The 55,783-nt window shown below is 69.5% G+C and carries 56 protein-coding genes and 1 tRNA gene (2 of these 57 running past the window's edge); 36 read left to right on the top strand and 21 right to left on the bottom strand.

The features are described 5' to 3' along the window. Positions 1 to 169, top strand: partial view of a histidine phosphatase family protein gene (locus ACRSBM_RS36960; RefSeq protein WP_434451004.1) — the end only. It extends 479 nt beyond the left edge of the window; 169 of the gene's 648 nt are visible here — the last part of the coding sequence; the start codon falls outside the window, past its left edge; the stop codon is at positions 167 to 169. Here the strand turns inward: ACRSBM_RS36960 and rpmF are convergent. The 3 genes from rpmF to ACRSBM_RS36975 are packed head-to-tail and all read right to left on the bottom strand — an operon-like array spanning position 166 to position 1,459. Next, positions 166 to 327 (bottom strand): 50S ribosomal protein L32, encoded by a 162-nt coding sequence (rpmF, locus tag ACRSBM_RS36965; RefSeq protein WP_434451006.1) that lies wholly within the window; start codon positions 325 to 327, stop codon positions 166 to 168. The genes ACRSBM_RS36960 and rpmF overlap by 4 nt on opposite strands. After that, positions 327 to 578 carry a type B 50S ribosomal protein L31 gene (locus ACRSBM_RS36970; protein ID WP_086666239.1) on the bottom strand — a complete coding sequence of 84 codons (252 nt, stop codon included), beginning with the start codon at positions 576 to 578 and terminating at the stop codon, positions 327 to 329. Before ACRSBM_RS36970 ends, rpmF begins: the two co-directional genes overlap by 1 nt. After that, entirely contained in the window at positions 575 to 1,459 is an 885-nt protein-coding gene (locus ACRSBM_RS36975) for a GTP-binding protein (RefSeq protein WP_434451010.1), read from the bottom strand. Before ACRSBM_RS36975 ends, ACRSBM_RS36970 begins: the two co-directional genes overlap by 4 nt. Positions 1,460 to 1,473: 14 nt before the next feature. Between ACRSBM_RS36975 and rpmB the strand changes: the two genes are divergently transcribed. The 4 genes from rpmB to rpsR are packed head-to-tail and all read left to right on the top strand — an operon-like array spanning position 1,474 to position 2,447. Then, entirely contained in the window at positions 1,474 to 1,752 is a 279-nt protein-coding gene (gene rpmB / locus ACRSBM_RS36980) for a 50S ribosomal protein L28 (protein WP_434451013.1), read from the top strand. Beyond that, the gene (rpmG, locus tag ACRSBM_RS36985; protein ID WP_030481361.1) at positions 1,752 to 1,919 is read left to right on the top strand and encodes a 50S ribosomal protein L33; all 168 of its coding nucleotides are present in this window, start codon (positions 1,752 to 1,754) and stop codon (positions 1,917 to 1,919) included. The genes rpmB and rpmG overlap by 1 nt, the downstream gene beginning before the upstream one ends. Before the next feature lie 4 nt (positions 1,920 to 1,923). Then, positions 1,924 to 2,217: a 30S ribosomal protein S14 gene (rpsN, locus tag ACRSBM_RS36990; RefSeq protein ID WP_434451017.1), complete on the top strand. Its 294-nt coding sequence runs from the start codon at positions 1,924 to 1,926 to the stop codon at positions 2,215 to 2,217. After that, entirely contained in the window at positions 2,217 to 2,447 is a 231-nt protein-coding gene (gene rpsR, locus ACRSBM_RS36995) for a 30S ribosomal protein S18 (RefSeq protein ID WP_319969725.1), read from the top strand. The genes rpsN and rpsR overlap by 1 nt, the downstream gene beginning before the upstream one ends. Here rpsR and ACRSBM_RS37000 read toward each other — a convergent pair. Continuing rightward, positions 2,395 to 2,751, bottom strand: a complete 357-nt coding sequence (locus ACRSBM_RS37000; RefSeq protein ID WP_434451020.1) for a hypothetical protein — start codon at positions 2,749 to 2,751, stop codon at positions 2,395 to 2,397. The genes rpsR and ACRSBM_RS37000 overlap by 53 nt on opposite strands. An 84-nt stretch (positions 2,752 to 2,835) precedes the next feature. On the opposite strand from ACRSBM_RS37000, the gene bluB reads away from it, so the two are divergent. Beyond that, positions 2,836 to 3,468 carry a 5,6-dimethylbenzimidazole synthase gene (gene bluB, locus ACRSBM_RS37005; protein ID WP_434451023.1) on the top strand — a complete coding sequence of 211 codons (633 nt, stop codon included), beginning with the start codon at positions 2,836 to 2,838 and terminating at the stop codon, positions 3,466 to 3,468. Positions 3,469 to 3,554: 86 nt separating this feature from the next. Further along, positions 3,555 to 5,012 (top strand): diguanylate cyclase, encoded by a 1,458-nt coding sequence (locus tag ACRSBM_RS37010; protein WP_434451026.1) that lies wholly within the window; start codon positions 3,555 to 3,557, stop codon positions 5,010 to 5,012. Between the two features lie 21 nt (positions 5,013 to 5,033). Here ACRSBM_RS37010 and ACRSBM_RS37015 read toward each other — a convergent pair whose 3' ends face one another. Continuing rightward, positions 5,034 to 5,681: a response regulator gene (locus ACRSBM_RS37015; RefSeq protein ID WP_434451029.1), complete on the bottom strand. Its 648-nt coding sequence runs from the start codon at positions 5,679 to 5,681 to the stop codon at positions 5,034 to 5,036. 450 nt (positions 5,682 to 6,131) lie between these two features. On the opposite strand from ACRSBM_RS37015, the gene ACRSBM_RS37020 reads away from it, so the two are divergent. Then, a complete protein-coding gene (locus tag ACRSBM_RS37020; protein WP_434451032.1) occupies positions 6,132 to 9,332 on the top strand; it encodes a penicillin acylase family protein in 3,201 nt (1,066 codons plus the stop codon). Positions 9,333 to 9,396: 64 nt separating this feature from the next. Here ACRSBM_RS37020 and ACRSBM_RS37025 read toward each other — a convergent pair whose 3' ends face one another. The 6 genes from ACRSBM_RS37025 to ACRSBM_RS37050 form a co-directional block, all read right to left on the bottom strand. Next, entirely contained in the window at positions 9,397 to 9,966 is a 570-nt protein-coding gene (locus tag ACRSBM_RS37025) for a hypothetical protein (RefSeq protein ID WP_434451035.1), read from the bottom strand. 137 nt (positions 9,967 to 10,103) lie between these two features. Next, positions 10,104 to 11,972: a hypothetical protein gene (locus ACRSBM_RS37030; RefSeq protein WP_434451038.1), complete on the bottom strand. Its 1,869-nt coding sequence runs from the start codon at positions 11,970 to 11,972 to the stop codon at positions 10,104 to 10,106. Beyond that, positions 11,969 to 12,829 carry a hypothetical protein gene (locus ACRSBM_RS37035; RefSeq protein WP_434451041.1) on the bottom strand — a complete coding sequence of 287 codons (861 nt, stop codon included), beginning with the start codon at positions 12,827 to 12,829 and terminating at the stop codon, positions 11,969 to 11,971. Before ACRSBM_RS37035 ends, ACRSBM_RS37030 begins: the two co-directional genes overlap by 4 nt. Before the next feature lie 68 nt (positions 12,830 to 12,897). Beyond that, complete coding sequence (locus ACRSBM_RS37040) at positions 12,898 to 13,491, bottom strand: Crp/Fnr family transcriptional regulator (protein WP_434451044.1); 594 nt, start codon at positions 13,489 to 13,491, stop codon at positions 12,898 to 12,900. Between the two features lie 39 nt (positions 13,492 to 13,530). Next, entirely contained in the window at positions 13,531 to 14,268 is a 738-nt protein-coding gene (locus ACRSBM_RS37045) for an FkbM family methyltransferase (protein ID WP_434451047.1), read from the bottom strand. Between the two features lie 10 nt (positions 14,269 to 14,278). After that, positions 14,279 to 15,115 carry a hypothetical protein gene (locus ACRSBM_RS37050; protein ID WP_434451050.1) on the bottom strand — a complete coding sequence of 279 codons (837 nt, stop codon included), beginning with the start codon at positions 15,113 to 15,115 and terminating at the stop codon, positions 14,279 to 14,281. A 173-nt stretch (positions 15,116 to 15,288) separates the two neighbouring features. Between ACRSBM_RS37050 and ACRSBM_RS37055 the strand changes: the two genes are divergently transcribed. From ACRSBM_RS37055 to ACRSBM_RS37075, 5 genes are all read left to right on the top strand, one after another. Beyond that, positions 15,289 to 15,364, top strand: a tRNA-Arg gene (locus ACRSBM_RS37055). A gap of 381 nt (positions 15,365 to 15,745) precedes the next feature. Continuing rightward, on the top strand, positions 15,746 to 16,243 hold the full coding sequence (locus ACRSBM_RS37060) for a SigE family RNA polymerase sigma factor (RefSeq protein WP_434451053.1): 498 nt from the start codon (positions 15,746 to 15,748) through the stop codon (positions 16,241 to 16,243). Beyond that, entirely contained in the window at positions 16,240 to 16,998 is a 759-nt protein-coding gene (locus ACRSBM_RS37065) for a hypothetical protein (RefSeq protein WP_434451056.1), read from the top strand. Before ACRSBM_RS37060 ends, ACRSBM_RS37065 begins: the two co-directional genes overlap by 4 nt. Positions 16,999 to 17,060: 62 nt before the next feature. Then, positions 17,061 to 17,933, top strand: coding sequence for a helix-turn-helix domain-containing protein (locus tag ACRSBM_RS37070; RefSeq protein ID WP_434451058.1), 873 nt, complete (start codon positions 17,061 to 17,063; stop codon positions 17,931 to 17,933). Between the two features lie 95 nt (positions 17,934 to 18,028). Then, positions 18,029 to 18,469: an SRPBCC family protein gene (locus ACRSBM_RS37075; protein WP_434451060.1), complete on the top strand. Its 441-nt coding sequence runs from the start codon at positions 18,029 to 18,031 to the stop codon at positions 18,467 to 18,469. A 2-nt stretch (positions 18,470 to 18,471) separates the two neighbouring features. Here the strand turns inward: ACRSBM_RS37075 and ACRSBM_RS37080 are convergent, their stop codons facing one another. Together ACRSBM_RS37080 and ACRSBM_RS37085 are read right to left on the bottom strand one after the other, a co-directional pair. Then, entirely contained in the window at positions 18,472 to 18,942 is a 471-nt protein-coding gene (locus tag ACRSBM_RS37080; protein ID WP_434451063.1) for a hypothetical protein, read from the bottom strand. A 52-nt stretch (positions 18,943 to 18,994) separates the two neighbouring features. Beyond that, complete coding sequence (locus ACRSBM_RS37085) at positions 18,995 to 19,468, bottom strand: GNAT family N-acetyltransferase (protein WP_434451065.1); 474 nt, start codon at positions 19,466 to 19,468, stop codon at positions 18,995 to 18,997. A gap of 27 nt (positions 19,469 to 19,495) precedes the next feature. Here ACRSBM_RS37085 and ACRSBM_RS37090 point away from each other — a divergent pair, with 27 nt between their 5' ends. From ACRSBM_RS37090 to ACRSBM_RS37105, 4 genes are all read left to right on the top strand, one after another. Then, positions 19,496 to 20,437 (top strand): nucleoside hydrolase, encoded by a 942-nt coding sequence (locus ACRSBM_RS37090; protein WP_434451068.1) that lies wholly within the window; start codon positions 19,496 to 19,498, stop codon positions 20,435 to 20,437. Between the two features lie 46 nt (positions 20,438 to 20,483). After that, positions 20,484 to 21,383, top strand: a complete 900-nt coding sequence (locus tag ACRSBM_RS37095; protein ID WP_434451071.1) for an LCP family protein — start codon at positions 20,484 to 20,486, stop codon at positions 21,381 to 21,383. Positions 21,384 to 21,633: 250 nt separating this feature from the next. Further along, on the top strand, positions 21,634 to 25,452 hold the full coding sequence (locus ACRSBM_RS37100; RefSeq protein WP_434451073.1) for an nSTAND1 domain-containing NTPase: 3,819 nt from the start codon (positions 21,634 to 21,636) through the stop codon (positions 25,450 to 25,452). 171 nt (positions 25,453 to 25,623) lie between these two features. After that, positions 25,624 to 26,121 carry a DUF2165 domain-containing protein gene (locus ACRSBM_RS37105; protein ID WP_434451076.1) on the top strand — a complete coding sequence of 166 codons (498 nt, stop codon included), beginning with the start codon at positions 25,624 to 25,626 and terminating at the stop codon, positions 26,119 to 26,121. Here the strand turns inward: ACRSBM_RS37105 and ACRSBM_RS37110 are convergent. From ACRSBM_RS37110 to ACRSBM_RS37120, 3 genes are all read right to left on the bottom strand, one after another. Beyond that, positions 26,096 to 28,141, bottom strand: coding sequence for a diguanylate cyclase domain-containing protein (locus ACRSBM_RS37110; RefSeq protein WP_434451079.1), 2,046 nt, complete (start codon positions 28,139 to 28,141; stop codon positions 26,096 to 26,098). The genes ACRSBM_RS37105 and ACRSBM_RS37110 overlap by 26 nt on opposite strands. A gap of 168 nt (positions 28,142 to 28,309) precedes the next feature. Continuing rightward, entirely contained in the window at positions 28,310 to 30,628 is a 2,319-nt protein-coding gene (locus ACRSBM_RS37115) for a LuxR C-terminal-related transcriptional regulator (RefSeq protein ID WP_434451081.1), read from the bottom strand. A gap of 2 nt (positions 30,629 to 30,630) precedes the next feature. Next, positions 30,631 to 31,851: an Hsp70 family protein gene (locus ACRSBM_RS37120; RefSeq protein WP_434451083.1), complete on the bottom strand. Its 1,221-nt coding sequence runs from the start codon at positions 31,849 to 31,851 to the stop codon at positions 30,631 to 30,633. Between the two features lie 221 nt (positions 31,852 to 32,072). On the opposite strand from ACRSBM_RS37120, the gene ACRSBM_RS37125 reads away from it, so the two are divergent. The 5 genes from ACRSBM_RS37125 to ACRSBM_RS37145 all read left to right on the top strand — a co-directional run bounded on the left by ACRSBM_RS37125 (position 32,073) and on the right by ACRSBM_RS37145 (position 38,836). Continuing rightward, the gene (locus tag ACRSBM_RS37125) at positions 32,073 to 32,978 is read left to right on the top strand and encodes an IniB N-terminal domain-containing protein (protein ID WP_434451084.1); all 906 of its coding nucleotides are present in this window, start codon (positions 32,073 to 32,075) and stop codon (positions 32,976 to 32,978) included. 190 nt (positions 32,979 to 33,168) lie between these two features. After that, positions 33,169 to 34,986, top strand: a complete 1,818-nt coding sequence (locus ACRSBM_RS37130; RefSeq protein WP_434451087.1) for a dynamin family protein — start codon at positions 33,169 to 33,171, stop codon at positions 34,984 to 34,986. Next, on the top strand, positions 34,983 to 36,377 hold the full coding sequence (locus ACRSBM_RS37135) for a hypothetical protein (protein ID WP_434451089.1): 1,395 nt from the start codon (positions 34,983 to 34,985) through the stop codon (positions 36,375 to 36,377). Before ACRSBM_RS37130 ends, ACRSBM_RS37135 begins: the two co-directional genes overlap by 4 nt. Positions 36,378 to 36,392: 15 nt before the next feature. Continuing rightward, the gene (locus ACRSBM_RS37140) at positions 36,393 to 37,670 is read left to right on the top strand and encodes a PhzF family phenazine biosynthesis isomerase (protein ID WP_434451092.1); all 1,278 of its coding nucleotides are present in this window, start codon (positions 36,393 to 36,395) and stop codon (positions 37,668 to 37,670) included. Positions 37,671 to 37,885: 215 nt separating this feature from the next. Beyond that, entirely contained in the window at positions 37,886 to 38,836 is a 951-nt protein-coding gene (locus ACRSBM_RS37145; protein ID WP_434451095.1) for a LysR substrate-binding domain-containing protein, read from the top strand. Between the two features lie 6 nt (positions 38,837 to 38,842). Here the strand turns inward: ACRSBM_RS37145 and ACRSBM_RS37150 are convergent, their stop codons facing one another. Beyond that, on the bottom strand, positions 38,843 to 39,610 hold the full coding sequence (locus tag ACRSBM_RS37150; RefSeq protein WP_434451098.1) for an NmrA family NAD(P)-binding protein: 768 nt from the start codon (positions 39,608 to 39,610) through the stop codon (positions 38,843 to 38,845). 75 nt (positions 39,611 to 39,685) lie between these two features. Between ACRSBM_RS37150 and ACRSBM_RS37155 the strand changes: the two genes are divergently transcribed. The 11 genes from ACRSBM_RS37155 to ACRSBM_RS37205 all read left to right on the top strand — a co-directional run bounded on the left by ACRSBM_RS37155 (position 39,686) and on the right by ACRSBM_RS37205 (position 48,788). Continuing rightward, positions 39,686 to 40,033 (top strand): winged helix-turn-helix transcriptional regulator, encoded by a 348-nt coding sequence (locus ACRSBM_RS37155; protein WP_434451101.1) that lies wholly within the window; start codon positions 39,686 to 39,688, stop codon positions 40,031 to 40,033. Between the two features lie 343 nt (positions 40,034 to 40,376). Continuing rightward, positions 40,377 to 41,246: a gamma-glutamylcyclotransferase gene (locus ACRSBM_RS37160; RefSeq protein ID WP_434451104.1), complete on the top strand. Its 870-nt coding sequence runs from the start codon at positions 40,377 to 40,379 to the stop codon at positions 41,244 to 41,246. A gap of 64 nt (positions 41,247 to 41,310) precedes the next feature. Next, positions 41,311 to 41,898 carry a DUF4232 domain-containing protein gene (locus ACRSBM_RS37165; RefSeq protein WP_434451107.1) on the top strand — a complete coding sequence of 196 codons (588 nt, stop codon included), beginning with the start codon at positions 41,311 to 41,313 and terminating at the stop codon, positions 41,896 to 41,898. A 141-nt stretch (positions 41,899 to 42,039) separates the two neighbouring features. Then, the gene (locus tag ACRSBM_RS37170; RefSeq protein ID WP_434451109.1) at positions 42,040 to 42,516 is read left to right on the top strand and encodes a hypothetical protein; all 477 of its coding nucleotides are present in this window, start codon (positions 42,040 to 42,042) and stop codon (positions 42,514 to 42,516) included. A gap of 16 nt (positions 42,517 to 42,532) precedes the next feature. Next, complete coding sequence (locus ACRSBM_RS37175) at positions 42,533 to 42,964, top strand: hypothetical protein (RefSeq protein ID WP_434451112.1); 432 nt, start codon at positions 42,533 to 42,535, stop codon at positions 42,962 to 42,964. A 240-nt stretch (positions 42,965 to 43,204) separates the two neighbouring features. After that, positions 43,205 to 43,465: a hypothetical protein gene (locus ACRSBM_RS37180; protein WP_030481403.1), complete on the top strand. Its 261-nt coding sequence runs from the start codon at positions 43,205 to 43,207 to the stop codon at positions 43,463 to 43,465. Beyond that, entirely contained in the window at positions 43,465 to 43,716 is a 252-nt protein-coding gene (locus tag ACRSBM_RS37185) for a hypothetical protein (protein ID WP_030467714.1), read from the top strand. The genes ACRSBM_RS37180 and ACRSBM_RS37185 overlap by 1 nt, the downstream gene beginning before the upstream one ends. Then, complete coding sequence (locus ACRSBM_RS37190) at positions 43,716 to 46,532, top strand: FtsK/SpoIIIE domain-containing protein (RefSeq protein WP_434451117.1); 2,817 nt, start codon at positions 43,716 to 43,718, stop codon at positions 46,530 to 46,532. Before ACRSBM_RS37185 ends, ACRSBM_RS37190 begins: the two co-directional genes overlap by 1 nt. After that, the gene (locus tag ACRSBM_RS37195; protein ID WP_434451120.1) at positions 46,532 to 46,975 is read left to right on the top strand and encodes a hypothetical protein; all 444 of its coding nucleotides are present in this window, start codon (positions 46,532 to 46,534) and stop codon (positions 46,973 to 46,975) included. The genes ACRSBM_RS37190 and ACRSBM_RS37195 overlap by 1 nt, the downstream gene beginning before the upstream one ends. Further along, positions 46,976 to 47,689, top strand: a complete 714-nt coding sequence (locus tag ACRSBM_RS37200) for a GNAT family N-acetyltransferase (RefSeq protein ID WP_434451123.1) — start codon at positions 46,976 to 46,978, stop codon at positions 47,687 to 47,689. A gap of 85 nt (positions 47,690 to 47,774) precedes the next feature. After that, a complete protein-coding gene (locus tag ACRSBM_RS37205) occupies positions 47,775 to 48,788 on the top strand; it encodes an NADP-dependent oxidoreductase (RefSeq protein ID WP_434451125.1) in 1,014 nt (337 codons plus the stop codon). A 40-nt stretch (positions 48,789 to 48,828) separates the two neighbouring features. On the opposite strand, the gene ACRSBM_RS37210 is transcribed toward ACRSBM_RS37205, so the two are convergent. Further along, complete coding sequence (locus ACRSBM_RS37210; protein WP_434451128.1) at positions 48,829 to 50,391, bottom strand: FAD-binding oxidoreductase; 1,563 nt, start codon at positions 50,389 to 50,391, stop codon at positions 48,829 to 48,831. Here ACRSBM_RS37210 and ACRSBM_RS37215 point away from each other — a divergent pair. Together ACRSBM_RS37215 and ACRSBM_RS37220 are read left to right on the top strand one after the other, a co-directional pair. Beyond that, on the top strand, positions 50,390 to 50,965 hold the full coding sequence (locus ACRSBM_RS37215; RefSeq protein WP_434451131.1) for a TetR/AcrR family transcriptional regulator: 576 nt from the start codon (positions 50,390 to 50,392) through the stop codon (positions 50,963 to 50,965). The genes ACRSBM_RS37210 and ACRSBM_RS37215 overlap by 2 nt on opposite strands. After that, positions 50,962 to 52,347: a glycerol-3-phosphate dehydrogenase/oxidase gene (locus ACRSBM_RS37220; protein ID WP_434451134.1), complete on the top strand. Its 1,386-nt coding sequence runs from the start codon at positions 50,962 to 50,964 to the stop codon at positions 52,345 to 52,347. The genes ACRSBM_RS37215 and ACRSBM_RS37220 overlap by 4 nt, the downstream gene beginning before the upstream one ends. Positions 52,348 to 52,407: 60 nt before the next feature. On the opposite strand, the gene ACRSBM_RS37225 is transcribed toward ACRSBM_RS37220, so the two are convergent. The 3 genes from ACRSBM_RS37225 to ACRSBM_RS37235 are packed head-to-tail and all read right to left on the bottom strand — an operon-like array spanning position 52,408 to position 54,831. Continuing rightward, positions 52,408 to 54,054: a WXG100 family type VII secretion target gene (locus ACRSBM_RS37225; RefSeq protein WP_434451137.1), complete on the bottom strand. Its 1,647-nt coding sequence runs from the start codon at positions 54,052 to 54,054 to the stop codon at positions 52,408 to 52,410. Continuing rightward, complete coding sequence (locus ACRSBM_RS37230; RefSeq protein ID WP_434451140.1) at positions 54,051 to 54,359, bottom strand: type VII secretion target; 309 nt, start codon at positions 54,357 to 54,359, stop codon at positions 54,051 to 54,053. Before ACRSBM_RS37230 ends, ACRSBM_RS37225 begins: the two co-directional genes overlap by 4 nt. A gap of 19 nt (positions 54,360 to 54,378) precedes the next feature. After that, positions 54,379 to 54,831 carry a YbaB/EbfC family nucleoid-associated protein gene (locus ACRSBM_RS37235; protein ID WP_434451143.1) on the bottom strand — a complete coding sequence of 151 codons (453 nt, stop codon included), beginning with the start codon at positions 54,829 to 54,831 and terminating at the stop codon, positions 54,379 to 54,381. A gap of 129 nt (positions 54,832 to 54,960) precedes the next feature. Here ACRSBM_RS37235 and ACRSBM_RS37240 point away from each other — a divergent pair, with 129 nt between their 5' ends. Then, positions 54,961 to 55,783, top strand: the 5' portion of a protein-coding gene (locus ACRSBM_RS37240; protein WP_434451146.1) for an ABC transporter ATP-binding protein. The gene runs 86 nt beyond the window's last position; the window shows 823 of its 909 coding nt (coding positions 1-823); the start codon lies at positions 54,961 to 54,963; its stop codon lies beyond the right edge, outside the window.

Below are 55,783 nucleotides of genomic sequence, written 5' to 3' on the forward strand. Positions count from 1 at the left end.
GCTGTGCCGCAGGTTGTTCGGGTGGAGCGTCGAGCTGTTCGAGTCACTGTCCAACGTGGACACGTGCGAGAACCGCGTGCTCGACCACGACGGCACGGGGTGGAGGCTGGACCGCCCCTTCGACCAGTGGCGCGACTCACCGGACGGGACGGTCCAGCACCCGGTCTAGAGCAGGCCCCGCTTGTAGGCCGCGACGAGACGGCGGGGAACGAGAAGCTCCTTGCCGTCCAACGTCCTGACGTGCACCAGGTCCGGCGCGGTGGCCTTCCACTGCGACCGGCGGTGCCGCGTGTTCGAACGTGAAGTCTTGCGCTTGGGAACGGCCATCAGCGCTCTCGCTTTCCGTAGCGGCGGTTGAACTTCTCGACCCGGCCCGCGGTGTCCACGAGCCGCTGCGTGCCCGTCCAGAACGGGTGCGAGTCGGCGGTGATGTCGACGACGAGCAGCGGGTAGCTGTTGCCGTCCTCCCACTCGATGGTCCGGCTCGACGTGGCCGTGGAGCGCGTCAGGAACGTCTTGCCCGTGGACGCGTCCTGGAAGACGACCGGGTGGTAGTCGGGATGGATTCCGGGCTTCATATCGCCAGCTTTCGGATCGAGTCCACGAAGGACAGTTCGTCGTCGGTGAGCAGTGCTTGGGCGAACGCCGCCGTGATGTCGTCCGGCTCGCCGAGGGTGATCGCCACGATCTGGGTGGTCCTGCCCTCGCGCGGCCCGCCCTCGCCGACGTGCATGCCGCCGCCCGCGGATTCGAGGTGCAGCGCGATCTCCGGCTCGTCCGCGACCCACAACCGGCCGCGCGACCGCACCACCGTGCCGTCGAGCAACGAGTCGAGCGCGTCGTTGAGGCGGGCCGGGTGGAACGGCCGGTCCGCCGTGAAAACCGCTGTCGAGACACCGCATTCGGGCGCGAGCGGAAGCAGTCGCGGCCTGGCGCTCCTGCGCACCACGACCGTGTCCGGCGTGCAGCGGTGCGCGCCGGGAGCCAGCCGGTCGAGCACGGCGAGCGTCCGTTCGTCCGCGTCCCCTTGCAGCACCAGCACATCGGCGGCCTCGGCCTGCGCGACGACGACCTGCGCCACCGTCCGCTGGTCGCTGACCATCGACGCCTCGCCGAGAGCGTCGCCGAGCCAGGTCGCCGCATCCAGCACGGTGATCACGCACTCCACCTCGACGCCGAGGTCGCGGCGCACCGCGTCCGGTTCCAGCAGCGGGTCCAGGTGCAGGACGACCGTGTGGCCCGCGAAGCCGCCGAGCAGTTCGCGCAGGTCCTCCCGGACGGTGCAGGACACGCAGCCGTGCAGCAGTTCGACGTCGGTCGCGATGCCGTCGACCCAGCGCCGCACGCACGTTTCCGCGGCCACGTGCCGTACGAGCACCGACCCGGGCCGGTCGCGCCACACCCGCACGGCGACGTCGTGGTCGACCAGCCCCGCCACCATAACGACAACGGTTTCCATGTGAGGTACCGTAGATGAAAACGAAAGTCGTTTCAATCTGCGTCCACTTCCTGGAGGTACCAGTGCGCTGCCAGCTGACGGGCCGTGAGCCCGGCTTCGGCAACCGCGTCTCCCACTCGCAACGCAAGACGCGCCGCCGGTGGAACCCGAACGTCCAGCGCAAGCGGTACTTCGTGCCGTCGCTGAACAGGTTCGTGACGCTGACGCTGTCCACCAAGGGCATCAAGACCGTCGACAAGATGGGCATCGAGGCCGCCGTGGCCCGGCTCCGCGCGCAGGGGGTGAAGGTCTGATGGCCAAGAGCACAGACGTGCGGCCGATCATCAAGATGAGGTCGACCGCCGGGACGGGCTACACCTACGTGACCCGCAAGAACCGCCGCAACGACCCGGACCGGATGGTGCTGCGCAAGTACGACCCGGTGGCGCGCAGGCACGTCGAGTTCAAAGAGGAGCGCTGAGGACGTGGCGAAGAAGTCGAAGATCGCCGCGGACAAGCGCCGGCGCGAGGTCGTGGCGCGGTACGCGGACCGGCGGGCCGAGCTCAAGGAGATGCTGCGGCACCCGGAGACGCGCGCGGAAGCGTTGCGGGGCCTGCAGAAGCTGCCGCGGGACGCGTCGCCGACCCGGTTGCGCAACCGCGACGTCGTGGACGGACGGCCGCGCGCCTACAACCGGGCGTTCGGCCTGTCCCGCATCCGGCTGCGGGAGATGGCTCACCGCGGTGAGCTGCCCGGCGTGTCGAAGGCGAGCTGGTGATGCGCGAGAAGAGGCCGCTCAAGCGCAGGGTGAACCTGCTCGCGAAGGAGGGCGTGACCGTCGTCGACTGGAAGGACGTCACGCTGCTGCGCAAGTTCATCTCGGACCGGGGCAAGATCCGGTCCCGCCGGGTGACCGGGCTGACGCCGCAACAGCAGCGTCAGGTCGCCACGGCCGTCAAGAACGCACGGGAGATGGCCTTGTTGCCGTACCCGTCACAAGGGCGATGACCCGGACCGCCGCGCTGGCCAGGAAGGCCAGCGCGGCGAGCTGCACCAGCAACGCGAGCACCCAGGTCGTGTGTTCGTCGACCGTCAGATCGCCACGAACACCCACCAAGAAGGTCGCGTAGAGGCCCCAGCACTGCAGCGCCGCGAGAGCCGCGCCGACGATCGTGGTCCGCAGCGAGACGACCACGACGACCGCCGCCAACAGGACCAACGCGAGCAGCGGCCAGGCCCCGGTGAACGTGGTCACGCCCACTCCAGCGCCGAATCCGAGCGCGGAGCCGTAACCGCCTTTCATTCTTCGCATCCGATCGGTGTATCGCCTCAGGTGAGATCAGCGCCACCTCTCCAGCGTGAAGTTGGTGCTTTCGAGTGAGGCACGATCGCACGAATGAGCCTGTACGAAGTAGTGCACCGGCGCAGGGACACCCGCGCCGAGTTCTCCGGCGCGGAAATCGCTCCTGACGTGCTGCGACGCGTGCTGACCGCCGCGCACGCGGCACCGAGCGTTGGCCTTTCCCAGCCGTGGGACTTCGTGCTCGTGCGCGATGAATCGATCCGGCGGGCGTTCCGCGACCACGTTCAGGCCGAACGCAGCGTTTTCGCGGCCCAGCTCGACGAGGAACGGGCGGAGACGTTCTCCCGCATCAAGGTCGAGGGCATCATGGAGTCGACCCTCGGCATCGTGGTCACCTACGACCCCGACAGGGGCTCACCGGCGGTGCTGGGCAGGCACGCCATCGCGGACGCGGGTTTGTACTCCGTGTGCCTGGCCATCCAGAACCTGTGGCTCGCGGCGACGGAGGAGGGACTCGGTGTTGGCTGGGTGAGCTTCTACCGAGAAGATGTGCTGCGCCGTCTCCTGGACATCCCCACGAGGGTCCGTCCGGTGGCATGGCTGTGCGTAGGACCGGTCCGATCCCTTCCTGACACGCCCGATCTTGAACGTCACGGTTGGCGCAACCGACTACCCCTCGATGACGTCCTGCACCACGATCGGTACAGAGCGCGACCGACCCGGTAGCCTGTGCGGGCCGCTCGGCGAGTCGGAACGGAGTCGATGATCGAGTGGAGCAGCGCGATCCGCTGGTAGCGGGCCAGATTCCGCGGTTGGACCAAGAGGTCCGCGCGTTGCTCAACGCTGGCCGCTTGCCGGAGGCGAACAGTCTTTTCGACGAGGTGGTCACCAAGGTGTCCCCCGGCGCCGACCGCTGGGTCCGGTCGGCCGTCCTCGTCAACCGCGCCGTGATGGCGTGGCGGCTCGGCCGCATTCCACTCGCCCTGGAACTCGCCGCCGAGGGGTGGACCGACCTCGACGCCGACCGTTCGGACAGCCCTGCCGTGGCCCACACGATGGGCTCGCTCGGGTATCTGATGGAGGGCATCGGCAACCGGCGCGCGGCGCTGGACATGCTGAGGCTGTCGGTGCAGGTGGCGCGGCGGGGCGGCAACACCGACGTGCTGGCGCACTGCCTGCAGCGGCTCGGCGGTTCGCTGAACTTCCGCGCCTGCTCGGGGTCTCCCGCGGCGGCGCCGGCGATCTTCGAGGAGGCCCTGGCGTACCTCGACGAGGGCCTGGGCATCGTCAAGGACGAGGTGCACCGGCGTGCGCTCCTCGGCGCGTGCGGGCGGTCGCTGGCCGGTGTCGGCCAGCTGGACAAGGCCGAGGAGATGGGCGGGGAGACCCTGCGGCTGTCCCTGGACGCCGGCGATCTCTGGGGCATCTCGGTCGGCAACTGGGTGCTCGCCGTGGTGAGCCGCGAGCAGGGTGATCTCGACACCGCGCGCACGCTCGCGTCCCGTGCGGTCGCGAACGCCGAACGCATCAACGACACGTCGCTGCTGCTGCGGTTCTCCACGGAGCTCGCGGACATCTGCCACGCGCTGGGCGACTCGGTGGGCGAGGCCGAGGCTTTGCGGCGGTCGGTGGCGGCGTCCCGCACGGCCACGGAGACGTTGCAGGAAGGCCTGGGGCAGGCGTTGGAACAGCGCCGGGTGGCCGTGCAGGCACAACGTCTCGCGGTGGCGGCGCAGGAAGCCGCGGCGCGCGATCCGTTGACGGGACTGGCGAACCGGCTCGGGCTGGAACGCGCCGCCGCGGCGTTGCTGGAGTCGACGGCCGCGCGCGGCCGGGTGCCGTGGCTGGTGCTGGTCGACGTCGACTGGTTCAAGAACGTCAACGACGACGCGGGGCACGCGACCGGCGATGCGGCGTTGCGCGAGATCGCGGCGTTGCTGCGGCGTGAGTGCCGGGCGGACGACCTGGTGGCGCGCTGGGCCGGTGACGAGTTCGTGGTGCTGCTCGGCGACACCGGGCCGAACATGGACGTCGGCCCGAGCGTGGCCGAGCGGATCCGCGCGGCCGTCGACGGCCACGACTGGACGATGGTGCTCGGCGCGGTCCGCCGCCCGACCGTCAGCATCGGCGTGGCGGCGGGACCGGCCAAACTGGACCAGCTGTTCGCGGCCGCGGACATGGCGCTGTACCGCGCCAAGAGGCACGGCCGCAACAGGGTCGAGGTCGAGCCCTCGGTGGACGAGGTGCCCGAGATCGTGTCCGGTAACTAGGTTTGGTCGATCAGGCCGCTTCTAGGCGATCAGGCCGCCACGGTAGGCCACCAGCGCGGCCTGCACGCGGTTGACCGCGCCGATCTTGCCGAGCACGGACGAGACGTAGCCCTTCACCGTCGCCTCCGACAGGTGCAGGGTGCCGCCGATCTCCGCGTTGGACATGCCCTGGCCGATCAGCACGAGCACCTCGCGCTCGCGTTCGGAGAGGCTCTGCAGCAACCTGCGGGCCGGCTCCGCCATCCGCTCGCCGTCGGCGACCGCCGCCAGGACTCTCGCCGCGACACCGGGGTCGAGAACCGCTCCCCCGCGCGCGAGGTCACGCACGGCCTTGACGAGCTGTTCCGGTTCGGTGTCCTTGAGAAGGAAGCCCGCCGCACCCAGCCGCAGTGCCTCCGAGACGTACTCATCGACGTCGAACGTGGTCAGGATGCAGACTCTCGGCGGATCCGGAAGGGTCCGCAGCCGCCGCAGGGCCACGAGTCCGTCCGAGGTGCGCATCCGGATGTCGAGCAGAACAACGTGCGGACGGTGCTGGCGTGCCAGGTCGGCTACCAGGTGCCCGTCATCGCATTCGGCAACGACTTCGATGTCCCCGACGCTGTTCAGGATCATGCGAAGGCCGGAACGGACGAGGTCCTCGTCGTCGGCCAGCAGAACCTTGATCACGACGCCTCCCGCATTGGCGTTCCGTGCTCCCTCATGTTCGCGATCTTCGCGTACGCACGCCGAAGGTCACGTTAATTCTCAGTTATCTCATCATGTGGTAACGGATTTTCGAGATCACCCGCAACGTTCACAGTTACCGGAATTGGCCGCCGACTTCGCTGCGTAGGCATGTCACCAGGTGCTAGAGGGAGCTTTCGGAACCCTGAGTGACCAAACCTGGAAATCCCACTGAGTGGAATGCCGTACCAGAAACACGGATACGGCCTCGGTAATCCGATTCAGAAGTCAGTTCTGCCGTCATTTCTGCCCATACGTGTCCTTGATGGGTTTCGGGATCGATACAGGACCTCCGGCGCCACTTCGGTAAACGCGAAGGTCTTTCGCAATAGCCGTACCGGAAAGTAACGTGCGTCACAACAGCCTGCCCTGCACGGAGAGGAGCTTCGCGCGATGCGGAGAGCCAATCCGGTGACGTCCCTGCTGGCGATCGCCGCCGTCACCGCCTCCCTCATGATCGTTCCGTCCGCGGCTCAGGCCACTGAGCCGCGCGCGGCCGCGTTCACCGCCGACGACTACTGCCTCGGCCAGTGCGCCGACATCCTCCCGCCCGGCAACAACGGCAACGCGACGCTGGCCGAGATCCTCACCCACAAGGCGTTCGGCACCCGGCCCGCGCACTCGGCCGACCAGCTCGGCAAGTACGACGGCCTGGTCTCCGGCTACAGCGGTCTCACCAACGCCCAGCTGACCGACTTCTTCAACGACGGGTCGTTCGGCGTGCCGGCCGACCAGGTGGAGAGCACCATCCGGCCGCGGTCGGACGTGACGATCGTGCGCGACAAGAAGATCGGCATGCCGCACATCACCGGCACCACCCGGTCCGGCACGATGTTCGGCGCGGGTTTCGCGGCCGCGCAGGACCGCCTGTGGCTGATGGACATCTTCCGGCACCTCGGCCGCGGCCAGCTGACCGGGTTCGCCGGTGGCGCGCCGGGCAACCGGGTGCTGGAGCAGAGCTTCTACAACCAGATCCCGTACACCGAGGCGGATCTGCAGAAGCAGATCGACACCGCGGCCCAGAAGGGCGGTGAGCGCGGGCGGCAGGCGTTGGCCGACGTCAACGACTACATCTCCGGCATCAACGCGTACATCACGCAGTCCGTCGCGGCGCGGAACTTCCCCGGTGAGTACGTGCTGACCGGGCACGCCGACGCGATCACGAACTGGAACGACATCCAGCCGTTCAAGTCGACCGACATGGTGGCCATCGCCTCGGTGGTCGGCGGCCTGTTCGGCGCGGGCGGTGGCGGCGAGGTCCAGTCGGCGCTGGTGAAGCTGGCCGCGCAGAACAAGTACGGCGCCGCCGCCGGTGAGGAGGTGTGGAAGGCGTTCCGGGCGCAGAACGACCCCGAGGCCGTCCTGACCCTCCACGACGGACAGTCGTTCCCGTACTCGGCGTCGCCCGCTTCCCCTGTCGGCGTGGCGCTTCCCGATGCCGGCAGCATCACGCCGGAGCGCATGGTCTACGACGAGGTGGGCGGCACGGGTGCCGCCGTCGCCGTTCCGGCTTCGGACGAACTGTCGAAGGCGCGGGGCATCTTCTCCGACGGTGTGCTGCCCGCCGACCTGTTGAACAAGAAGCACGGCATGTCGAACGCGCTGGCCGTGTCGGGGGCTTTCACGGACACCGGCAACCCGATCGCCGTGTGGGGCCCGCAGACCGGTTACTTCGCGCCGCAGTTGTTGCTGCTGCAGGAGCTCAACGGCCCCGGCATCCGTTCGCGCGGCGTCTCGTTCGCGGGCGTCTCGATGTACGTGCAGCTCGGCCGTGGCGTCGACTACTCGTGGAGCGCGACGTCGTCGGGCCAGGACATCGTCGACACCTACGCCGTCGAGCTCTGCAACCCGGACGGTTCCGCTCCCTCGAAGGCTTCCACGCACTACCTGTTCCACGGTTCGTGCCTGCCGATGGAACGCCTGGAGCGCAAGAACGCGTGGAAGCCGACAGTGGCCGACGGCACGCCCGCCGGCTCGTACACGCTGGTGATGTTCCGGACCAAGTACGGCCTGGTGACGAGCCGCGCGACCGTCGGCGGCAAGGTCGTGGCCTACACGACGTTGCGGTCGACCTACATGCACGAGGTCGACTCGATCATCGGCTTCCAGGAGCTCAACGACCCCTCGGCGATCCGTTCGGCCACCGACTTCCAGCGCGCGGCCGACAAGATCGGGTACGCGTTCAACTGGTTCTACGTCGACTCCCGTGACACCGCCTACTTCAACTCGGGCCTGAACCCGGTGCACCGGTCCACAGTGGACCCGAACCTGCCGACGTGGGGCCGCGCCGAGTACGAGTGGGTGAACTGGAACGGCGACGAGAACACGGCCGCGTACATGCCGTTCGCCGCGCATCCGAACTCGATCAACCAGGACTACTACATCTCCTGGAACAACAAGCAGGCTCGCGACTTCACCTTCGGCGCGTTCGGCCACAGCGCCGTGCACCGCGGCGACCTGCTGGACAAGCGCGTACGGGCGTTGATCTCGTCCGGGCAGAAGGTGACCCGCGCGTCGCTGACCCGCGTGATGGCCGAGGCGGCCGTCGCCGACCTGCGCGCCGAGCAGGTGCTGCCCGAACTGCTGCGCGTGGTGGAGTCCACTCCCGTCGACCCCTCCCTCGCCCCGGCCGTGCAGAAGCTGAAGGACTGGCAGCGCTCCGGCTCGTTGCGCAAGGAGACCGCCAAGGGCAGCAAGACCTACGCCCACGCCGAAGCCATCCGAATTCTGGATGCCTGGTGGCCCCTGCTGGTCGAGGCGCAGTTCAAGCCCACACTGGGCGCGGACCTGTACAACGCCCTGGTGAACGCGGCCCAGATCGACGAGGCCCCGTCCGACACGCACGGTGCCGCGCCGCACAAGGGTTCCTCGTTCCAGTACGGCTGGTGGGGCTACGTGGACAAGGACCTGCGCAAGGTCCTGGGCGACCCGGTCCAGGGCGCCTTCCCGCAGACCTACTGCGGCGGCGGCACTCTGACCGGTTGCCGCACGGCCCTCGTGACGTCCCTGCAGGCGGCCGCGGCCAAGCCGGCCAACCAGGTCTACCCCGGCGACGCCGACTGCGCCGCAGGCGACCAGTGGTGCGCGGACACGATCATCCACCGCGCCATGGGCGGCATCACCCACGACAAGATCCACTGGCAGAACCGCCCGACCTACCAGCAGGTCGTGCAGTTCCCGTCCCGCCGCGGCCAGAACATCACCAACCTGGCCGCCGGCCGCACGGCCACCGCGTCGTCCCACGAAACGGGCTGGAACACCCTCCCGCCGTCGAACGCGCTGGACGGCAACCCGTCGTCCCGCTGGGCCAGCGACTGGAACGACAACCAATGGATCCAGGTGGACCTTGGCTCAGTGCAACGAATCGGTCGCGCAGTGTTGCGATGGGAATCGGCCTTCGGCAAGGGCTACCGCATCGAGATCTCCAATGACGGCACGAGCTGGCGGAACGTTTTCTCCACAAGTGCTGGCGATGGCGGCGACGATGTCGTAGCGTTCACGCCACAGGACGCGAGATACCTCCGGATGACGGGCACCCAACGGGCCGGTCAGTACGGGTACTCCCTGTACGAGCTTGAGGTCTACAGCTTGTAGGCCTTCGAGATGAGGACGCCGATCCACCCCCAGGGGTCGGCGTCCTCTACTTTTCCGGCCCCTTTCAGCCCAGGTGCCGTGCGAGCTCGTCGGCGGCGTTGCCGTGACCGTAGCCCTTCATCAGTCGCTGGATCTGGTCGAACACGTCCCAGCTGTTCTGCTTCTCCAGGCCGGGCATGGCCTCGCCGAGCGCGGAGGACAACCGCTGGGTCCACGGTTCGGCCACCTGCTTCGCTCGCACGATTTCGATCAGTTCCTTGAGAATGTCAGCTTTCTGAACCGCGTCTTCCACGTTGTACGCGTTTCGCTGCAACCACCAGAGCACGGCATGAGGAAGATCAGGAAGTACGTTGTCGCGCAAGTGGGCGATTTCCGCGAGTTCGGCGACCCGGTCCCTTCTACGGCGGATCAACGCCGCGCTGTACTCGGTCAGCTCGACGCGCACGTTCTCCGTTCCGGCCCACATTTGGCCGTTCCCGGCGACCGGTCTCAGGTGCCCGAGTTCGGCGGCCAGCACGTGCTGAATCATGTCGCCGTTCACGCCTTCGGCACGTACAAGCGGAACGGCACGGTCCCGGATGGCGACGGCTGCGAGCGAGGCGAGGGCGGGATGCGCGTTCTGACTGCCTTCCACCCACCAGACGACCGTCCACTCGGCACGCCACTCGATCCCCGGCTCCGCACCCTCGAGAGTTCCCGACCACTGCTCGCGGTGGTAGACGCGCGGTGCGGGCAGCGGCTGCTGCCCGCGTTGCAGAAACCGCGACCAGTTCATCGCCGCGCCACCGGGTGCCGGGCGTCGATGCGGCTTCGCAGCTCGTCGTGCGCTTCTGCTCTTCCTGCGGGATGTTCACGCTTCCACCAGTCCACGCACATGCCCAGCAGATTGAGTGTGCCAACCTCTTCGCCCGCGGAGTCCAGGAGCAGGTCGAACGCCGCCGCCCTGCCGACGGCATCGAGACCAGCCGTGGCGGAGAACCAGGCCCTCAACCCGTGATCGACGCCCGAGTGGTTGGGGCTGCCCAGCATCACCCTCCACGCAACGATGCCGGAGTTGCGATCGTGTAGCCGGAAGCTGTTGCCCGGCAGGGTGATCTCCCGCGTCACGGCCGCCGCGACCGCCCACTGCTCACCGGTGCCGGCGCGAAGCCACTCCGTCATCCGCGCCAGGACGACGTCCGCCTTCCCGTGCTCCTTCGCCAGCGCGAGCAACGCGGCCTCGACCCGCCGCACCACGTCCGGCCGTCCGTGACCGGTCAGGTGTCCCAGCCTGGTCAGCGCAAGCTGTGTGTGCAGTGTGCCGAACTGCGCCGCGCAGGCCTCGATGACCGCGCGGGCCAACGGCGCGGACAAGTCGGTGTTCTTCGCCCAGGAGTACATCTGGCGGCGCACCTCGACCGTGGTGTTCTCATCGACCGCCGCCTCGGCCAGCAGACCCGCGGCCAGCGCGATGTCCTTGTGCACCCACTCGTTCACCGCTGCAAGCAGTGGCTTCGCGTCTCTTGTGTCAGTGCAGAGGGCCAGCAGCCTTGCTGCAAGTTCACGACGCGTCTGCGGTTCCAGGTGGGCCCGTTCGTCGAAGGCGACCTTGATGATCCAGTCACCGATGTGCACGCGCAGCTGCGGAAAGCCGCGCCAAACGTGATTCAGCACGGACGTGTCGTAATCGCGACGGGTGAACCAGGTGCGGTCCGGAGAGCTCGTGGCGTGGCGGATGTTCGCCAGTCTGCTGACGAACCCCACGCTCGCCAGCACCTGGCTCGGCTCGTCGTCCTCGTGCTTCGTGAGGGCGAGCAGTATCTGCTCGGCGCGGTAGATCGACTCATGCCGACCGTTGTTCACCAACGCCAGCGCGAGAAGAACGCTGCGCTGGCGGGCTTTGGCGCCATCGAACTCGATCGACAAGGTATGCGCGTACTTGTGGAACGCCTCGAGCGCATCCTTGATCGGGTTGCCTTGTGGCCCTTCGCGCCAGGCCCGCATGACCAGGTCGGCGAGGTGCGCTACATCCGCAGGGCGAGCGCCCTGGGCCAGGTCGAGCCAGTCTGAGTCCTTCCTCAGGGCGTCAAGCTGCTCGCTCGGCAGATCCTGGTGCAGGTGGGCACGGAGCACCGCATCCGGGTCGGGCTTGGGCAAGTTCCGGTGCAGGTGCCTATACCTGCTCTGGAACTCCTCGCTCTCGTTGCCGGACAACAGGATGACGACGTGGCCGTCCGGCACCTGTTCACTGATGAACCCACCGAGCTGAGACTCGACAGGGCGGGTGTCCTCCACGTTGCGGAGGTCGATGAGCACCAGCGCGTCCTCAGCCACACGATGCACCCGGAGTTCGGTGCCCTGCTCGACCTCGATGTGCTCGACGGTGCGCGCCTCGCGGTGGACGTCGTGGAGCAGACACAAAGCGGCGGTCCGCACGCCGCTGGCCGCGGTGAGCACAAGGAGCTTCTTGCTGCGCAGGAACTCCGCGACCGCCAGGTAGCCGTCCGGCTCGGCGAACCTCGTCCGTTGCCAGGCCAGCGTGGTCGGCAGGATCTGGTCGCCGAACATCTGCCGCACAAGGCCGTCGCCGGCGCTGATGGTGATGAGGTCGCGTCCGGCGACCCTGTTGTACCTGCCGTCGACCTCGATCGAGGTGGTCATGACCGGCCACCCCTGATGTCACGCCCGGCGACGGTGTTGCTGTTGCCGCGGACGCTGATCCGGTGGGATTGGTCGCGGTTGTCCTGCATGAGGTGTCCGATGCTGCCCGCCTGCACGACGGAACCCCCGTTGACGTCGCCGGACACGGCGTTTCGGACGTTCATACCGGCTTGCTCCTTCTCGTCCTGGTCCTGGGTCTCCCGCTCCTCGCTGAACCCGCGGGACAGCAGCTCGCCGGACGGCTTCGGAACGTGGAGATGCGCTTCACCGCGAAATTGCTTCACCGACAGTGATGTCCGCACGTAGTCGCTGGGCGGTTTCGTGGCGTACCCGCCCAGCACGACGTCCTCGTGCACGCGGTCCGAGATGATCGCGGCGAGGAACGTGACATCAGGGTCGGAGAGCTCGAGCATCCGTCGCACCTCAGCGGCTTCGACCAACCGGTGTGCCGCCACGCGACAGTCGCCGCAGCCATCGCCGAGGCCGGGCGAGTCCGACTCGTACAGCGGTCCCACGGTGAGCGCTGCCCGTAGCCGCAGCCGGGACTTCCGATCACCAGAGCGCAGAACCCGGTCGTAGTAAGCGAGTTCGCTCTGCAACGTGTCCAGGAAGGGCCCGATCAACAGCGGCAACGACTCAGGCCGAAATCCGACCGCGTACCCGTCACCCGTGCTTTCCGGGAAGCGCCGCTCCTCCCACACGTCGGCGCGCCCCGCACGTTCGAAGGCCCGTTGCAGTAGCTCGGGAATGATCTCCGTGAACTCGCGTTGCTGCGCGGCCGTGTGACCGCTGTAGTTCTCCATGTCCACCACGAGCACCGCGCGGTACGGCGGCAGTTCCTTCACCGGCTCAGTCATGCCGATCACGGTGTCAGCGCACGCTCCGCCGCGATGCTCACCGAATACCACCTTGAAAGTGACCCAGGTCACTCAGCCAAACGGATCGGGTTGGTCGAGGCCAGGAAGTCCTGCTCGCACAACTGTGTGAGCGCCTTGGCGACCGCGTTGCGGGACAGCCCGAGCGACTCGGCGAGCTTCGACTGTGACAGCGGGATGACCCGAGGCTCGGGGTGATCGATCTCCGCGAGCTGCGCGATCCGCTCGACCACGTCACGTACCCGCGCTTCCGTGCCACGGGAGGAAATCTCGGCCACCGTCTCCCGCAACTTGGCAACGACGTACTGACCAAGTTTGTCGCCGACCTTGTGTCGCTCAAGCACCCGCTTGAACGCCGCCCGCGAAAGACTGAACGCGACGCACGGCTCCATCGCGATCACCGTGGCCGACCGCGTGCCGCCGTCCTGCGCCGACATCTCCCCCAGCACATCTCCACAACCACGCACGGCCACGAGCAGAGTGGAACTCAGCACGCGGACACGCCCCCGTTGCATTACCAACAACGACGTGTCCGGCGCACCTTCGACAAGCAACGTCTCGTTCGCCTTGAAGTCACGCCTGATCCCGGTGCTGCGCAGTTCGTTCCACACCACGGCAGGCACCAACGCCCGAAACCCTCGCACGACTCCTCTTTACCCAAACGAGTGCCGTGCCGCAATCGGCTAAGCGCGGAACAGGTAGTTCCTGCAGCCGTCCCCGATCACGTTCGCAGGCACCCACTCCCTGCCGTTCCAAACGGTCATCCGGTATCCCCGCTCGGTGAGGAAGTCCACGACATCCATGGCGTGGTACCCGAACCGCTCGACGTGCCGTTCCTCGATCTCGAGCAGGAACGCCGGCCGGAAGCGCTCGATGGTCTCCTTCGCGCCCTCGAGCACCCGGAGCTCGGCCCCCTCGACGTCGGCTTTGACGAAGTCGAGCCGGCCGATCCCGTTCTCCTCGACGAAGTGGTCCAACGTGTCCGTCTTGACCAACACGTCCAGGTGCTGGTCGAACTCCTCGTTGGACCCCAGCCCGTTGGCCCCCGCCGTGAGGAACGACCGCCCGGTGACGGGAACCCCATGCCGCACCGGCACGCTCATGACCTCGCGCCCCTGCTTCTCCGCACCGAGCGCCACCGAGTGCCTGCGGATGTTCCGCCCCTCCCGAGGCCTGAGGACGTAGGAGAGCGCCGGATGCGCGAACACCAGCGGCTCAACGCTGTGCACAGTCCCTTGTGGACCGACAAGGTTCGACAAGGTCACCGTGTACAGCCCCAACGCAGCCCCCACGTCGACACAGACATCTCCAGGCCGGACGACCTTGCGGAGCCCGATCAGCTCCGCCTCGGCATAGGGCGTGAGCCGGGCGAGCGCCCGCAACCCGGCGACAACCGCGGCACTGCGAAGTTGGGTCAACACCCGATCCAGCCTAGACGTGTCCGTTCGTGTGCTGCTCGCCCGCAGGCAACCCGACCTGATCAGCGAACTCCGCGGCCACCCCGGACCCGCCGTAGACGCTCAACGCCTTGGCCAGGTGCTGCCTCAGGTCCCGCCGATGAGCGTCCTCAAGCTCGGGCAACGCCCGTTCGACACTGCTGACCAGCGAGTCGGCCCAGTGCTTCGAAGGTTCGAGCTGGGCGATCTTCACCAGCTCCGCGAGGTGATCGGCCAGCTTGACCGCCTCCTCGACCTGATACCCGTTGCGCTGCAACCACCAGATCGTCGCCGTACCGACATCCGTCAGCACCTCGTCACGCAGGTACCGGATCTCGGCCCGCTCGATGTCCCGCTCGGCCAACTTGAACGTGGAGTTCCGAAGCAGCTCGATGTGCTTCTTCGCCATCTCCAGATCCTGGTCGCCGACCGTCACCTTCACCGACTCGGCCCTGGCCCACACGTGCGTCCCGGGAACCTGCCGTTCAGTGGCGAGCTCATCCCCCAACTGCACCTGCAGGGCGGCATGGTGCACCAACATCGCCTTGCCGCTGATCTCCTTGGCCCGCTGCAAAACGTGGTGGATCGCCGCACTACGAGGCGAGTTGTGCCGCAACCCCGTGGCAAGATCAAGCCGCCAGACCACGGTGAACTTGACGTGGAAGTCGAGCCCGTACACCGCACTCGCCAACGGCGTCTCGAACTCCTGCTGATGACTGGTGGCCGGCGGCACGAACGTGAAGTCGTCGGCGCGCCTCGGCACCCGCCGGCGCCACCAAGCCTTGACGGCACCGAGCGGGCCGGGACGGAAGTCGGGCCAAGGTCTGCTCACGCCCTCTCCCTACCTGACGTTTCTACCCAACAGAAGGTGGCCTGCCTCACTCCCCTCCAACGGCCGCAGGCGCCTCAACCGCCTGTTCACGGTGCGTGAGCTTCGCGCCGGTTCGCGGCAGTCGGGGGCTCCGGTCAACTCGGTGGCGCCACCCCGCTAGACTGCTGTTGCCAGCCCTAGTAGCTCAGGGGATAGAGCATCGGTTTCCTAAACCGTGTGTCGCAGGTTCGAATCCTGCCTGGGGCACCACCTTTCGCCGGGTGAAACTAAGGCCTCTGACCTGCGTATATCGGTCAGAGGCCTTAGTCTTTGGTCAGGGCTGAAGTCGATCTCTTCGCCCGTTCGTGGGGCTAGACGTGGCGCGAGTTCGGCGTCGTTTCGCACCATGAAGCGCCCCGCCAAGGACCGCCGGCGAGGGATCGAAGCCCTTCCAAGCGGTTCGCTGCGCGTAAAGGCCTACGCCGGCAGCGATGGACACCATGCCCGCGAGCGGCGGTCAGTTCCACGCGGACCAAGTGCGCATCCGGTACGGGTGAGGGGCTCTCGGCAGCTGTTGAGAGACCGGATGCAACGTTAGGGGTCACTTCTCCATTAGGGGTGCGAAATCGAGGTCGAGTAGACGATCGGGAGTTGCCGATGGAGTTCACCGAGTACGTGGCAAGGCAGCGTCCCGCGCTGATGCGGTTCGCCACGGTCCTGACCTGTCAGACGTGGCTGGCCGAGGAGCTGGTGAGCGACGTGTTGGGCCGGGCGTTCGAGCGGTGGGAACGGATCTCGGGGATGGACGAGCCGAACGCCTACGTGCGGCGGATGGTCGTCAACGAGTACCTGTCCTGGCGCAGACGGCTGACCCGCATGTCCCCGCGGGCCGAGGTCGAGCCGGAGGTGATCTCCGACGGGGCGGACGAGCGGGCCGAGCGGGACGCGATGATCCGCCGCCTCGCCGGTCTGCCCAGGAAGCAGCGTGCGGCTGTGGTCCTGCGCTACTACGCGGGCCTGTCGGACAGGGAGATCGCCTTACAGCTGGGGTGCCGGGAGCCGACCGTACGCAGCCAGATTCATCGCGCGCTCAACGCTCTGCGCATCGACCTCACCGCCAGCGCCCCCAGCTTTCAGGAGACCTCATGAGTGACCTGCGCACCCTCCACGATGCCTTCGCCGAGTTGGATCGGCGTGCCGACGCCGCGGCCTTGGGTACGGCTCCAGTCGTGCGGGCGCGGCGGGCTGTGCGGCTGGTACCCGTCGCGGCCACCGTTGTCGCGGTGGCGGGTCTGGTCGCCGGTGCGGTGTGGCTGGTGCCGGGCGACTCCGGCACGCACGCCGCCAGCCCGCCGAACACCCCGTCGTCGACCGCCGCGGGCGGCTCGGTCCCCTCCTCGCCGGATGATCTGGTCGCCCGGTTCAGGGTGGTGCTCGGCGACGCCGCGACGTTCGAGGTGACCCAGAAGATGACCGTGCCGCTGGCTTCCCCGTCGAAGCAACCAGGCCCGGGCGTGACGAGGCTGGACGGTCCGGACGGCAGCCCCGTGGTCGGCGGGACTCTGACCTCCGCGGGCCTCACCGGGAGCTTCAGCCTGACGATCCGCCCGACCGATTCCGAGCCCGGCGAGTTGTGCAACCCGTCCCGCGGGGAGATCTGTGATGTCAGCACGCTGCCCGACGGCTCCCGGCTGGCGACCGGGACCCTGCAGCCGGCTCCCGGCGCGGCGGCGTACATGGCGTGCCTCAAGCGGCTCGACGGAACGATGATCCTCCTGCGCGTCAGCAACCAGGAGGACCCCATGGGTGCTGCGATCAACTCGCCGGGCGGTCGGGTCTACTCGCCGCAGCCGCCGCTCGTCCTCGACCAGGTGAAGGCGATCGTCACCTCCGACAAGTGGTGACGACGCTCCACGCCCAGCGCGCGGAGAGCCGTGGCGGCGGGGCGGCTCTCTAAGCTGGCGTGGTGTTCGACTCGCCCGACTTCGATCTCGCGCCGTACGCGGAGTGGGACACGTCGGCGCTGGTGCGGCGCACGTTCTGCAGTTGGGACGACGCGGGCTGGCGGTCGCTGCTCGTGCAGTGCTTCGACCACGCTCCCGAGGCCGAGCACATCAAGCTGCCCGGTGTGGCCGACCTGCATCTGGTGCTTTACGTGGCAGGGGACGTGGTCATGCGGACGCGTTCAGGCGGGAAGCCGGTGCGCCGGGTTCCGGGTGCTCTCGAACTGATGGTTCCCGGCCAGGACAACGTGTGTGACTACCGGGCGGCGTCGGCGATGCGCACCGTACAAGTGCACATTCCGTCGGCGACCGTGGCGAGGGCGGCGGCGCGGCTGGGCGGGTCGGCGCCGGACTTCGAGAGGCTGTCGGCCGCGGTGGCGTCGGGGGATCCCGTGGTGGGACAGCTCATCCGGGCACTGCCTGCGGCGGGTGGTGCGGACGACGTTTACGCGGAGTCCGCGGCGGAGTTCCTCGCGACGCATCTGTTGACGCTGGGCCGGCACGGACGGCTGCCCGGGCCTGAACACGCGGCGGTCCGCGCCGGGATCGCCGTGATGCGCGAGCGGCTGGCCGAGCCGGTGACGTTGGCCGACATCGCCGCCGAGGTGCACCTCAGCGTGTACCACTTCGTCCGCGTTTTTCGTGCGGCGACGGGTGAGACGCCCTACCGGTACCTCACGCGGCTCCGGATCGAACGCGCACGCGGGCTGCTGACCGGCAGCGACCTCACGATCGGGCAGATCGCCGAGCGCTGCGGGTTCGGCAGCCCCGGCGCGCTGTCCACGGCCTTCCTCGGTCACGTCGGCGTCCGTCCGTCGGTGTACCGCAAGATCTGATCGAAACTCGCCAACCCGGCGCATGTCCCTGTGCGACAAGGATCTCCTAGCGTTCCGGGTGATGTGACCACCCAGCGCGACGAGGAACGAAGAACATGTTGAGCTACGACGCGACCGCGATCTCGGCCGCACCTCCTGCCGTCGTGTGGCGGCTGCTCGTCGACGCATGCACCTGGCCCGTCTGGTCGGCCGTGGACAGTCTTGTCGTCGAACGGTCCAGCGGCCTCGATGCCGGCGGGCAGGATCCCGTCGGCTCGGTTCGCGCGTTCCGCACCGGGCGGACGGTGACCGGGGAACGGGTGACCGGGCTCGTCGAGGAGAAGCAGCTGACCTACGAGGACGCGTTCAACCCGACCATCCGCGACTACCGGGCGGTCGTCGACCTCACACCGACTTCCGACGGTGGCACGAGAATCCACTGGCACGGCACCTACAACGCCCGCTTCGGGCTGGGGTGGCTGATGAAGCGCGTCATGCGACGCGTCATGCAGCAGATGGCCGACGGCCTCGCCTCCCACGCGGCGAAGGCCAGGTGACGTCAGCGCGCCGACCGGACGTGGGCGATGTACGGCTCGTAGGCCGAGAGGTCCCGGTGCGGCTCGTACCGGCTGAGGTAGTAGTAGTCGGCCACGATGTTGGCCTGCTGTTCGGTGTTGAAGTCGGCGAACGTCCTGCCGCGCAGGCCTTCGGCGCCGCCGTAGTCGTAGAGGCTCTTCACGAAGAACCCCGCCAGGGCGGTCGGGAGCAGGCTGAGAACGCTGCGGCCGCGCTGGTACTGGTAGGCGTGGGTCAGTTCGTGCACCAGCCAGCGCTCGTACCTCGCCCGGTGTTGCGGCGTGGTCAGGACGCCCTTGGGGAACGTGACGAGCTTCGGCAACGTGCGGGCCACGCCGAAGCTGCCCAGCAGACCGCCTTCGGCCAGGCGCAGGGCGCTGATGTCGAGTGCGTCGCCGAACACCTCATGGGCGATCTCGGCCTCGCGTGACTCCAGGTTGCGGCGGAACACCATGGCAGCTCCCCTGTAAGAGCGCTAGTCCTGTTTGGACAATGAGAACACGAGATCACGCCGTGAGCCGGTAGCGGATCTCCTTCAGCTCGGCCCCGCCGATGGTCTCGGTCTTCACGAGGCCGTCGGCGCGGAACCCGAGCCGTTCGTAGAAACGCCGGGCCCGCGGGTTCTCGTCGAACACCCACAGCACCACGTCCTGCTCCGCGCCGAGGGCGGCCCTGGCCAGCTCGAAACCCAGGCTGGTGCCCCACGCGGAGGGCAGCACGTAGAGCGCGTGCAGCTGGAAGGCCGCATCCGGCTCCTCGGACGGACCGGCGGCCGCGAAGCCGGCGATCTCGTCGTCCACCGGCCCCACCCACACCCCACCGCGCGGGATGGCGTGTTCCCACATCGATGTGCGCGCTTCAACGGAGAGACTGTCCAGCACGGAGTCCGGGACCAGACCGCGGTACGCGGCCTGCCAGGTGCGCACGTGCACCGACGCGACGGCCGGTGCGTCGGAGGCGGCTGCGGGACGGACTGTCATGTCATCCCCCGGTGGCATGATCGGTGCATGCGGATCATCGTCGACGCGGATCCCGGCATCGATGATGCCCTCGCTTTGTACTACCTGCGCGCTCAGCCCGACACCGAAATAGTCGCCATCGGCACGGTCCACGGCAACGTCGGGGTCGAGCAGGCCACGGCCAACGCCCTGAGGCTCGCCGAACGCCTCGGCCTCCAGGTCCCGGTCGCCATGGGAGCCGCGAAACCGCTCGCGCAACCACTGATGACCGCGGAGGACGTGCACGGCCAGGACGGCCTCGGCGGGTACGCGGGTGACGATCCGCAGACCTCTCCCACCGGGGAAAGCGCCGCCGAGCAACTGGCGAACATGGCCAGGGAGCACCCGGGAGAGCTGAACCTGCTGGCCATCGGGCCGCTCACCAACGTCGCCCTGGCATTGCAGATCGAGCCCCGGCTGCCGCAACTGCTCGACCAGGTGGTGGTCATGGGTGGCGCGCTGAACGTGCCGGGCAACATCACCTCCTACGCCGAGGCCAACTTCTGGCACGACCCGGAGGCCGCCGACCTCGTGCTCGGAGCCGGGTTCGAGCAGCTCACGATCGTCGGCCTCGACGTCACCATGGAAAGCCACGCGCCCGGCGAGTGGCTCGACGCGCTTCCGCACGACTGCTACCCGCGGCAGATCCTCGGTTTCTACGCCGACTTCTACGGCAGCTTCCTGGGCAGGACCGGGTTCGTCCCGCACGACCCGCTCGCGGCGGCGATCCTGCTCGACCCCACCCTCGCCACCTACCGCGAGGACAGGTTCGCGATCGAGCTAACCGGCCGCTACACGCGGGGCAAGATCGTCGCCGACCAGCGGTTCCTGGCGGAGGGCAGCCCGTTCAGCCGCGACATCGCCACCGAACGCACGAAGGCCAGGTACGCCGTCACCGCCGACACCGCTCGGTTCCTCGACCAGCTGAGGCACGCTGTGACACAACCATGACGAACCATCGACGGGACCTGGACAAACGTCCGGCACCGTCGGAGGTATGAACGTCCACTTGAAACGATGGCTCGTGGTCTCGGGGGCGGCCGTGGTCATCGCGGCGGGCGTCGTGGCCGGGGGTTCCTACTGGCGGCTGGAGAGCAATCTCAAGACCGTCGATCTCGCCGAGGAGATCACCCACCCCAGGCCTCCGTCGACGCCTGGCCGCCCGCTGAACATCCTGCTGCTCGGCAAGGACGACGGGCGGTCCGACACCGCCATGGTCGTGCAGCTGAACGCGAAGGGCGACCAGGCGCGCGTCGTCAGCATCCCGCGCGACACGATGGTGCCGAGGCCGCGGTGCGGGGTGCACCCGCCGGCCGCGATCGCCATGTTCAACAGTGCCTTCTCCACCGGCGGTGCCGCGTGCACGGTGGCGACGGTCGAGCAGATGAGCGGCATCCGGATCGACCACTTCGTGCAGATCGACTTCAACGGGTTCCGCGACGTGATCGACCGGCTCGGCGGCATCGAGGTCACGATGCCCGAGGCGATCGACGACGAGAAGAGCGGGCTGCACGTGCCGGCCGGGCCGACGCGGCTCGACGGGACGCAGGCACTCGCCTTCGTCAGGACCCGCTACAGCATCGGTGACGGCAGCGACCTGAACCGCATCAAGAACCAGCAGCTCTTCCTGCGGGCGCTGAGCGAGAAACTGGCGAACGAGAACTGGCTCGCGAGTCCGCAGAAAACCCTGCAACTCGCCGACATCCTCACGAAGTCGATCGTGACGGACAGCGAGATCGGGTCGATTCCGGAACTGGCCGATCTCGCGGGAAAACTCACCGCGTTGAAACCGGACGCCATCACCTACGTGACGTTGCCGACCGAGACGTACCTGCCGGATCCGAACCGGGTCCAGCCGCGGCAACCGGAAGCGGACGCGCTGTGGAAGGCGGCCTGAGCTAACAGGCCGCACCCTGCCATTCGCTCGGACGAGGCCACGGCTGAGAAGACCCCCAGCGCTCCTCAGCCGTGGACACGTTGCCCCAGTCGGTCACTACCACCTTGCCGGTCTCCCGATCTCGTGAAGGACGTGGAGTCGAGGTTGTCAGACCACCTCGTTATGGTGGGGTCTGACCGCCTGTCCGGTGCGTGCGCCGCAGTTCAGACGGGTGGTGCACGTTTTCCGGTCCGGACGAGGTGGAGGCCGCTTGGGACCCCGTGGCGTCTTCGCGGAGCGCTTCGCGCTGCTCTACGCGGAGGCAGGTGATCCGCCACTGAAGCGGGTCACGGAGTCGGTCGCCCGCGCCCGCCGAACGGACGAACAGGGCAGACCGGTCCGCGTGCCCGCGCAGCGGGTCAGCGACTGGCGGCGCGGGCGCAACGTCCCCGCCAGGTTCAGCGGGCTGCGCGCGGTGCTGCAGGTCCTCGTCGGCGAGGCGCGCAAGCGGAAGCCCCAGCCGGCGATCGACGGACTGTACGAGCTCGACGCCTGGCGCACCCTCTGGGAGGAGGCGCTCGCGAGTCCCGCCGGCGCGTCGGACACACCTCCGCAGGAAGACAGCGCCGTCTGCCCGTACATGGGGTTGAGCGCATTCGGGCCGCAGGACGCGAACTGGTTCTTCGGCCGGGAAAGGGCGACGAGCGCTCTTCTCGACCGGATGGACGAAAACGGCATCACAATGCTCGTCGGCGCGTCCGGTGCCGGTAAGTCGAGTTTGATGAAAGCGGGGGTTCTCCCGCGCCTGAACAAAGACGCCGTCATCATTTCCCCCGGCACCGATCCGCTGAAGGAGTTCGCGCTCCAGGTGCCGGAGCTGATCCACACGCTGGAGGCGGCGGCCGGGTCGGACGCGCTGGTCGAGTTCGCCCACGAGGTGCAGCTGGCGGTCGGCGACCGGGTGGTGATCGTCGACCAGTTCGAGGAGGCGTTCACGCTCGGCGGCGACGAGAACCGGTTGCGGATCTTCGTGCAGGCCCTGCACGCGGCGGCGCGCAAGACGGCGGTCGTGCTCGGCGTGCGGGCCGACTTCTACGCCCGCTGCCTCGACTTCCCCGAGCTCGCCGAGGCGCTGCAGAACAGGCAGATGGTGCTCGGCGCGATGTCGGCGGCCGAGGTGCGCGACGCCGTGACGAACCCGGCCAGGGCCGCCGGCCTGCAGCTGGAGGCGGGCCTGGTCGACCTCATGCTGCGCGACCTCGGCACGCACAACCGCCGCGGCAAGGACGCCTACGACGCGGGCGCGCTCCCGCTGCTCAGCCACGCCCTGCTGGTCACGTGGCAACGCAGGCAGGCGGGCCGTCTCACGATCGCCGGCTACCGGGCGGCGGGCGGCATCCAGGGCGCCGTCGCCACCACGGCCGAACGCGCCTGGTCCGACCTCGACGAACCGGCGCGGGCGGCCGCGCGGCAGCTGCTGCTGCGCCTGGTCAGGGTCGGCGACGACACCCAGGACACCCGCCGCAGGTCGAGCCGCCACAGCCTGCTCGAAGCCAGCACGAACCTCTCCGCCACCGAACGCGCGCTGGAGGTCCTCACCCACGCCCGGCTGATCACGATGGACGCCGGCAGCGTGGAGATCACCCACGAGGCGTTGCTGCACGCGTGGCCGAGGCTGCGCAGCTGGATCGACGAGGACCGCGCGGGCAACCTCACCCGCCAGCGCCTCGAGGAGGACGCGACGGCGTGGGCCGAGAGCGAGCACGACTCGTCGCTGCTCTACCGCGGCGCACGGCTGGAGGGCGTGCGGCAGCAGCAGGACGTCACGGCGGTCGCGAAGGAGTTCGTGCGGACGTCCGAACGCCAGCACCGCAAGAGCGTCTGGCTGCGCCGCAGCGCCGTCTCGCTCGTGGTGGTGTTCGCTCTGATCGCGGCGAGCGCCGCGGTGATCGCCGTCCGGCAGCGCAACGACGCGGTGTTCCGCCAGGTCGTCGCCGAGGCGGACCGGCTCACCGACACCGACCCGTCGCTCGCCTCCCAGCTGCTGCTCGCCGCCCACCGCATGCGGCCGGACGACCAGGACGTCGTCTCCCGCCTGCTCTCCAACCAGCAGACCCCGCTGGCCGTGCCGCTGCACGGGCACACCGGCGCGGTCTACCTGACGTCGTTCACCAGCGACGGCGACGTTCTGGCGACAGCGAGCTACGACCGCACCGCCCGCCTGTGGGACGTGCGCGACCGCTCGAACCCGAAACCGCTCGCGGTGATCACCGGTCACACCGGCTGGCTCAGCTCCGCGGTGTTCTCCCCCGACGACCGCGTGCTCGCCACCACCGGCGAGGACAGGACGATCCGGCTTTGGGACGTCACCGACCGCGCGCACCCCAGGCACCTCAAGACGATCGAGACCGGCAACGGCACCACCTACCTGCTGGAGTTCAGCCCGGACGGCAAGACGCTCGCCGCGGCGAACGACGACAAGACGGCGCGGCTGTGGGACGTCAGCGATCCCGCGAACGCGAAGCCGCTCGGTGACCCGTTGCGCGGCGCCACCGCGGCCGTGCGGACGCTCGCCTTCACCCCGGACGGCAGGACGCTCGCCACCTCGGGCGACGACAGGACCATCCGGCTGTGGGACGTCGCCACCCGCACCATGGTCGGGAAACCGATGACCGGGCACACCGACGGCCTGCACTCGGTGGCGTTCAGCCCGGACGGCAAGATCCTCGCCTCCGGCAGCGACGACACCACCGTGCGGCTGTGGGACCCCGCGACGCAGCAGCCGATCGGCGACGCGCTCGTCGGCCACACCGGCGGTGTCTGGTCGGTGAAGTTCAGTCCCGACGGGCAGGTGCTCGCCTCCGGCGCGGCCGACGGCACCGCGAGGTTGTGGAACCTCAGCGACCCGGCGGCCGCCAACCAGATCGGCAGACCGCTCGCGGCACCCAGCGGTGGCGTGTTCGCGGTCGGCTTCACACCGGACGGCCGGGCCCTCGCGACCGGTGCGGGCGAGAACTCGGTGCGGCTGTGGTCGTTGCCGCAGAACATGGTGCTGGTCCGCGGCTCGAACGTCGTGTACCCCGTGTTCAGCGCGGACGGCTCCCTGCTCGTCGCCGGCGACGGCATCGGAACGGCCAGGCTGTGGGACTCGGCCGACCCGCACGCCTTGCGCTCGCTCGGCTCCGCGGTGGTCGGCCCCGACCGGGGCACCATCAGGCCGAAGCTGCGGCCGGGCGGCGGTGTGCTCGCGACCGCCAACGGCCTGACCGACCAGACCGTGCGGCTGTGGGACATCGAGAACCCCGCGAACACCGTGCCCCTCGGCCCGCCGCTCGTGCTCAACACCCGGTTCGGCTCCACGCTCGGTTTCTCGCCCGACGGCAAGATCCTGGCGACCGGCGACGACGACAAGTCGGTGCGGCTGTGGGACGTTCGTGATCCCGCGCACCCGGTGTCGCTGGGTGCGCCGCTGACCGGGCACGACGCGTACGTCAACGACGTCGCGTTCAGCCCGGACGGCAAGACGCTGGCGACGGCGAGCAGCGACCGCACGATCCGGCTGTGGGACGTGACCGACCCGGCGGCACCCCGGTTGCTGGGCAAGCCGGTGACGGACAACGTGGAACCGGTGCACCGCGTCGTCTTCACCCCCGACGGGCACACGTTGATCACCGGCGGCACCGACAAAGCCATCCGGATCTTCGACGTGCGGGACCGGGAGAAACCGTTGGCGCTCAGCGTGCTCAGCGGCCACACCCAGGAGGTCAGCTCCCTGTCGGTGACCTCGGACGGCAGGACGCTCGCGAGCGGCAGCGCGGACAAGACGTTCCGGCTGTGGGACATCAGCGATCCCGCGCGGGCCGCCCCGCTGGGTCAGCAGATGTCGCTCGCCTCCGGTGTCGAGCCGACCGTCCACTTCAAACCGAACAGCCGCGTGCTGCTGACCGGTGGCGGCGACGGGGTCCTGCGGCTGTGGGACATCGACGTCGCGCACGAGGCCGACCGCATCTGCGCCACCACCCGTGGCGCGCTCACCGAGGAGCTGTGGCAGACCCGCCTGCCGCAGGTCGAGTTCCGGGCCCCCTGCTAGGGCCTGTATCGAGGTCCCGTTCGATGAGAGTCGCGCCTGAGGTGGTTTCCGGTGGTGCGGCCGGACTATCGCGAACATGGACTTCGATACAGGTCCTAGGGCCGATCAGCCGCTGACGAGACCGTCCAACCGCACCTCATCGGCGGCGCCCCATCGGTTAGTGTCCGCTCCATGCGTCTTCTTGCTCGGGTCGGCAGCTTGCGCGCGGTCGTCGCGGTGACCGTCGGGTTCATCGCCCTCAACATGATTCTGGTGGTGCTCGGGAACATCACGGACTACGGCACGAACGAGGCGTTCGTGCAGCACGTCCTGGCGATGGACACCACGTTCGGCGAAGGGCTGAAGTGGCGGGCGATCACGAGCCCCGCCGTCGTCACGATCGTCTACGTCGCGATCATCCTGTGGGAGGCGGTCTCGGCGGCCCTGCTGACCGCCGGCACCATCGCCTACCTGCGCGACAAGGAGGACAGCGCGCGCAGGTTCGCGTCCGCCGGTCTGCTGATGGTCGTGGCGCTGTTCCTCGGCGGCTTCATCACCGTCGGCGGCGAGTGGTTCGCGATGTGGCAGTCGAAGGACTGGAACGGCATCGGCGCCGCCCTGCGCATGGTGACCATCGCGGGCTTCGCGCTGATCCTCGTGCACCTCAGCCCGCGTCGGGCCACTCAGTAGTCGGCTCCGCGCAGAACACCGGTCCGATCCCGGCGTCTGCGCCCAACTCGGCCCACCAGTCCCGCTGCTCGGCGTCCTCGATCCCGTCGATCACGATGAGCGAGCCCGCCTCGTGCACGTAGCCGATCAGGTCGCTGAGCATGCGCGACATCAACTCGTCGGGCTTGCGGAAACGGTCAGTCAGCCGGACGGCCTTCACGCCGAGCCTGCGCAGCAGCTCGACCTCCGCGATCGAGCCGGTGAAGTCACGGGCACCGATCTGGATGCCCATGTCGGCGAGCAGTTCCAGGTTGTCGATGGCCTCGGGTTCCTCCGACCTGAGCACGTGCATCGGGAAGCCCAGGAACAGCCGTCCGGCCTGCAGCCCGGTGTCCACGAGCGCGCGCCGGACGTCGCGCACGAGGTCGGGACTGCTCGCCAGGCCGCCCTCCAGGCACATCGCGAGCATGTCGTCGTGCCCGCGGGTGGCTGCCGCGGCCGTGCGCAGCATCCACTCGCCGATCGGCAACATCAGCCCGGTGTGCTCGGCCATCGACACGCACTTCTGGTGCACGATCGGGCCGGACTCGCGGTGCCGCCAGCTCAGCTCGGCCTCGGCGCACACCAGGCCCGAACCGTCCAGCTTGACGACGGGGATGTACACGACCTCGATCTCGCCGCTCTCCCAGGCACCGGGCATGACCGCGGCGAGCGCGAACTCCTGCTGCTCCCGCTTGTCCTGCGTGGCGTCGTGCAGCCCCCACTGCCGCCGCCCGCTGCGCTTGGCCCGCCGCAACGTCATGTCCGACGCCCGCAACACCTCGCCCGGATGGTCACCGGGATGCAGCCGCGGCAACACCCCGATCGTCGCCGACACGGCGACCCCGTGTTCACCGAAGTAGACGGGCTCGGCCAGTTCGTGCTCGATCATCCGGATCGTGGTGTCGACGTTCGGCGTCTCCGGCCCGTTCTCGACCAGGACGGCGAACTCGTCACCTCCGAGCCGCGCGACCATCGCCTTCTCGCTCGAGAACACGGAGCTGAGCCGCTCCGCGACGAGCTTGAGCACCTTGTCGCCGATCTCGCGCCCGAGCCCGTCCGTGATCACCGCGAAGGCGTCGAGGTCGAGGTGGTACAGCGTCACGCCGTGCTCGATGTCGCTGTGCAGCAACGACTCCAGCCGCGTCGTGAGGTACTGCCGGTTCGGCAGCCCGGTCAGCGCGTCGTGCAGCGACTGGTACTGCAACCGCCCGCCGAGCAACGTGAGCTGGCTGTCGTCTTCGATCATCACGACGTAGTGCCGGGGGTTGTCCTCGGCATCCCTTTGCACAGTCGCCGCAAGGAGAACGCGGAAGTGCTCGCCGTCCCGGTCGATCAACCTCGGCCGCTCCTCGATCCGGCGCATCCGCCCGTACCGGAGACTCGCCAGCGCGTCGGTGATGAGAGGCAGATCGGCCGGCGCGATCAGGTCTGTGAGCGTCATCCCGGCGACGTCCTCGCGCCGGAGGATGGTGCATAACGCCTCGTTCGCCCGCTCCAGCGCCCCGTCGAGGCTGACCATCGCGATCCCGGTCGACGAGCGCGCGAAGATGTCCTCGAACCGTTCCTCGCTGGCCTGCAGATCCAGCTGCACGGCCCGGTTCGCCCGCAGCAGCGCCTGGCTGATGCTTTCCTGCTGTTCCAGCACGAACGCCTGGATCGCCTCGGTGTACGCCGCGGAAACGGCTCCGATGACCAACGCGGCCCGCTGCGCGCCGGCACCCTCCTGCACGACGAACCGCGCGAGGACGTCGATCGACTTCCGCAGGCTGTCCCCGCCGACGCAGTGGATCTCGACCAGGCGGGTACCGACCTGGGAGGCCGCGGCGGGATCTTCGGCGACCGCCTCGGCCACCACGTTGAGCAGTTCGTGCAGTTCCTCGGTCAGCTTGGCGTTCGACAACGGGATGTAGGCGGTCCGCCCGATCTGCATCGCCCACTCGCGCGCCAGCGCGTCACGGCCCAGCGGGCGTGACGGTCTCGCGTCGTCCTGGCTCCGCAATCCGTTCCACCTGACCTGTTCGGCGAGCAACGGTCCGGGAGCCTACCGCCGGTACACCGCACAGCCCCGTCGCACGGCGGCGTTCCCTCCAACGGGGGTACGGCAGCCCGGCGGCGTTACCGACTTTACTCGCTCGATCGGACCAACTTCCTCGCGGAACGGCCCAGCTCAAGCCCCGGTTCCCAGGATATGTCTCAATTGGGCCAACAGGTCTGACCGTGACGTAGATCCCAGCCTCTGCCGCATCCGGGCCATGTGGTGCTCGACGGTCTTGGCGGAGATGAACAGCCGGTCCCCCACCTGCTTGTAAGTCATGCCCTCCAGCACCAGCCGGGCCACCTCGCGCTCCCGGTCGCTGAGCTTCCCGGCGTCCTCGGCCACCGGAACCGCGTCGGCCTCGGCGCGACGGGCCGACACCGGCCGTCCCTGCAACAACCGTGCGCAGTCCAGCAGCCGGACCATCGCCTGCCGGTCGGAGGTGCGGATCGCCGCCTGTCCGGCCAACCTCGAGGCGTCCCACCACAACCCGACCGCGTGCAGGCTGCGAGCGGCCTCCTCGACCCGGTCCGGATCGACCTTGCCGGCGACGACGTCCAGCCAGCACTCGGCCGCGGTGGAAACGATCCCGCAGTACCGGCTGCGATCGCGGTTGACCGCCAGCGCGGCCGCGTGTTCCTCGGCCACGGCCGTGTTCTCGTCGATGATCGCCGCGTGCAGCAGGCTCCAGTGCAGCTGGGTCGCCCACAACGGCGGATTTCCCAACGCCCGCAACAGGGCCGACGCCTGCGCCAGGTGCGGCGCCAGCCGGTCCTGGTCGCGCAACCGGGCCGCGGCCGCCGCGAACTCACCCAGCGGCAGCAGACTGAAGAGGTCCACCGGATGCCGGAGCACGGCCTCGCAGGCCTGCTCCCACGTCCGGCGCAACGTGGCCAGGTCGCTGTTGCGCCGGGCCACCCCGACTTCCAGCGCCACGGCGAAGATCCAGTCACGCGGTTCGAACGCGCCACGGACGGACATCAGGGTCTCGCGCGCCACGGTCAGGTTGCCGCGCAACATGTGCAGCCAGGCCTGTAACAACCGGTGCCGCACCGACATCAGCACGCCACCGGCCCCGGTCTCGACCGCGCGGTCGAGCACCGACTCGGCGACGTTCGGCTCGCCGCAGTGCACCGCCACCAGTGCGGCCAGCGCGGCGGGGCTGTCCGGCAGCAGCACGGCACCGCCGGCGGGTTCGAGCATCGACGACGCACGGACCAAAGTGGACAGTGCGGCGGTCTCGGCACCGGCCACGGACTGGCGAACGCCCTGCAACATCAGCGAAGCCGCGCCACCGAGCATCGTCGGCGGCTGCGGGGGCGTCTCGTCGAAGAGGTGCCCGGTGCCGATCAGGCCGATCCCGGCGAACGCGGCGGCGTAGGGAGTGGCGGCCCAGCGGAACAGCTCCGTGCTGCGCGCCAGCTGGCCGCGGTGGGCCAGCGCGACAGCGGCGACCTCGGCCGCGGTCCGGCGGTGTGGCGTGTCGGAGGAGCTGATGACCTGGTCGGCGAGACGCAGCGCGGCGTCCAGGTCGCCCGCCATCGCCGACGCCGTGGCCCACGAGGCAGCGGTCTCCGCCGAGGGCGCACCACCACCGGTCGAGGCCTTGAACAAGGAAGCCGCGAGCGCGGGATTCGAGGACAGGGCTTCACGGGCGGCGGCCGCGAACACGGGCCCGCCGATGCCGGTGTCCAGCAACGGCCGCACCAGGTCCAGGACGGGTCCGCCGCGGTCGAGCTGGAGCTGGGCCAGCTTCTGGCGCACCGCGATCCGCCGCTCGGCACGGGTCAGGGCGCCCACCGCACGGTGGGCGAGCGGCAGCAGGGTGCCGTCCTCGGCGAGCAGGCCGGTGGCGCGGGCGGCCTCGATGATGTCGCTGACCTCGTCGAAGTCCTTGCCCAGCAACGCGGACAGCAGGTCCAGGCGCTGGGCGGCGCCGGCTTCGGCGGCCAGCAGGAACTTCTGCAGGTCCGGGTCGAGCCAGTCGAGGTCGGACCGGAACGTGCTCAGCACCTCCCCGGAGACCTCCGAGACGGCACCAAGACGTTCCACCAGACCGGGAACACCACCGGTCTGCGAGAACACGAAGTCCACGACGGGCTTGGGCGCGTGCAGGAACTCGCGGACCTGGTCGCGGGAGAACGGCGCCAGCGGCACGACCACCGCGCCACGGGTCAGCTCGGCCAGCACCGCGCGACGCGGCCACGGCCGATAAGCCAGAACGAGCAGGGACTCGGCAGCCAGCTCACGCAGGGAGGCGTCGTCCAGCAGGTGCGCGTCGTCGACCACGCGCACGGCGGTGTTGGTCACCTCCGACAGCAGCACCGTCTTGCCGTAACCACCAGGCGCAGCAACGACAACGCGCAGACGATCGCCGGAAGCAGCGTCGTTGATCCGGTCGAGCACACCTCGCACCGAGGCGTCCAGCACCAACCTGGCTCGCGTGGTCACGCTCAACGGCCGTCCTCATCATCGTCGTCTCGGGAGCGGGAGCCCGACCGGCGGGAAGCGGGCTTCAGCGCGCTGGCCATGCGCTTCACCCTGCGCGGCGGCAGCTCCAGCGGGGGCACGTCCACCGGCGGGCGCGGCGGTGGCGTGGTGAACTCGTCGTCGTCGGGCCTCGCGACCTCGCCGACAGGGAAACGCAGCGACGCTTCGCGGGTGTGCACCAGGACCGAGGTCTCGAGCGGTTCCGGCTCGGCCTCGGGACCCAGCAGGACCAGCCGGGCGGCGAACGCGAGGCCCTTCGCGACCGAGTGCTCGGGGGCGGCCTCGGCCAGCACCCGGCAGTCGACCGAGGACGACAGCGCGTCGCCGATCACCGGCATCCGGCAGGCACCGCCGACCAGCAGCACCGCGTCGGGCTGCACCGGTCCCAGCGCGCGGACGAAGGTGCCGACCAGGTGCTCGACGGACGGCCGGATCTCCTCGACGAACTCGTCGCGCGCGATCTCGACCCCGCTGACCACGACGGACGGCGCCGACGGGCCGAACGCCCGCTTCGCCGCCTCGCAGTCGGCGACCGACACCAGGGCGTCCTTGCCCAGCCGGCCGCGGACCAGGGAGGCCAGCAGGTCGTCGAAGTCCACGCCGGCGTGGTGGTCGACGCCCTCGACGTGGTTGACCAGCTCGAACGTCCGGTTCTGCGCGCGACGGACGACGGACGCCGAGAACGCGTGGCTGCCCAGCGAGAACACGGCCAACGACGCGTCAGGCACCACACGGGAGCGCACGGCGTGGTTCTCGGCGGCCGCCATCGGCTCCGGAACGAGCGTCACGTCGTGGACCCCGACCGCCCGCATCGCCGCGTGGAGCTGTCCCCGGCGATAGGGGCCCCACCCGGCCGGGTGGCTCACGGCCACGTGACGTGGCTGTTCACCCTCCCGGGCGACGACCTCGCCGATGACCCACATGATCAGCAGCGCGGTGAGCTCCTCGGCCGGGCAGGTCTCCGGCCCCAGCGAGATCGGCACCGCGTCACCGACTCGGCGAGCGAACCCGGAGGCCGTCCAGCCGGGAGCACCACGCTCGCCGACCGAGAACGTCCCCGCGTCCGTGAGCTGCAGCAACGACGGCACCACCAGGGCGATCTCGGCATCACGGGCACCGTCGAGACGGCACACCGCGGCCGTCGTCCGGGTGGTCCCGACATCGACTCCGAGTACGTACGCCAAGTCACTTCCTCACCTGTTCGCAGCAGCGACCAGTACCTACACGGGTGAACGAGAGACGCTCAAGTAAGGCCCCTAATCCCCTAGGGGGTCAACGAGCATCACCCCTTCGGGGAACGGGGATTCACTGGGAGTGATCCCCGATGTTGGGGGCGGCCCGCTCTCAATAGCTTTCAGCCACACACCCCAAATGACCCGTGCACCAACAACAGGAGTTCCCTCAGATGATCCAGCCCAGCACGCTCCACGACTTCGTGCTCAACCTGCTCAGCGACCCGTCCCTCAAGGCCGCGTTCGCCGCCGATGCTCAGGGCACCCTGGAGCAGGCCGGTCTGGCCGACATCACCGCCGTTGACGTGCAGGAAGTCATTCCGCTGGTCATCGACCTGCTGCCGGAGACACCCGCTGGCGTGCCCAGCCTCGAGGGCGTCTACCTGGACGGTGTCGCGGAAGACGTCCTGGCGGAGGGGCCGCTCGGCGCCATCAGCCAGCTGCAGGCCGTCGCGTCTCAGCTGACCTCGTCGGGTCTGTCCCTCGACAACCTCACCACCACCTCTTCGGCCGGCCTGCTCGCCGCCGACGAGGACGGCCTGACCGTGTGGGCCGGCTCGAACACCGCCGACACCTACGGCGCCGGCGCCGTCAAGCTCGACGGTGACTTCTCCGTCGTCGGCGACGTGGCCTCGGTCCTCGACCAGACCACGTCCCCGGTCACCGGCACCGTGCTCGACGTGGCCGACACCGCCACCGCGACCGTGGACGCGCCGGTGCACGGCGTCACCTCGGCCGTTCCCGGCGTCGACGGCGTGCTCGGCCAGCTCGGCGGCGTGACCGGCCTCGCCCACGACGCCCTGGGCGTGCTGGGCGGCGGCGACGCGGGCCTCGGCGTCCTCGACGTCACGGGCCTCGGCAGCATCTCCGAAGGCAACATCGGCGTGAAGACCGACGACACCATCGGCCAGGTCCAGCACACCGCGTCCGGCGTCGTCGACACCGCCACGGGCCTCACCGGCTCCGCGACCGGCCTGACCGGTGACGCCGCGGGCGTCGGCAACGTGCTCGGCACCGTCACCGACGTCACCGGCAACGTCCCGGTCGTGGGTGACCTCGACCTGGGCCTGCTCGGCTGAGACCGAACCACCCTTCCTGATCCGAACCGGCCCTGTCGCACCTGGACAGGGCCGGTTCGGCGTCTGCACAGCATGATCGGCGCGGCCCGCTCGGTGAGCAACGTCACCGCCCCTCCGAACAGCCGGGTACGGACGGAACCGGACCGGACTTGCGTTCGAGACTTTCACCCAGGGGGGTGAACACGGCACTATGAGTCAGGTGATGGCACCGCCCTGGCTCGACGTGCTCGACGAGACGATCGGGGCCTGCGTCACGCACCGGCGGCCCGACCTGGAGGCCCGGCTGCGCGAAAAGCGGGCACAGCAACTCGACCCCAAGTTGCGCGTTCTCGTCGTCGGCGAGTCCAAACAAGGCAAGAGTCAGCTCGTCAACGCACTGCTCAACGCCCCCGTCTGCGCGGTGGGCGACGACATCACGACGACCGTGCCGACCTTCGTCCAGCACGCCGACACGCCGTCGGCGGCGCTGGTCCGCAACGCGTCCGCACGCGGGTCGATCTTCCACACCCCGACCGAGCGCATCGCCGTGCCGATCGACCAGGTGACGAAGCAGGCCACCGCGCAGTCGCAGCACGTCGTGCGGGCCGAGATCGGCATTCCGCGCGCGTTGCTCGACAGCGGGCTGGTCCTGATCGACACGCCCGGCGTCGGCGACACCCGGTCCGCGCACACCGCCAGCACGTTCGCGACGCTGATGCAGGCCGACGCCGTGCTGCTGGTCTCCGACGCGACCGGTGAGCTGACGTCGGCGGAGATGACGCTGCTCAAGAAGGTCATGCAGGCGTGTCCCAACGTCACCGTGGTCGTCACCAAGATCGACCTGGTGCCGAGCTGGCGCGCCGTCGTGGAGCGCAACCGGGCGCTGCTCGCCCGCGCCGGTGTCGCCGCGAAGCTCATCCCGGTCTCGTCCGCGCTGCGGCTGCGGGCCGCGAAGACCGGTGACCAGCGGCTCAACACCGAGTCCGGCTTCCCCGAACTGCTGGCGTGCGTGCAGCGGGACATCGTCGCCAGTGCCGACCTGCTGGCCCGCCGCGCCGTCGCCGTCGTGGCCTCGTCGGCCCTCAGCCAGCTGGTCACGCCGTTGCGCGAGGAGCTGACGGCCCACGACTCGTCGCACACGGTCGCCACGATCTCGACGCTGCAGGAGGCCCAGCGGCGCGTCGACGAGCTGCGGCGCCGGTCCGCGCGCTGGCAGAACGTGCTCAACGACGAGATGGCCGACCTGATCTCCGACGTCGAGTACGACCTGCGCGACCGGACCCGCAAGATCCTGCGCGAGGTCGACAAGACCTACGACGAGGCCGATCCCGCGATCGGCTGGGACAAGTTCGAGCAGTGGCTCGAGGACAACCTCAACGAGGCCGCCACGACGAACTTCGCCTGGCTGATGGAACGCGCGGAGTGGGTGGCCGCGAAGGTCGCGAAGAACTTCCCCGTCTACCGCGAGGACCTGATCCCCGGTTCGGTGCTGCCCGACGACCTGCTGGAGCCCGTGAGCAAGCTGGAGAAGCCGAAGATCGAGCCGTTCTCGGTGCCGCAGAAGCTCTTCACCGGTCTGCGCGGCTCCTACGGCGGTGTGCTGATGTTCGGTCTGGTCACCTCGCTCGCTGGGATGCCGCTGATCAACGTGATCTCGCTCGGCGCCGGCGCCCTCTTCGGCGGGAAGTCCGTTCTGGACGAGAGCGACCAACGCCTGAAGCGCCGCCAGGCCGCCGCGAAGGCCGCCGCGCAACGGCACGTGGACGACTTCTTCGTGAAGTTCTCCAAGGACGTCCGCGACTCCGGCCGGCACATCCAGCGTTCGCTGCGCAACCACTTCAGCACGCTCGCCGAGGAGCTGCAGGAGACGTTGCTGGAGTCGGCCCGCAGCGCCAAGCGCGCGGTGCAGGACGACCAGACCGACCGCGAGCGCAGGATGCGGGAGGGCCGCAAGGAGCTGGACAAGCTCGTCACGCTCTACAAGCGGGTACAGGCACTCGGGGGTCCCGCGATGGAGCTCACCGCGTGACACTGGACCGCGTCGTCTGGTCGATGCTGCAGGAGGCTCTGTCCGTCTACCGCGACAGCCCCCGCGCCACGGCCTGGCTGCGCTCGCACGTCGAGCGCTACACCGAGCCCGTGCGGATCGCGGTGGCCGGCCGGTCCCGCATCGGCAAGTCCACCGTGGTCAACGCGCTGGTCGGCGACGAGTTCTCGCCGCAGAGCTCGTTCGTCTGGTACCGCGGCGGTACCGAGCCACGCGCCCACGTGTTCTCCGGGCCGAGCCGTCCGCACGAGGTCACGATCGCCAGGCGGGGCAGCCGCCACCACGTGGAGACCGGCGGGCTCGACCGCACCGACCGGGTCGTCGTCGAGTGGCCCGCGCGGACGTTGCGGGACGTCGTCCTGATCGACACGCCGGCCGAGGCCACGCCGGAGCAGGTGCTCGGTGACGCGGACGCGTTGCTGTACCTGATGCGGCACGTGCAGGACGAGGACCTGAAGTTCCTGCGGTCCGCCAACGACCACCCGATCGCCCGCACCGCCGCCGTGCACACGGTCGCGGTGCTCGCCCGTGCCGACGAGATCGGGGCCGGGCGGATCGACGCGCTGTCGTCGGCCAAGCAGATCGCCCGCCGCTACCGCCGTGACGTGGCCGTGCAACCGTTGTGCCAGAACGTGGTCTCGGTCGCCGGTCTGCTGGCGGTGGCCTCGAAGACGTTGCGGGAGAACGAGTTCACCGCGTTGCGGGCGCTGTCCTCACTCGGCCGGGAAGAGCTCGAGGACCACCTGCTGTCCGCGGACCGGTTCGTCGGCGAGCAGTTCCCGCTGACGATGGAACCGGCCGTGCGGCAGGCGTTGCTGGAACGGTTCGGGATCTTCGGCGTCCGGCTGGTCACCGCCCTGATCCGGCAGGGCTTCGACTCGCAGGTGAAGCTGACCGGGCAACTGGTGCAGCGCAGCGGGCTCGGCGAGCTGCGCGACTCGATCGCGGTCCACTTCACCGAACGCCGCGAGGTCCTCAAGGCGCGCTCGGCGTTGCTGGCGCTGGACGTGCTGTTCCGGATGGAGCCACGGCAGAACGCCCGCAAGCTGATGGCCGACCTCGAACGCGTCGTCGCCTCCGCCCACGACTTCCGCGAGCTGCGGCTCATCGCCGCGGTTCAGTCCGGGCGCACGAAGCTGCCGGCCGAACTGCAGACCGAGGCGCTGCGACTCGTCGGCGCCGAAGGCACGGCACCGTCGGCACGGCTGGGTTTCGAGTACGAGGCCGAGGGCCGTGAGGTGCGGGAGGCGTTGCTCGACGCGCTGGTGCGGTGGCAGGCGCAGGCGGCGGACGTCCACGCGCCGAACGACCACCGCCGGGCCGCCCAGATCGTGGTCCGCACGTGTGAGGGACTTCTTCCGCGGTTCCCCTGAGGCACGATGGGCGTCATGGAACTCGTGCGCTGGGGAAACGAGCACTTCGGCTACATGCTGCGGTGGGCCTCCGATCCCCGGATGACGGCGTTCGCCGGCAACGGCATGCCCTGGTCAGCCGACTACGTGAGCGACCGCCACGACCAGGCGTTGAGGCACTGGGAGGACCACGGTTTCGGCCTGTACGCGGTCGTCGAGGACGGCGTGGTCGTCGGCCTGGCACAGATGCTCGACGGCGACCTGGGCGAGATCGAGATCGGCTACTGGATCGACCCCGCGCACTGGGGCCGCGGCGTCGCCAGCGGGGTCGCCGCCGAACTGCGGGACAAGGCGCTCGCGATCGCCGACCGGGTCGTCGCGGGCCACCAGGCGGGGAACACCGCGTCCGGCCGCGTACTCGAGAAGGCCGGCCTGACGTACTTCACCAGCAGGTACCTGGACGGAAGACTTCAGCACCACTACGCGTTGCAGCGAGGTATGAGCGACACGGGAGTACTGCGCTACAGCGCGTTCACGAAGGACCCGGCTGGCGGCAACCCCGCGGGCGTGATGCTCGACGCGTCCGACCTGACCGACGACGAGATGCTCGCCATCGCCGCGAAGGTGGGCTACTCGGAGACGGCGTTCGTGCTGCCGCGTGCCGACGAGCGCGCGTTCGACGTCCGGTACTTCAGCCCCAGGGCGGAGGTGCCGTTCTGCGGTCACGCCACGATCGCCACGTCGGTCGCGCTCGCGGAACGGATCGGCGACGGGCCGCTGACGTTCCACACGCCCGCCGGTGAGATCACCATCGAGACCGCCGCCGGCACGGCGACGCTGACGAGCGTGCCGACCAGCACGTCGCCCGCCGACCCGGAGCTGGTGCGGCAGGCGTTGGAAGCCTTGCGGTACAAGGAGATCGGCGACGCGCCCGTGCACGTCGGCTTCGGCGGGGCACGGCACCTGCTGATCGGGCTGAAGGACCGCGAACAGCTCGCTGAGCTCAACTACGACTTCGACGCGTTGCGCGACCTGATGCTGGCGCACGACCTCACGACCGTGCACCTGTGGTGGCGGGAGAATGCGAACCTCGTGCACGCCCGCGACCCGTTCCCCGTCGGCGGAGTCGTCGAGGACGCGGCGACGGGTGCCGCCGCTGCCGCGTTCGGCGGCTACCTGCGCGACCTGGAGGGGCCACAGCGGTTCGTCATCAGCCAGGGCGAGGACATGGGCAGGCCGTCACGGCTCGAGGTCGACGCCACGCGGAACGACCGCCGGGTCAGCGTCACGGGTGCCGCCGTGGTCATCCCCTGACCCGGTTTTTGTGGGAGAGTGCTGCACCACATGGGATTCGACGCCGCTGCCACGGTGTGCAGGGTTCGTGGCAGCAGCGTCGAACCGAGGGGTGCGCACCCTCCCGCGCCGGACCCGATGGCGCTGCCGCAAGCGCCGGGCCGGAAGATCGATCGACATCACTATGCCCCGATCGACGGGTGGCGGCGCATTCAGAAGGGGGATAGAAGGTCTTTATGCCCGAGTTGGAGCTCCGCCACCTCCGTGCGGTTCGCACGATCGCCGAAGAGGGCAGCGTGACGAGGGCCGCGACGCGGCTCGGACTGACCCAGCCCGCCCTGTCCGCGCAGTTGCGCACCGTCGAGAGACTGGTCGGCGGCCAGCTGTTCGACCGGACGCGCAACGGTTGCGTCCCAACGGACCTGGGCCGCCGGGTGCTCGGGACTGCTCGCCTGGTGCTCGACGAGATGGCCCAGCTGATGAGCACCACCCGGGAAGCGGACCGGCGCGGCCCGTTGTTCCTCGGTTGCAACCCGATCCTGTACTTCGCCCGGCTCGTGGAGGGCCTTCGCCAGCTCAACCCCGACGTGCGGGCGGAGGTCCGGCCGTCGTCGGCGGAGATCGTGGACATGCTGGAGGCCGGGGAGATCCACGTCGCGCTGTTCGAGTTCTTCGACGGGATGCACGCCAGGAACCTCGCGGGGATCGAGCTGCGCAAGCTCGTGACCGAACCGGCGTTCGTCGCGGTGTCGGAGACCGATCCGCTGGCCGCGCAGGAGGAGGTGGACCTGGCCCAGCTCGCCGACCGCGATTGGGTCACGCCGCCCCGGCAGCACATCGGCAGCCGGACGCAGCTGTTCCAGGCCTGCGCGGACGCCGGGTTCGTACCGCGGCTGACCCACCACACCGGTGAGGCGAGCATGGCCCGCGGGCTGGTGGCGGGCGGCTGCGTCTCGTTCGCCGCGGCGCCGTCCCGCACCGGCGATGGCATCGTGATCAGGCGGTTGCGCGGGATGCCGCTGATGACCGACATCTTCGTGGCGACCCGGCGCGACTCGCCGGTGGCGGGGCGGGCGCACGAGGTGTTCGCGTGCGCCGCCGACGCCTACCGGTCGGTGCTGGACCGCAATCCGGAGTACCGCAAGTGGTGGGACGCGCACCCGGAGGCGCATCCCGAGTTCACCTGAGGGGTCTTACCGGATCGGGCGGGACGGCCGCCCGATCAGCTTCTCCAGGTCCGGGCGCACCTCGGCGAAGACGCCCTCGCGGATCGCCTTGAAGAAGTCGACCACGAACGCGGGCATACCGGCCGCGACCAGGTCCTCGTCGCTGACGTCGCGGAAGCGGTCGCCCGCGAGCTCCGGGAACGACCAGGTGGTCGAGCCGGTGAGCTCGTAGACCTGGTTCTCGTGGCCGTCGGTGGTGAGGGCGACGGCGGCGGCGAGGGCGTAGTCGTCACGGGCGGCGCTCGCGACGCGGCCGTCCTTGGTGGAGACCGCGACGGTCTCGCCGGCCAGGGCGCCGAGGTAGTTCTCGTGGTACATGCCGTTGCGCAGGATCGTGAACGGGATGCCGGTGGCGCGGATGGCCTCCTCGGTGGCCTTGTGCACGACCGCGACACCGACGGTCGAGGTGTCCGCGTCGGTGATGCTCGTGTAGAGGAGGTGGCCGACGCCGTGCTCCACCGCCTTGGCGATGGCGTTCTTGTGCTGCTGGATGCGGGTGTCGGCGTCGGGCGCCTCGCCGGACACGATCAGCAGCTTGTCGGCGCCGCGGAAGTCGAGGGTCCCGGGCCGCTCGAAGTCGCCCTGGCGGACGGTGACGCCACGCGCGGTCAGGTCGGCGGGGACCTTCGCGGCGTCCCGCACGGACACGATGACCTGCTCGTTCGTGCGGTCGAGGACGTAGCGGACCACTGCGCCGCCGAGCTGGCCGGTTGCTCCGGTGATGAGGATCGTCATGGCCACAACGCTAGGGATAGCGCTAACCTATGGAAAGTACCCACTTTCAAGTTGGGTACTTACCTGGAGGTGAGCATGCAGGTCAAGATATGTCCCGAGCGGGCGATCATGGAACACATCACCAGCAAGTGGGGTGTGCTGGCGCTGCAGGTGCTGTCCGACGGCGGGTCGTGGCGGTTCAGCGAGCTGCGGCGCGAGCTGGCGGAGGTCGTCAGCGAGAAGATGCTCACGCAGACGTTGCGGACACTGGAGCGCGACGGGTTCGTGCACCGCGACGTGAAGCCGGTCATCCCACCGCACGTCGAGTACACGCTGACGCCTCTCGGCAAGGGGGCCGCGAACCACCTCGTGGCGCTCGCGCACTGGATCGAGGCGAACCAGCCGGAGGTCTCCCAGGCGCAGCAGCGCTATGACGCGTCCTGAGGCCCACCGGAGTGTCGACACGGAGACGTCGGGTCAGTCACCCGATTGCGTCGTGAACGTTCTCACTATCCTCCAAGAAACCCAGGTGGATCATCCGATGGGTCACGATTAGGGGGCGCAATCAAGCCCTTGCGCCTGGCACAATGGACCAATGGCCCAACCGTTCACCGACGACAGCCATCCGGCGGAGCCCTATCCGGGCACTCGTCCAGACCACTGTTTCGTCCACGTCGACGAAACTGGCTGGCCAGTGCGACCGGACCTCACGATGGAGTCGGGATGGCGAGTTGAGCCGGAGAACATCGACCTAGACCAATGGCTTGCAAACCACGATGAACCGCCGTTGGCGGGCCGGATGCCGGTGCTCGGCTACGGCTCGAACGCCAACCCCAGCAAGCTCACCTGGCTCCGCGAGGAGCTCGGTCTCGAAGGCCCCGCGGTCGTGCTGCGCGCACGCTGCGAGGGCCTTTCCGCTGTCTGGGCCGCCGGCCTGCGCCTGCGGGACGGCCAGCGCCCCGCCACCCTCGCCGCGGCGCCCGGCGTCGTCGAGGAGCACTCCATCTGGTTCGCCACCCCCGAACAACTGCGTGTCCTGGACCGCTGTGAGGGCCGTGGACTGCGCTATCGCCTCGTACGCGTCCACACGGGCCGTGTGGTGCTCTACAACGGTGGCGTCATCGACAGCGTTCTCGCCTACACGGCAGGCTCCAAGAAGCGGATGCCCGTGCTCTTCAACGGCCGTATGGTCCGTTGCACGGACGTCTCGCAACGAGGCGCGCGCGTGCTGGGCGAAAGGCCTGCGATGACCGATGGGCTGGACGTGACCGAGATCCACGGCGAGCCGTCCGCCGACGACTGGCCCGAGCTGCTGTTCGTCTACGGCACGCTCCAGCCGGGCGCAAGCGCTTGGCACCTGATGGAGCCGCACGTCGTCGAGTCGGAGGAGACGCACCTGCCCGGCACGTTGTTCGACACGGGCCAGGGCTATCCCGCCCTGCGTCCCGGCGCCGGGCTGGGCGTGCCCGGTTTCGTGCTGCGCCTGCGTTCACCCGAGGACGCGCTGCCGTTGCTCGACGAGTACGAGGGCGACGACTACCGCCGCGTGCGCGTCGTGCTGCCGGACGGCCGGATCGCGTGGACCTACATCTGGACCGCCGCGGTGCAGGGCATGTCCGAGTTGCCTGACGGGTGGGACGTCCACCAGATCCGGTGAATTTCCGGCACGGTGTATTGGCAAGTCGACAATTGGGAACATCTCGGTGGTAGGAGGTGCACCCATGACTCGACGGTTGATCGCTTGCGGACTGCTGGTGCTCGCTTCCGTGACAGCTTGCGGGACGAGAACACCGGACAACGCCTCGCAAACGCTGCCGACGGCTTCGTCGCCGCCGTCGTCGACCGATTCGTCCGCCCCCGCGTCGGACACCACGGGAGCAGCCGCTCCCGGGATGAAACGCTGCGACTCGACCACGTTGAAGGGCGAGATCGCCCCCACCGACGCCGGCGCGGGCAACAGGCACGGCAAGTTCGTCGTCACGAACACCGGCACGGCACCATGCACGTTGAACGGCTACAGCGGTTTCCAGCTGCAGAACGCTTCCGGTGCGGTGCCGACCAAACTGGAGCGCAAGGCCGACCCGGCTCCGGTCGCACTGACTCTCGCGCCTGGCGGAAAGGCCACCGCGAACCTGCACTGGAACGTCGTCCCCGCGGGCAACGAGCCGGTGGAACGCCCGTGCCAGCCTGAACCGTCGAAGGTCTCGGCGATCCCGCCGAACGAGACGGAGCCGCTGAGCGTGCCGTGGAACTTCGGCCCCGTGTGTTCGGGTGGCCGGATCGAGATCAGCGCGTTCTACGCCGCCTAGGTGGCTCGGAACGTTGGCTTGATAATTCACGCTTAGCAGGGCGCCCCGCGGCACCGCCCCCACGCCTCCGGTACAACACGAGGGCGTGGGGGCGGCACCACAAGACCGCGAATTCGCCCGGCAACGCTCTACGCTGCCTGAATGCACGCACCCGGATGGCTCGCCGTGCTGCCGCACGGTGAGCGATTCGCTCTTTCCCTCCGCGCCGCCGGCGTGCCGGTGGCGGTGAGCGAGGACATCGGCGCGGTGGTGGACGCCGCCGAACGGCCGGTCGTCCTCATTGGACAGTTCACCGGCGCGCCCGCCGCGGTCCGCTACGCGCAAACGCATTCCGGGCTCGCCGCGCTCGTCCTGGTGTCCCCGGTGCTCGGCATGTGGGACGGCGCGTCCGACGAGCTCGCGGACCTCATGGACGAGGTCAGCTTCGGACCGGCGCTCGGCGACCTGCCCACGTTGTGGCTGCACGGGTCCGGCGACGAGATCGTGCCGATCTCGGACACGCGGGCGGGCACCGACCGGATCCGCGGGTCCGCGTTCGAGGAGTACGTCGCCGCCGGGCTGCTGACCGACGGCGAGGCCGTCACTCGGGTGCTGGAGTTCGTCCGGCGCGTCGTCTGACACCATCTCTGCTGTCATGGACGAAGACGACCTCGTGCTGCTGATCACCGTGGTGGTCGAGGCGGCGGACGAGCAACAGGCGCGTGCCGCGTGCGACGCGCTCATCAGGCGTGCGGGTGCCCAGATCGTGGACGCCCGTGACTGCTCGGACGAGGAGCCGGGCTGCTGGGCCGTCGTCATCACGCGGCCGAGCACCGAGAAGGCCACCCACAACGTCTCGGCGGCGCTGGCGCGGGCCGTCCGCACCTTCGTGCGCGGGCTCGGGGAGGGGTTCGCGACGCCGCGGGTGGCGTGCGAGCCGCCGACGGCGTGGACCGTTCTGGACGAACCGGAGCTGATCAACGGCCTCGTTCCGGGCGCGGAGCGCGTTCTGGTCGAGGCGTGGGCCGGAGATGACCCGTTCGGTGCAGGCACTTTGCGTGACAACTCACCCCGTAGACCGTCTTGATTCACCCGGCCGGTCGGCAGGAACGCTCGACGGGCTGTAGGCGGCATTGTGAGAGTTGCTACACCCGTGGACAAGGGGCCAGCGGCGCGCTCAACTGATCATTAAAGCAAGGCCCGTTAGAGTGGATTCAGGCATCCACCCGGTTAGCCGATCTTCGGTTCCAACTGTGAAAATCTGGGCACAATCTCTACTGACGGTGGTCGTCAGACCATCTGTGTTCCGGAGGGTTCGGGAGCCGACATGGCCAGCATCGAAGAGGTCCGTGCCGCAATTGCCCAGGCGATCGACAAGGCGGCTCAAAGCCAGTCGGCCCTCCAGCAGGCGGCTGAGCTCGCCGAGGACGCGCAGCAGCTGCTGACATCGGTCACGCAGGGCTCCGTGCAGGCGGACGTCGAGACGACGAACGCCCAGTTCGCCCAGGTCGTGTCCGGCGTGAGCGAGCTGCAGAACTACCTCGGCGCGGGCATTTCCGGGGCCGAGGGCATCAACAGCAGGCTTTGATGGCATCCATCGCCGAGGTTCGCGCCGCGCTCGAGCAGGCGAGCGAGATCCTGCGCGAGTCGTACCGCAGTGTGCGATCAGCGCAGGAAGGCCTCGACGAGGCGGTCGCGATCCTCGCCGAGTCCAGCGAGAACCACCACGAGTCCCTGCTTCCACCGGAGTTCGTGCGCGCGAAGGAAAGATTCCCCGATCAACTCGAACTGATGGTGGGAACCCTAGAGCGCATCCAACGACTCACCGTGGAGCTGTGATGAGCAGGCGGGACGACCGGCGGCGCAAGATCGAGGAAGCCTTCGCGGAGTTCCAGCGCGCCGTTTCGGCCGCGCTGGGCTCGGTGGCGCGCGAACACCGCGCGCTCGCCACCGAGCACGCCAAGGACATGTTCGAGTTCACCGTGCGCGGCATGGGCGTCGACCGGGCGCTGAAGGACGTCGCGCTGCGGGACGTGACCCCGTTCCTGACCGTCGACGAGAAGCGCCCGCACAACCCGCGCCGGTCGCCGCTCTCGATGGCCGAGTTCGCCGAGCGGCTCGCCCAGATCAAGCACGACTGGCAGCAGTCCTACCACGAGTGGACGACCACGGGCCCCGACCAGCTGACCGAACTGGTGAGCACGGTGGCCGCCGGTCCCGCGTCGTGGCCGCACGAGTCGTGGCTCGGCCATCCGGGCACGCACGACGGCAGCGAGGGCGTGCCGGAGCTGTGGCGGATCGGCACGGGCGTGGTGACGTCCGCGCCGGAGACCAGGCCGTTCCCCGTCGCCGTACCGCTGCTGGACCAGGCACACCTGCACATCTCGTCCACTCCGGACAGCCGCCAGCTCGCGGACACGCTGGTGGAGAGCCTGTTGCTGCGGGTGCTGTCGCACTTCCAGCCCGGGCTCGTGCACGTGCACGTGTGGGACGTCGGCCAGCTGACCGGGTCGTTGCCTGGGCTCTACCCGCTGACCCGCGCGAACCTGCTGACGGTGCACGACCCGGCGCGGCTGCACGAGCTGCTGGACGAGCTGTCTGAGCACATCCGCCAGGTGCACACGAAGGTCCTGGTCGACGGGCATCTGACCGTGCGTTCGGTCAGCGGTGAGGGCAGGCGCACCGAGCCGTGGCGGATCGCCGTGCTGTTCGGCAACCGCAAGGCGTTGCGGGAAGAACACCAGCAGCAGCTGCAACGCGTGGCGCGCAACGGTTTGGCGTGCGGCGTGCAGCTGTTCATCGTGGACATCCCGATCACGATCAACTCGCCGGTGGAGACCGTGGCGTTGCGCGGTGACGGTTCGGCGACCTGCACGATGACCGGCAAGCACGTGACGGTGACGCTGGACCAGGCCTTCCCGCGGACCCTCGTGCCGCGGGCCTGTGCCGCCATCGCGGAGAAGCGCGAGGAGCGCCGGTCGCGGATGGGCACGTTCGGCGACCTGCTGCCGGACCGGCCGTGGACGGAGAGCTCGGCGGCGGGAGTCATCGCGCCGGTCGGGTTCGACGACGGGGAGCAGGTCTGCGTGCAGCTCGGCGACACCTCGCCGCACGCGTTGATCGGCGGGCCTTCGGGTTCGGGCAAGACGAACTTCCTCTACGCGATGCTCGGCTCGTTGTGCGCGCGGTACTCGCCGGACGAGCTGGAGCTGTACCTGCTGGACTTCAAGGAAGGCGTGTCGTTCGCGCAGTTCGCGCCGGGCCGCAAGGACCCGTCGTGGCTGCCGCACGCGCGCCTGGTCGGCGTGAACGTCAACACCGACCGCGAGTTCGGCGTGGCGCTGCTCCGCTTCCTGTCCGACGAGATGCGACGGCGGGCGGACGCGGCCAAGCAGCACGAGGTCACCAAGCTGCAGGACCTGCGCGCCGAGGACCCGTCCGGTCGCTGGCCCCGGATCATCGCGGTGATCGACGAGTTCCAGTACCTCTTCGGCGAACGCGACCAGGTCACCGCCGCCGCGACCCAGCTGCTGGAGGACGTGGCGCGCCGCGGCCGTTCGCAGGGCATCCACCTCGTGCTGTCGTCGCAGGACGTCTCGGGCATCGAGGGTTTCTGGGGCAAGTCGGCGATCTTCGAGCAGTTCACCGTCCGCATCGCGCTGCCCAAGGCCCGCCGCGTGCTGGCGGAGCCGCAGAACGACGCCGCGGTGGAGCTCCCGCGCTGGCACGCGGTGATCAACCACGAGTCGGGTGTGAAGCCCGGCAACGAGATCTGCCGCATCCCGGACTCGACGTCCAAGGGCACCATGGACTTCCTGCAGAACGAGCTGTGGCGCCGGGAGCCCGGCGAGGCACCCGGCCTGTTCGACGGCAGCAAGGTCCCGCTGCTCGACGCCCTGCCGGACTTCCTCGATCTGCGGCCGGGCGACGCATCGCCTACCGTCCTTCTGGGACAGGTCATCGACGTCGCGGGCAGTGCGGCACGTGTCCGCTTCGCCCGGACGCCGGGCCGCAACATCGCGGTGGTCGGCTCCGTGGTCGGTGACGCGGCCGCGGTGCTCGGCGGAGCGGCCGCGTCACTGGGCAGGCAGCACCACCCGCACGAGGCGGCGTTCACGCTGGCCTGCCTGGTCGACGAGGCGATGCCGTCGATGTTGCACCTGGCGAAGCGCCTGAGCGCCGACGGCCACGACGCCGAGGTGATCCGGATCGACGGCATCCGCGCGCTGCTGGACGCCACGGCGGCCCGGTTGCAGTCGATCAACACCGGCGAGACCGACGCGCCGCTGTCGCCGCACTACCTGGTGCTGTACGGGGTCGACGCCGCGCAGACGTTGCTGGAGCAGAAAGATCCGGCGACGCGATCCTCCGGTGTGGACAGTCTGCGGACCGTCCTGAAGCACGGCCCGGAGAACCGCACGCACGTGCTGGGCTGGTGGCGCGGCGTGCAGAGGCTGAAGGCGAGCCTGCCGCCGGGCGTCTACGACGACATCGGCGCCTGGGTGGCGTTCGACGTCCAGGGCAAGGAACTGCTGTCGCTCGGGCCCGAGCAGGTGATGGCGTGGTCGCCGAGGCCACGCCGCGGCCTGTTCTTCGACCGGTTCGAGCACTCTCGACCGCAAGTGATCATCCCGTTCGACACTGGAGAAGCGTGATGAACCCGATGATGACGACGATGTTCGAGCCGGTCCCGTCGCAGCGCAGGAGCGAGGAGGTGATCGAGGTGCCGGCGGTGTCCGCTGTCGAGCGCTACAAGGAGATCATCGCCATCGCCACCGACGCGGCGGCTCGCCAGCGCAAGCTGGACGAGGTGCGGTGCGCCGAGCTCGCCGAGCGGATCGCGGCGACCCAGCACGAGATCGCCGAGGTGCGCGATCGCGAGCGGGTCGTGCGGATGGGCGTCGCGCTGCACTGGGAGGCGGCCGTCGAGCAGCTGTGGAACGAGCGCTGGCTGCAGATGGTCACGCCACCGCAGCCCGACGAGTCCGTGCCGTCCCGTCCCCAGGGCGAGTACAACCGGGCGATGGACCTCGCCTACCAGGCGCTGGAGGACTCGCTGGCCAAGCGGACCCTGTTGCGCCGCAAGCAGAAGGACTGAGTGCGCCGCTTACGCACCACCGCCGACGTGCTGGCCGCCGGTGACGACTCCCTCGTCCGCTGGGCGTCCCAGGCGCTGTCGGCGGGCGGTGCGGCCTGGGAACACGGCGGTGCCGTCGCCGTGTACGCGCCCTGCCTGGCCCGGCGCCGCCGGCTCGTCCTCTCCGGTCCACCCGAAGGCGTCGCCTCGCTGCTCTGCGCACACGGCCGCGGCGTCGACCTGCGGCCGTTGCTGGAGCGCCGGCTGGCCCGCGAGGTCACGTCCCTGCTGCCCACGCCGTGGCGGGAGGACAAGCCCTTCGGCTGGATGGACCGTTCGGGCACCCTCGACCTCCCGGCGGGAGCCTGCTGGCTCCCAGCTCCGGACGGCGTGGAGTGCCTGCTGCGCGAGGCCAACCCGGAGTCGTGGGCCTGGCCGGGTGAGAGGGGCGTCCACCGCTGGGCGGGCGTCCACGCCGGCACCACCCTGGTCGCCACCGCGGCCGAGGCGTGGTCGTCGGCCGACGTCGGCTTCCTGATGGGCGTGGCCGTCCACCCGTCCCACCGGGGTCAGGGCCTGGGCCGGCGCGTCTGCCAGTTCGTGACCGCGTCCCTCCTCGCGCGGTACGGCACCTGCGCGCTGTTCGTCGACAACGACAACGCCCCGGCCATCGCCCTGTACCGCGACCTCGGCTTCGCCTACCGCGACGTCACGACGCTTCTTCCTGCGGCCTAGGTCACATTCCGGAACAGTCGACCCTGACCGCCGGTTGAAACGGATAACTGATCCGCAAAGACTCTGGATAGGAGATGGTTCGACGATGACCACCACCGCACTCGAGGTCCGGCTCGCGTCCCGCCCCACGGGCTGGCCGACCGAGGACACCTTCGAGATCGCCGAGGTCGAGATCCCGACGCCCGGCGAAGGCCAGATCCTGGTGCGCAACGTGGTCATGAGCGTCGACCCGTACATGCGTGGCCGCATGAACGACGTCAAGTCCTACGTCCCGCCGTTCCAGGTGGGCGCCCCGCTGGACGGCGGCGCGGTCGGCGAGGTCACGGCGGTGGGCTCCGGCGTCGAGGGCTTCGCCGTCGGCGACCACGTCCTGCACGGCCTGGGCTGGCGCGAGTACGCCCTGGTCGGCGCCAAGCACGCGGTGAAGGTGGACCCGTCCGTCGCCCCGCTGAACGCCTACCTGGGCGTCCTGGGCATGCCGGGACTGACCGCCTACGCGGGCCTCCTCGCCACCGCGGAGTTCAAGCCGGGCGACGTCGTGTTCGTGTCCGGCGCGGCCGGTGCCGTCGGCCAGATCGTGGGCCAGATCGCCCGCCTGAAGGGCGCCTCCCGGGTCATCGGTTCCGCCGGCTCCGCGGACAAGGTCAAGTACCTCACCGAGGAACTGGGCTTCGACGCCGCCTTCAACTACAAGGAGGGCCCGGTGGCCGACCAGCTGGCCGCCGCCGCTCCCGACGGCATCGACGTCTACTTCGACAACGTGGGCGGCGAACACCTCGAAGCCGCGATCTCGTCCCTGAACGTGCACGGCCGGGTCGCCATCTGCGGCGCGATCGCCCAGTACAACGACACCGAGCCGTCCCCGGCGCCGCGCAACCTGGCCCAGGTGATCGGCAAGCGGCTCACGCTGAAGGGCCTGCTGGTGGGCGACCACAAGGCGCTGCAGCCGCAGTTCGTGGCCGAGGTCGGCGCCTGGATCGCCTCGGGCGAGCTCAAGTACTCCGAGACGGTCGTCGAGGGTGGCGTCCGCCAGGCCCCGTCGGCGTTCCTGGGCATGCTGCGCGGCGACAACACGGGCAAGATGCTCGTCCAGTTCTGATCGGACCCGAAGGGCCACCGCGCGTGCGGTGGCCCTTCGCTCACACCAGCTTCCCGGGGTTCATGATCCCGGTCGGATCGAGCCGGTCCTTCACCGCGCGGAGCACGTCCACGCCGATCGGCCCGATCTCCTTCGCGAGCCACGGCTGGTGGTCGACCCCGACGGCGTGGTGGTGGGTGATGGTCCCCAACCGGGAGATCGCGTCGGAAGCGGCGACCTTGGCCCGTTCCCACTGCCCCACGGGATCCGCGAGATCGCGCGGCACCAGCACGGTGAAGTACAACGACGCCCCGGTCTCGTACGCGTGCGAGACATGGCACATCACCACGGGATTCCCCAGCTCCGCGACCAAAGCGTCCCGCACCGCCGACCGCAGCTCCGAAACCCGGGACCAGTGAGTGGCGGTCTCCAGGGTCTCGACGCAGACCCCGGCGTCCAGCAGAGCGTCCCTCTGCCGAGGCCCGTTGAACCGTCCATGCAGCCAGGACGCCCCCATGGCCCGCCCCAGGCGGACGACCTTGTGGCCGCTCAACGCACTCATGGTCGCGGACCGGGACCGGCACTCCCACCCCAGGATCACCAGACAGGGTGCCTTGACCCCGCGGAACCGCAGGTACCTCTTCACGACGTCGGCCTTGGGACCGGCCAGCTCCAGCGCGACCTCGGTCTCGTCCACATCGGACAGACGGGTGATGTCGGCGAGAACCCCGTCCTGCGCCAGGGACCTCACGAGCGAGACCCCGGCCTCCCACCCGTCGACCACGAACCCCTCGTACCGGGGCCCGTACGGCTTGGGCCGCACCCGGACGGACACCTCGGTGATGACCCCGAACAGCCCCTCGCTGCCCAGCACGAGCTGCTTCAGGTCGGGCCCGGCGGCGGACGCGGGAGCCGAACCGGCCACCCACTCCCCCACCGGGGTGGCCACCCGGACCGACTCGACCATGTCCTCGAACCGGCCGTACCCGGACGACGCCTGACCGGCGGACCGGGTGGCGGCGTACCCACCGATCGTCGCCCGCTCGAACGACTGCGGCACGTGCCCGAGCGTGAACCCGTGCTCCCCCAGCAACCGCTCGGCCTCGGGCCCGGTCAGCCCGGCCTGCAGCACGGCGACCCGCGACACCGGGTCGACGGACACCAGCGACCCGAGCCCGGCCAGGTCGAGAGCGACGACGGCCTGCTTCGGCCCGCGCAGCGCCTCGACGCCGCCCACCACGGACGTGCCCCCGCCGAACGGCACCACCGCGATGTCCTGCTCAACGCAGACCTGCAGCACCTCAAGCACTTCAGCAGGCGACGCGGGCCGCACCACGGCGTCGGGCACCGCCAGCGACCCGTGCCCACGACGGCGCAGCAGGTCCAGGTACGACAGCCCGCCGGCCCGCCCGAGCCGGTCCTCGTCCTCGACGGAGATCGCGCTGACGGCCTCCAGCGCGGTGAAGGCGTCCGCGGACAACGCCGACGGCGGCGCCTCCACCGGCACCTCGGCGAACGGTTCGCCCAGCCCCACTCGCTGGTTCAGCCACGCCAGCGCGTGAGGCGGCAACGGCACGGTCTCGGTGGTCCATCTCGCCCTGGTCACTGCTACAGTGTTACACATGACGTCTCAACGTCACACCCACGACATGCTGCTCGACGCGGCCCGTGAGTGTGTTCTCGAGGTCGGCGTGCGCCGGACGACCCTCACCGACGTGGCGAAACGGGCCAACGTCAGCCGCATGACGCTCTACCGGCGCTATCCCGACATCGACCACCTCGTGCGCGCGTTGATGACCCGCGAGTTCGCCGCCCTCCTGGAAGAGGTCGAGCGGGCCGGCGGCCAGGGCACCGCGCGCGAACAGCTGATCAAGAGGGCCGTCGACGCCATCAGGCTGCTGTCCGGCAACCCGCTCATGCAGCGGGTCCTGCAGCTCGACGCCGACCTGATGCTGCCCTACCTCACCGACCGGCTCGGCAGCACGCAGCGGCTGGTCGAGCAGTTCCTCGTCGGGCAGATCGAGGCCGGGCACCTGGACGGGTCGATCCGGTTCGGGGACGCCAAGACGCAGGCACGCGTGGTGCTGCTGAGCACGCAGGCGATGGTCCTCTCGACGAGGCCCGCCACGGCCGGGCTCGACTTCACGGCGCTGCTCGACGAGCTCGCCAAGCAACTGGACGGAGCCCTCAAACCGTGAACACCTCCCTGAACGCCGCCCGGCGCCTGCACGATCTCGAAGCAGCGCAACGGGAAGTCGCCGACGTCCTGGTGGTCGGCGGCGGGGTCACCGGCGCGGGCGTCGCGCTCGACGCCGCTTCCCGTGGCCTGCGGACCGTGCTGCTGGAGGCGCACGACCTGGCGTTCGGGACGTCCCGGTGGTCCAGCAAGCTCGTCCACGGCGGCCTGCGCTACCTCGCGAAGGGCGACGTGCGGCTCGCCCACGAGAGCGCGGTCGAACGCGGCATCCTGATGACCAGGACGGCACCGCACCTCACCCGCACGCTGCCGATGCTGTTCCCCTTGCACGCCAACGCGGGCCACTTCGTCATGTCGGGCTTCCGGGCGGGCAACGCGTTGCGGATGGCCGCGCGCACGCCGTCCGACGTGCTCCCCGGGCCGCGCCGGGTGCCCAGGCACGAGGCCCTGGCGCTGGTTCCGGGCCTGAACCCGGAGAAACTCACCGGCGGACTCCTGAGCTACGACGGTCAGCTCCTCGACGACGCCCAGCTCGTCGTCGCACTGGCCCGCACCGCGGCCGGGTACGGCGCGAAGGTCATCACGCGGGCGAAGGTCGTGACGCTGCAAGGCGATGGCGCCGAGGTGCACGACACGCTCACCGGCACCACGTTCACCGTCAGGGCCAAAGCGGTGATCAACGCGACGGGTGTCTGGGCCGGCACGCTCGCACCGGTACGGCTGCGCCCGTCCCGCGGCTCGCACCTGGTCGTGGACGCGAAGTCCGCCGGGCTCACCGGAACCGCGCTGACCATCCCGGTTCCGGGCGAGCGCAACCGCTACGCACTCCTGCTGCCCCAGGCGAACGGCCGCGCGTACCTCGGCCTGACCGACGAGCCGGTCGACGACATCCCGGACGTGCCGACGGTTCCGGAGTCCGATGTGGACTTCCTGCTCGGCACCGCTTCCCAGGTCCTGCGACGAGAACTCACCAGAGCGGACGTCATCGGCAGCTACGCGGGCCTGCGCCCGTTGCTCGAGGCCCAGGGCAGGTCGGCGGACCTGTCCCGCAACCACGCCGTGCTCAGGGCGCCGAACGGCGTGATCACGATCGTCGGCGGCAAGCTCACCACCTACCGCAGGATGGCGGCGGACGCGGTGAACGCGACGGGTCTGACGCAGATCCCGTGCCGCACCAAGGACATCCGCCTCGTCGACGACAGGCCGGCCCCGACCGTCCCGATCGCTCCCGGCGTCACCGAGGCCGACGTCATCCACGCGATCAGGCACGAGGGCGCGCTGGACGCCGACGACGTCCTGGACCGGCGCACGCGCATCGGCCTGGTGCCGGCGGACCGCGCGAAGGCGGCACCGGAGATCGCGAAACTCCTGACCAACGCGTGAAAAACGGGGCGCCCGCGATGGACGCCCCGTTCTCAGCGCAAGGTCATGTGCCGGGGAAGGTCACTCGCCGATGACCGGCTTGGCGGCCTTGGGCGGGTCGACCAGCGCCTCGCCCTCGATCCGCACCTTCCGCTTGTGCTCGTTGCCGCCGCCCTGCTGACCGCCACCGGCCATCGGGGCACCACCCATCATGCCGCCCATGCCGGCGCCACCAGGAGCGCCCTTGGGGGCACCACCCGCGGCGGCGGGAGCGGCTGGAGCACCGCCACTGCCGGCCGGGATGACGCCCGCGGCACCACCGAACTGCGCCGAGGTGCCGCCGGCACCGCCACCACCTGCCGGGCCGCCGGCGAGGCCGGCGGGCATGCCGCCGCCTCCGCCGCCGCCCATGCCCTTGGGCGCACCGCCACCGCCGCCACCGGCGCCGCCGGAAGCACTCGCGGCGTGGTCGGTCGTCGGCGGGCGGTGCCACTCGGCATTCGTCGTGGTCGGCGTGGGGCCGAACGCCGGGGGCGTGGTCGTGTTGCCACCGGCCGTCGTGGTCGTGCCGGACTCCCAGTGCCCAGGAACCCAGCGACCCGGACCGCTGCCAGTGCCGGAGCCGGAGCCGGTACCGGTACCGGGCGGGGTGTAGCCGCCGGAACCGGAGCCACCGCCACGGCCGCCAGGAGGCGTGTAGATGGGCCGCACGGGCGGTCCGGTGCTCACGCCGGGTCGCGGCACGTACTGGCCCTGCCCGCCGCTCGCGTCGCCGCCCTGCCAGCCGGGCGACACGGTGCCGAGGCCGTCGCCCGCGGTCGGCCGGGTGCCGGCGTAGCCGCCGCCCACGCCGCTCGTGAACGTGCCGCCCGCGCCGCCCCACGCGCGGTCCTGCTGGTCGCGGCGGATGCCGTCGAAGCCGTCGGCGGTGTGCCGCACGGAACCACCGGCGGTGCCACCGCCGCCGCGCTGCGCCATCGAGGAGATCGCGTCGATGACCTGCTCGGCGACCTTGGCGATCTGCGAGACCGACTTGATCAGGTTCATCAGCTTCTGCACCGAGCCGACGAGCTTCTGCAGGAAGTCGGCCAGCTTCTTCGCGTAGTTGACCGCGGTCGTGACGATGTCGGCGATCGCGCCCGCGATGGCCGCGCCGAAGGTGAGGAACGACGCCGCCAGCCACTGGATGATCTTCATGACCATGTCGGACACGGCCTGGCTGATCAGGTCCATGATCATCTTGCGGACGGTGCCGACGAGCTGGCCCGCGCCCTCGACCGCCCCGGCGATGCCCTCGACCGACCTGGCGAGCGTCTCCAGGCCACCGGCGTGCTTCTTGGCCGCGGCGCGGTACCCGTCCGCCGCCCGGCCCTCCCACTCGCGGGTCTGCGAGACACAGATCTTCTCGTACTCGTTCGCGATGCCGTGCACCTGCTGGCCGGCGGACCGGAAGGACTGCGCCATCTTCGCGATGGACTCCGGGCTGCCGAGCAGGACGTCGAACGGCTCGCGCAGGAAGTCGACGTGCTGGATCGCCCAGCTGAAGCCGGCGGAGAGGAAGCCGCTCAGGGGGTTCGCGGACATGCCGACGATGCCCATGGCCGTGTTCGCGATGCCGAGGCCCGCGTTGACCCAGTCACCCCGCTCGATGGCGGAGTAGGTGCTGGAGATGCTGCTGATCAGCTGCTGAGGGTCGGTGCCCTGGGCCTGTGACGCTGGGGCGTTCATCCCCGGCCTCCCTTGAAGCCGAACATGTTGTCGAGGTCGACCTGCTCGTACTGCTCGACGGTCTCCTTGAGACCGGTGGCCATGTCCATCAGCGAGTTCGCGGCCTTGCCGAGCCCGTCCTGCGACAGACCTGCCTGCTGGAGGACGTTCTGGGCCAGGAACCCGAGGAAGACGCCGAAGGCCTCGGTGGTGAGCGCGCCGGGATCGCACGTCTCGGTGGCCTTGCGCATCCGTTCCATGAGCCGGTCCACGTTGGCGGCGTGGGTTCTCAGCTCGTCCAGGTCGATGTTGAATTGCTGCTGCATGACTGACCCCCTCCTGCACTCAGGCCATGACGTCGGGCGGGTTGGTGAAGTAGTCGTCGTCAGGCCGCGTGTCCTTGCGCTCCAACTCCGACTTCGGTTCTTCCTCGTCGGTTCCGTCGCCGGAGTAGCCGTTCGGCATCTGCGCCTTGACGAACTCGAGCGCGGGGCTGTCGCCGACGAAGTCCGTCATGATCTGAACGACCCGGCCGGAGGCGTCGCGCTGGGCCTTCGCGGAGGCGGCGAGCACGGCGGTGGCGATCGCGGAGGGGTCCATGCCGCGGGCCTCGGGCTTGATCTGGAGATCGGTCAGCACGCCCGTCGCGTTGACCGTCACCGTGATCAGGCCGTCGGGCGAGCTGGCGCTCCCGCCCACGCCACCGAGCTGGTCGCGAGCCTGCTCGGCGTGCTGCTTCGCCTGCTCGATCTTGGCCCCGTACTGCTTGAGCCACTGGTCCGGGTCAATGGCCTGCATGGTCACCCCCGCTGAGTGAATTGGTCATTCGTTCGATTCGCCGTAGACGCCCGTATCGTTTCACTCGTTCCCTGCTCACCGATACTTTCAGTCCGATTGACGCCATCCGGGCTAACGAAGGGGTTCACCGTGCCTGAGGGAGTGCTGGAGATCGACGCGGTCTCCAAGCGCTACGGGGAGGTCGTCGCGCTGCGGGACATGTCCTTCGACGTGCGCGCGGGCGAGCTCTTCGGGTTCGTCGGCAGCAACGGCGCCGGGAAGACAACGACCATGCGCATCGCGCTGGGCGTGCTCGCGGCCGACTCCGGCGAGGTGCGGTGGAACGGCAGAGCGGTCGACCTCGACACCCGGCGGCGCATCGGCTACATGCCCGAGGAGCGCGGCCTCTACCCGCGGATGAGGGTGCTCGACCAGTTGGTCTACCTGGCCGAATTGCACGGCATGAGCACCAACGACGCCCACAGGAGCGCGGAGAACTGGATCGCGCGCCTCGGGCTGCGCGACCGCCGCACGGACGAGGTGCAGCGGCTGAGCCTCGGCAACCAGCAGCGCGTCCAGCTGGCCGCCGCGCTGGTGCACGAACCGGACGTGCTGGTGCTCGACGAGCCGTTCTCCGGCCTGGACCCGGTCGCGGTGGACGTGATGAGCCAGGTGCTGCGCGAGAAGGCGTCCGCCGGGGTGCCCGTGGTGTTCTCGAGCCACCAGCTCGACCTGGTGGAACGGCTCTGCGACCGGGTCGGCATCGTCAGCGCCGGCGCGATGGTCGCGAACGGAACGGTGGACGAACTCCGGTCCGGCGGGCTGCCGCGACTGGTCGTTGAGTCGCCAACCACCGAGTGGGCTGCCACCCTGGACGGTGTGCGGGTGATCGAGAGGAACGGGACGCGCTGCGTGCTCGAGCTCGCCGACGGCGTGGACGACCAGACGGTGCTGCACGCGGCGCTCGCCGCAG

The organism is Lentzea xerophila, assembly GCF_051094245.1.
GTDB classification, from domain to species: Bacteria; Actinomycetota; Actinomycetes; order Mycobacteriales; family Pseudonocardiaceae; genus Lentzea; species Lentzea xerophila.

Bases quoted from the DNA above. Each gene is read 5' to 3' on its own strand.
- ACRSBM_RS37080 (WP_434451063.1), bottom strand. From the start codon at position 18,942: ATGGTGTTCCGCCGCAACCTGGAGTCACGCGAGGCCGAGATCGCCCAT.
- ACRSBM_RS37225 (WP_434451137.1), bottom strand. From the start codon at position 54,054: ATGAACGCCCCAGCGTCACAGGCCCAGGGCACCGACCCTCAGCAGCTG.
- ACRSBM_RS36975 (WP_434451010.1), bottom strand. From the start codon at position 1,459: ATGGAAACCGTTGTCGTTATGGTGGCGGGGCTGGTCGACCACGACGTC.
- ACRSBM_RS37140 (WP_434451092.1), top strand. From the start codon at position 36,393: ATGGAACTCGTGCGCTGGGGAAACGAGCACTTCGGCTACATGCTGCGG.
- ACRSBM_RS37150 (WP_434451098.1), bottom strand. From the start codon at position 39,610: ATGACGATCCTCATCACCGGAGCAACCGGCCAGCTCGGCGGCGCAGTG.
- ACRSBM_RS37230 (WP_434451140.1), bottom strand. From the start codon at position 54,359: ATGCAGCAGCAATTCAACATCGACCTGGACGAGCTGAGAACCCACGCC.
- ACRSBM_RS36970 (WP_086666239.1), bottom strand. From the start codon at position 578: ATGAAGCCCGGAATCCATCCCGACTACCACCCGGTCGTCTTCCAGGAC.
- ACRSBM_RS37130 (WP_434451087.1), top strand. From the start codon at position 33,169: ATGAGTCAGGTGATGGCACCGCCCTGGCTCGACGTGCTCGACGAGACG.
- bluB (WP_434451023.1), top strand. From the start codon at position 2,836: ATGAGCCTGTACGAAGTAGTGCACCGGCGCAGGGACACCCGCGCCGAG.
- ACRSBM_RS37170 (WP_434451109.1), top strand. From the start codon at position 42,040: ATGCACGCACCCGGATGGCTCGCCGTGCTGCCGCACGGTGAGCGATTC.
- ACRSBM_RS37085 (WP_434451065.1), bottom strand. From the start codon at position 19,468: ATGACAGTCCGTCCCGCAGCCGCCTCCGACGCACCGGCCGTCGCGTCG.
- ACRSBM_RS37205 (WP_434451125.1), top strand. From the start codon at position 47,775: ATGACCACCACCGCACTCGAGGTCCGGCTCGCGTCCCGCCCCACGGGC.
- ACRSBM_RS37175 (WP_434451112.1), top strand. From the start codon at position 42,533: ATGGACGAAGACGACCTCGTGCTGCTGATCACCGTGGTGGTCGAGGCG.
- ACRSBM_RS37180 (WP_030481403.1), top strand. From the start codon at position 43,205: ATGGCCAGCATCGAAGAGGTCCGTGCCGCAATTGCCCAGGCGATCGAC.
- ACRSBM_RS37035 (WP_434451041.1), bottom strand. From the start codon at position 12,829: ATGACTGAGCCGGTGAAGGAACTGCCGCCGTACCGCGCGGTGCTCGTG.
- ACRSBM_RS37190 (WP_434451117.1), top strand. From the start codon at position 43,716: ATGAGCAGGCGGGACGACCGGCGGCGCAAGATCGAGGAAGCCTTCGCG.
- ACRSBM_RS37095 (WP_434451071.1), top strand. From the start codon at position 20,484: ATGAACGTCCACTTGAAACGATGGCTCGTGGTCTCGGGGGCGGCCGTG.
- ACRSBM_RS37065 (WP_434451056.1), top strand. From the start codon at position 16,240: ATGAGTGACCTGCGCACCCTCCACGATGCCTTCGCCGAGTTGGATCGG.
- rpmG (WP_030481361.1), top strand. From the start codon at position 1,752: ATGGCCAAGAGCACAGACGTGCGGCCGATCATCAAGATGAGGTCGACC.
- ACRSBM_RS37165 (WP_434451107.1), top strand. From the start codon at position 41,311: ATGACTCGACGGTTGATCGCTTGCGGACTGCTGGTGCTCGCTTCCGTG.
- rpsR (WP_319969725.1), top strand. From the start codon at position 2,217: ATGCGCGAGAAGAGGCCGCTCAAGCGCAGGGTGAACCTGCTCGCGAAG.
- ACRSBM_RS37030 (WP_434451038.1), bottom strand. From the start codon at position 11,972: ATGACCACCTCGATCGAGGTCGACGGCAGGTACAACAGGGTCGCCGGA.
- ACRSBM_RS37125 (WP_434451084.1), top strand. From the start codon at position 32,073: ATGATCCAGCCCAGCACGCTCCACGACTTCGTGCTCAACCTGCTCAGC.
- ACRSBM_RS37155 (WP_434451101.1), top strand. From the start codon at position 39,686: ATGCAGGTCAAGATATGTCCCGAGCGGGCGATCATGGAACACATCACC.
- ACRSBM_RS37020 (WP_434451032.1), top strand. From the start codon at position 6,132: ATGCGGAGAGCCAATCCGGTGACGTCCCTGCTGGCGATCGCCGCCGTC.
- rpmF (WP_434451006.1), bottom strand. From the start codon at position 327: ATGGCCGTTCCCAAGCGCAAGACTTCACGTTCGAACACGCGGCACCGC.
- ACRSBM_RS37075 (WP_434451060.1), top strand. From the start codon at position 18,029: ATGTTGAGCTACGACGCGACCGCGATCTCGGCCGCACCTCCTGCCGTC.
- ACRSBM_RS37105 (WP_434451076.1), top strand. From the start codon at position 25,624: ATGCGTCTTCTTGCTCGGGTCGGCAGCTTGCGCGCGGTCGTCGCGGTG.
- ACRSBM_RS37210 (WP_434451128.1), bottom strand. From the start codon at position 50,391: ATGTGTAACACTGTAGCAGTGACCAGGGCGAGATGGACCACCGAGACC.
- ACRSBM_RS37195 (WP_434451120.1), top strand. From the start codon at position 46,532: ATGAACCCGATGATGACGACGATGTTCGAGCCGGTCCCGTCGCAGCGC.
- ACRSBM_RS37145 (WP_434451095.1), top strand. From the start codon at position 37,886: ATGCCCGAGTTGGAGCTCCGCCACCTCCGTGCGGTTCGCACGATCGCC.
- rpmB (WP_434451013.1), top strand. From the start codon at position 1,474: ATGAAAACGAAAGTCGTTTCAATCTGCGTCCACTTCCTGGAGGTACCA.
- ACRSBM_RS37215 (WP_434451131.1), top strand. From the start codon at position 50,390: ATGACGTCTCAACGTCACACCCACGACATGCTGCTCGACGCGGCCCGT.
- ACRSBM_RS37185 (WP_030467714.1), top strand. From the start codon at position 43,465: ATGGCATCCATCGCCGAGGTTCGCGCCGCGCTCGAGCAGGCGAGCGAG.
- ACRSBM_RS37000 (WP_434451020.1), bottom strand. From the start codon at position 2,751: ATGCGAAGAATGAAAGGCGGTTACGGCTCCGCGCTCGGATTCGGCGCT.
- ACRSBM_RS37235 (WP_434451143.1), bottom strand. From the start codon at position 54,831: ATGCAGGCCATTGACCCGGACCAGTGGCTCAAGCAGTACGGGGCCAAG.
- ACRSBM_RS37090 (WP_434451068.1), top strand. From the start codon at position 19,496: ATGCGGATCATCGTCGACGCGGATCCCGGCATCGATGATGCCCTCGCT.